The organism is Ochrobactrum sp. S1502_03 (genome assembly GCF_044435015.1).
Lineage (GTDB): Bacteria > Pseudomonadota > Alphaproteobacteria > Rhizobiales > Rhizobiaceae > Brucella > Brucella chromiisoli.
In genome coordinates, this window is sequence record NZ_JAYEXN010000019.1 from 1 (window position 1) to 56,306 (window position 56,306).

Consider the following 56,306-nt stretch of genomic DNA (forward strand, 5'->3'; position numbering starts at 1 on the left):
GCTTCTTCCGAAGCGTGGGTCTACATCGCAAACATACGCTTCCTCACGCGGCGCATCGCAAGAGCCTGATATCGTTAAATTCATTATGATTCAGGCTCTGAATGATTGTCGTTTCCTCATCCGAGAGCAGTATATATTGGTCATTCTTACTGTCAAAAATGACACCGCCGTCTCTTGTGAAGCATGGATGGTAATAATCCCTGAATGTGATGCCCATTACATTTCGCTTTTCCAGCATTTGTAATAAAGTTCGAGCGACAAAAGCAGCAGCGTTGACGGCGAAATGAATTCGCCGCCCAATTGGCATCTGCGAATATCGTCAAGCACATTCGCTTTATTGATAAAGCCACATTTGGCTGCTTCGCCATTGAGTATCAACTCAACGATGTGTTCACTTTCCGCACGGATCATACGCTGGACAATACCGCTGATATCTCCTTTTCCCTTACGCATGAAACTCGTGGCGCCGAAACGACGGTGGAAGCTTTCTCTTTGCGGCAATCTATTGAGTTCATAAGAAAAGGTTGAGCTGTCCGACCTGTTTTCCGCCCAACGGATCAGCGTTTCATTAAGGTATGGATAGACAGTCTGGTATCGGATGTCTGTTAGACGGTCTGCCGCGCCATGATGGACCGCTGCCATGAGTGATCGGCGATGCCGTATCCAATCACTCGATACGGATTGATTTTGGAAAATGCTGTTAACGCGTTTTTGCTCATTAAACGCAATTCTATACAGTTCGCTATTGAATATTGCTTTTTTATCTTGAGAGGAACCAATATTGGCCGCGCCGTAGATATGGAAATACAGCCGTGCCTGGCAGTCTGATAAGCTCTCACGAGCAAGCCGCAACCATGATTTTTGGTTCAAAACGGTAAGTTTGCGCGCCGTTTCAAAAGCTTTGGTAATATTGGGGTGTTTCTTCCAAAGATGATCAATGACGGCACTTGCCACAGGATTTGCCAGAAATATGTGGTCGCCACCGTGCCCGTTTAAAATCATGCAGTCAGTCGGCAAAGACTGAGCATAATCGATCAGGTCTCGTTGCGAAGCCGAATGAAGCAGCCATAGAGATGGGCGCTTTGGTTTGTAAGCAGGTCCGGTGAACAGATCGGTGAATATGCCGTCCGAACGGATTGGTATCAGGTGAAGATTAACGCCATGCTTGCCGCAAAGCGCCTGAGCGGCAACCACATCGGAAGAATTCGATATATTGGGGTCGTAATAGGTAACCGGATATAGTTGTTCAGCCGTTCGTGGCTGTGTCGGGGCAGCGTAGAAAACACCTGAAGAATCAAGACCTCCTGACAGTTCCAGAATGAACGGTCTGTTTGGCCCGCCAGCGCTGTTGATGTGCTCAATGAGAGTTTCAGGGATTTCATTGCTATCAAGTTGAGACGTCTCACCGCAGATGAGTTTATACGTTATTTGCCCGTTTGAATGAAGAATGGCTGTGGTTCCGGGCATAACACAGCCTATTCCGGTAAAGGGCGTTTGATCTGTGGCAAACTCAGTTGATGATAGATAGTTCGCGATGAAGCCAGGATTCGATTTGAGCTTGGCCTGCATAGCTGACATCGCGGTCATATCATCCGAGATTAGCCACTGATTTTTATTATAGAAAAAGAATATATCATGCGCGCACCAGAGTGGTCTCTCGACATTAACTTCTCCTCCGGTTGGCTTGATGTGGAATTCTCCGCGGTGCCCATAAAGAACCATTTCATTTAATATGGGGGAGAAAGAATAAAGGAATAGATTTTCTTCACAAGAGGATGAAGAATCTTTATGCTTTAAATATTTAAAAAAACCAGACGATACGAATGCATCGTCGTTTGAAATAGAGAGCACCGCATCACCAGATTTATCTTGAAAATTCGACAGACATGAATTCTCACTCATGTCTGCCTAATCATTCATTCACTGACTCAATCCATCATCCCAAAGCTGAGGTGATTCAGACCTAAATCCACCGCCGCCTTTTGTTGCTTTTTTTGCATCTATATAATCAACAGAGTCTTGATGTTGTTTTGCCGATATAAATCTAAAAAATTTAGAGAAATTCATAATTATTCTCCTAATATTTATTAGCTTCAAAGATAAGTTGCATAAGTAATTTATAATATTAATCTAAATTTGTAATGCCCAATAAATTGGTCAAAATATAGTGTGTCCATTTTTTTTGGATATGAGAGGTGGCCTGTTGGCTTGCGTATGTTTCTCTTTTGTTCACTTTTGTGCTGTCAAGTGAACCTGTCTGAGGATAGGGTTCACTTATGAAAGAAACGATTCGCATCATTGGTATTGATCCGGGGCTTCGCCGTACCGGCTGGGGCGTCGTCGAATCGCTTGGCAATTCCCTGCATTTTATCGGTTCCGGCACCGTGACGTCGAATGCCGAGCTGGATCTCGCTTCACGGCTTTGTCAGCTTCATGAAGGGCTGTCCAAAGTCCTGCATGACTTTGTCCCGCATGAAGCGGCGGTTGAGCATACATTCGTCAATAAGGATGCAACTGCCACGCTTAAGCTCGGGCAGGCACGCGGTATTGCACTTCTGGCCCCTGCGCAGGCGGGACTGCCGGTGGCAGAATATGCGCCCAATGCCGTCAAGAAGGCGGTCATTGGCGTTGGCCATGGCGAAAAGCAGCAAATCCATATGATGGTGAAAGTTCTGATGCCGCGCGCAACGTTCGATACGAGTGACGCTGCCGATGCGCTTGCCATTGCCATTTGCCATGCGCATCATCGTCAGAGCATTGTCAGCGCTCGCAGAATGCAGGCGCTTTTGAGTTAACGCGCATCTTATTGCGAAGACCGTTCTACATTTTTCGCGATGCGCTTATAGCGGGGTAGGTATCCAATGATCGGCAAGCTCAAGGGTGTGATCGATGAAATTGCAGATGATCATGCGGTTATCGACGTGCATGGCGTTGGCTATGTCGCTTTTTGTTCGGCGCGCACGCTTGGTAACCTTGGCGGGGTAGGGGAAGCTGCGGTTCTCTTGATCGAGACTTATGTACGTGAGGACATGATCCGCCTTTATGGTTTCGGGTCGCAGCTTGAGCGCGAATGGTTCCGTCTGTTGCAGAATGTGCAGGGCGTGGGTGCGAAGGTGGCGCTTGCTGTGCTTGGAACACTGACCCCTTCCGAACTTGCCAATGCGATTGCTTTGAGAGACATTGCCATGGTTTCGCGTGCGCCGGGCGTTGGCAAAAAAGTAGCCGAGCGGATTGTCACCGAGCTGAAGAACAAAGCACCGGCCTTTGCAGGGGAAGCCAGCGGAACAATCGGTCTCAAACAGGAACTTGGCTCAGGTGTTGCCTCGGCGCCGGTCAGCGATGCTGTCTCGGCGCTATCCAATCTCGGTTATTCCCGTGATCAGGCGGCCAATGCTGTGGCTGCGGCGCTAAAAGAAGCCGGTCAGGATGCCGATTCGGCCAAACTTATTCGCCTCGGTCTGAAGGAGTTGTCGCGGTGAGCTACTTGTGTGCGCTGAATGTTCATGCGAGAGGGATGGCATGAGCGACCGCAATCCCCTTATCGATGCTGATCTGCGCGGCGAAGATGCCGATACAACTTTGCGCCCGCAAACGCTGGATGATTTTGTGGGGCAGGCGCAAGCGCGCGCCAATCTCAAAGTCTTTATTGAAGCCGCCAAAGTGCGCGGCGAAGCACTCGATCACGTGCTTTTCGTCGGTCCTCCGGGACTGGGAAAAACCACGCTCGCGCAGATTATGGCCAAAGAACTGGGCGTCAATTTCCGCTCGACCTCTGGTCCGGTGATTGCCAAGGCTGGTGATCTTGCAGCGCTTCTGACCAATCTCGAAGATCGTGATGTGCTGTTTATCGACGAAATTCACCGTCTCAGCCCGGCTGTTGAAGAAATTCTCTATCCGGCAATGGAAGATTTTCAGCTTGATCTCATTATTGGTGAAGGTCCGGCAGCGCGTTCGGTGAAGATCGATCTTGCGAAATTCACGCTGGTTGCAGCGACAACGCGTCTGGGGCTTTTGACGACGCCTTTGCGCGATCGCTTTGGTATTCCTGTCAGGCTGAATTTCTATACGGTTGAAGAACTCGAATATATTGTGCGGCGCGGTGCGCGCATCATGCAGATGGGTATTTCGCCCGATGGCGCGCTGGAAGTGGCACGCCGTTCGCGCGGCACACCGCGTATTGCGGGCCGTTTGTTGCGGCGTGTTCGTGATTTCGCGTTGGTTGCCGGTGCCGATGTCATTGATCGCAAGATCGCCGATGAAGCGCTTTCGCGGCTTGAGGTCGATAATCGCGGGTTTGATCAGCTGGATCGGCGCTATCTTGATATGATCGCGCGAAATTTTGGCGGCGGACCAGTCGGGATCGAAACCATTGCGGCCGGACTATCCGAACCGCGCGATGCCATTGAAGATATTATCGAACCCTATATGATTCAGCAGGGCTTTTTGCAGCGCACGCCGCGCGGGCGTGTTCTCACGGCGCTTGCCTGGCAGCATATGGGACTTGCTGCCCCTGCGGAAGTGGCACAGCAGTCGCAGTTTGGCCTTTTCATGGAAGACGAATGACGCACACAATCGATCAGGCAGCAGCACAATCAGTTTCAGGCGCATTAAAGGATGGGGTGCATCATCTCTATGCGCGTATCTATTATGCGGATACGGATTTTTCCGGCTTTGTGTATCATGGCCGCTATCTTGAATTTTATGAGCGCGGCCGCACTGATTTTCTGCGTCTTCAGGATGTGCATCACATCGAACTTGCTGAAGGCGCCTTGGGTGAAGAAATGGTCTGGGTCGTTCGTCGCATGGAGATCGATTACAAATCGCCTGCAAAGATGGATGATCTCATTCTGATTGAAACCCGTGTGCATGAAATCCGCGGCGCGCGTGTGATCATGGCGCAGAAGATTACCTGTGGCGACCGTCTGCTTTCGGAAGCAAAAGTTGAAGCAGTGATGATTACCAAGCAGGGTCATCCGCGTCGCATACCGGATGAATGGCGTGAGGCTTTCACAAAAGCGGGCTGATATTTTCAGCCGATCTGCAATAATTAACGGGCCTATATCGCCTCTTATTAAATGCTAACTGATCTTTAACCATAATGGCCGATTAATCATGATGACGGAATCGGTTGAGAGGTTGGATCGTGTGTAACGCCTTCCTTTCACCAAAATTAACCATGACAAGCGCTGTGAGGATTTTAATTTGAAGTCCGTTTATGGTGGTTGGGGCGTTCGGTAGCGGGCGTTTTAAGAAGAATTTGTGATGCCGCCCGGTTCTGACGCCGGGCGTTTGGATTCGAGGACGGTAGATCGATGGAAAATATTGCGCTTGCGGCCCCAGCCGCCGATATTACCCTCTGGGGCCTGTTTATGCATGCGGGCTGGGTGGTCAAGCTGGTTATGCTTGGTCTCATTCTCGCTTCGGTCTGGACGTGGGCGATCATCGTGGACAAGATCGTGTCCTATGGCCGCGCACGTCGCGCCATCGATCGCTTTGAACAGGCTTTCTGGTCGGGGCAATCGCTTGAGGAGCTTTATCGCACTCTTAATGAGCGCCGCACCACGGGAATGGCGTCGATCTTTATTGCTGCCATGCGCGAATGGAAGAAATCGTTCGAAAAAGGCGCGCGCTCGCCGATAGCGCTTCAAATGCGTATCGACAAGGCAATGGATGTGGCGCTTGCCCGCGAAGGTGAAAAACTTGAATCGCGTCTCGGCTTTCTGGCTACGACCGGTTCAGCCGCGCCGTTTGTGGGGCTGTTCGGTACTGTTGTCGGTATTATGACGTCGTTTCAGGCGATTGCGGCCTCGAAAAATACCAGCCTCGCGGTTGTTGCTCCCGGTATTGCGGAAGCGCTGCTTGCAACGGCCATTGGTTTGCTCGCAGCTATCCCTGCGGTTATTGCCTATAACAAGCTCTCGGGTGATGCAGGCAAAATCAACGGACGCCTTGAAGGTTTTGCAGACGAGTTCTCCGCCATACTGTCGCGCCAAATTGATGAGAAGCTGACGCCACGCAACTAAGCGTGTTCCAGCATCAAAGCTAAATCGAGCCTTCGGGAATATTGAAATGGGCATGTCAGTTGGAAATCAGGGAATGCAATCGGGTGGTCGCCGCAGGCGTGGCCGCAAGAAGGCATTAATGAGCGAGATCAACGTTACGCCATTCGTGGACGTGATGCTGGTGCTGCTTATCATTTTCATGGTTTCCGCACCGCTTCTGACGGTTGGTGTGCCGATTGATCTGCCCGATACGCAGGCCAAGGCCATGAATGCCGATACGCAGCCAATCACTGTTTCGGTCAACAACGAAGGTCGGATCTTTATTCAGGAAACTGAAATTCCGATTGATGAAGTGGTTCCCAAGCTTCAGGCGATTGCCAAAACCGGGTATGAAGAGCGCATTTTTGTGCGCGGTGACAAGGCTGCCGATTATGGCACTGTCATGAAGGTTATGGCTCGTATCTCCGCCGCCGGTTTCAAGAATATCGGCCTTGTGACACTCCAGGAGCAGGATAGCTGACGGCATCATGAAGGCTGGCCTGATATCTTCTGTTGCACTCCATGCCGTTGCGCTTGCGCTGGTTGTGGTTTCGTTTTCCTCGCCGAAGCCTTTCGACGTGCAGGATTCGGAATCATTTCCGGTCGACATCGTGCCGATCGAATCGATCACGCAAATCCAGCAGGGCGATAAAACTGCGCCCATGAAGGAAAAGTCGGCGCCCGTTCCGACCAAAAAGCCGAACACCGTACCGGATGCCCAGAATGTCGGTGACAATGAAGTCGATCTTCAGACGCCGCCGAAACCAGACAACAAGGCCAAGCCAATTGAAGCGGCTGAGGAACCAAAGGCACAGCCGGAGCCGGTGAAAAAGCCGGAGCCGAAGCCTGATCCCAAGCCCGAACCAACGCCGCAGGAAAAGCCGACACCGGTTCCTGCGACGGAAGTGCAAACCAAGCCTGAAGCAAAACAGGACGTGAAGCCTGATCCGGTCGCAGAAGCGATCGAAAAACAGGCGGAAGCTCCTGACCAGACGGCACCGAAATTGCCGGATAATGTGCCGGCGCCACAGGCAAAGCCAAAACCGCCGCAGGCGCAGACGGCAAAAACGCCGGATCGCAAGCCTGTGGAAGAAAAGAAGCCGACGCAGTCGGCCTCGCAGACGTCGCAATCGAAAAATGATGCGATTGCTGATGAAGTGGCAGCGCTTCTCAACAAGCAGAAGACATCAGGCGGCGGTGCAAAGCGTTCGACCGATCAGGCATCGCTTGGCGGCAAGAAGAATACGGGTGGCTCAAAATTGAGCCAGAATGAAATGGATGCGCTTCGTGGTGCCATTTCCAAGTGCTGGAATGTGCCTGCCGGTGTGGCAGACGCGCCAGGACTGATTGTCACGGTGAAGATGCATCTCAATCAGGATGGTTCTATTCAGGGTGTTCCTGAAGTGACATCTGGTGGTGGCACTGACGGTGTTGGTCGTGCAGCAGCGGAAAGTGCGAAACGCGCTGTGGCCCGTTGTGCACCTTATAACCTGCCAGCAGACAAATATGATTCATGGTCGGAAGTGATCGTCAACTTCGACCCGAGTGAAATGTTCTGATCAGCCTTGCTGGTCACTCCTATCGATTGCCTTAACGAGGCCAAAGGACAAAAGAGGTCCCTAAAGACATGAAAATCGGCATCATGAACAAAAAGATCCGGATCGTTTTTTCGGCTTTCGCCTGTATGATTGCTGCGAGCCTGGTGGCCACCATGCCTGCGCGTGCGGTGGTGGAAATCAACATCAACAAGGGTGTGGTTGAGCCATTGCCAATTGCGGTCACCGATTTTCTTTCGGGTGATCAGCTGGGTGCGAATATCACGTCGGTCATTGCAGCCGATCTTGAACGTTCGGGCCTTTTTGCGCCGATCAACAAGGGGGCTTTCATTGAAAAGATATCCAACCCTGATGCATCGCCGCGTTTTGAAGACTGGAAAGTGATCAATGCGCAGGCACTGGTGACAGGTCGTATTACCAAGCAGCCCGATGGACGGCTCAAGGCTGAATTCCGCCTTTGGGATACGTTTGGCGGCCAGCAGCTGATCGGTCAGCAGTTCTTCACAACGCCCGATAACTGGCGTCGTGTTGCGCATATTATTGCAGATGCGATTTATGAGCGCCTGACGGGTGAAAAGGGTTATTTTGATACACGCATTGTTTTTGTGGATGAATCGGGCCCTGCGCAGAAGCGTGTGAAGCGTCTGGCGATTATGGATCAGGACGGCGCGAATGTGCGCTATCTCTCTGACGGTCGTGACATGGCGCTGACGCCACGCTTCTCGCCGAACCGTCAGGAAGTGACATATATGTCGTTTGCCGGTGGTCAGCCGCGCGTTTATCTGTTGCAGCTGGAAACCGGTCAGCGCGAACTGGTTGGCAACTTCCCCGGCATGTCGATTGCACCACGCTTTTCGCCGGACGGACAGAAGGTTGTCATGAGCCTTTTGCAGGACGATGGCAGCGCCAATATTTATACGATGGATCTGCGTAACCGCACGACGACACGTCTGACCAGCAGTCAGGCAATTGATACGAGTGCTTCTTATTCGCCCGATGGTTCGCAGATCGTGTTTTCGTCGGACCGTGGCGGTCGTCCGCAGCTCTATGTCATGGGTGCTGACGGTTCCAATCCACGCCGCATTTCGGCAGGGGATGGCAGCTATTCGACGCCTGTCTGGTCTCCGCGCGGTGATCTGATCGCTTTCACGAAGCAGTCGCAGGGTCAGTTCTCCATTGGTGTCATGAAAACCGACGGTACGGGTGAGCGCCTTCTGACTTCCGGCTTCCATAATGAGGGCCCGACCTGGGCTCCCAATGGCCGCGTGCTGATGTTCTTCCGCAAGGCCGCTGGTGCTGGTGGTCCCAAGCTTTTCACGATTGATCTGACAGGCCGTAATGAGCGTCAGATCCAGACTCCGAACTTCGGTTCAGATCCAGCCTGGTCGCCATTGCTTGAGTAATTACCTTCATGGTGAGCCTAAGGGTGTGAAACGTTGAGCATTTCCAGTTTTGATTGAAACATTGGAAATGCTCTATCTGTTTGTTTCATGCTTTTTTCGGTAAAATGCCATAATTCAGGCCGTTGGGTCGTGTTTCTGCCGCATTTAGCCATCATGGCCTAAAAGGAGAATTGCAACTGAAAAGCCGTTCTGCATTTGGCCATAAGGAATTGTTAACCATACTTCTTGAGCCTGCCTTAACCTAAATATGATTATTGGTTGGTCACGCAGGAACATCAAATCTTAAGGAGCTCCGGCCCATGCGCCGTTTCCAGTCGATCGCACGTAGCCCTATCGCTATTGCCCTTTTCATGTCGCTCGCCGTTGTCGGTTGTGCGTCCAAGAAGAACCTTCCGAACAATGCCGGAGATCTTGGTCTTGCTGGTGGTGCAGCAGCGCCTGGCTCTTCTCAGGATTTCACTGTGAACGTCGGTGACCGCATTCTTTTTGACCTCGACTCGTCGCTGATCCGTGCAGACGCACAGCAGACTCTGTCGAAGCAGGCTCAGTGGTTGCAGCGTTATCCGCAGTATTCGGTCACGATTGAAGGCCATGCGGACGAGCGCGGCACACGCGAATACAATCTTGCACTCGGCCAGCGCCGTGCTGCTGCAACCCGTGATTTCCTTGCGGCTCGTGGCGTTCCAACCAGCCGTATGCGTACCGTTTCCTACGGCAACGAACGTCCAGTGGCTGTTTGCGACAACAACTCTTGCTGGTCGCAGAACCGCCGTGCGGTTACCGTTCTCAACGGTGCCGGTAGCTAAGTTTCAGAAAATCGCCTGAACCTAATCCAGAAAAAGCGGCCTTTGGGCTGCTTTTTTTGTTTCAGGGACCGACTTATTGGCATCTTCGACAAATTTTGGCCGAACTCACCTGTGTGATAGGGAAAGCATCTTTGCTTTTTATGGATTTTCTCTAAAAGCGAAAGAGGGCCGCGCGAAGTTGGGTGTTCAGTTGATATTCAGGCATCAAATATCACGATGAGCATGAACATGATGACCGCGGTCGAAAGGTTTTAGGGTACATGAGCAATAGGGGCGAAAGGGAATGAGGAAACCAATGAGAAAAGTGACACTGGCATTTGCCATGCTGCCGCTTTTGGCGGGTGCTCCGGTTCTGGCTGCATCTGTTTCTTCTGAGCAGGGAACCATCCAGATTGCGCAGGCGGGCGATCTCGGGGGTGGCCAGTTTTCGCAGCAGATATGCAATCTTGCGCATCAGAATGCGCAGTCATACGCCCGCATCCTGCAACTTCGCGATAAGATGCTTCAGGTTCAGCGTGATAATGAAACCCGTTTCCGGGCACTTGAAAAAGGCAAGGGCGGCGCACAGAATCATGTTGTCATTGGTTCGACAGCCATTCTCGATGACGCCATGCGTGATAGCGGTGGCACAGGCGGGCAGGGTGGCTACCAGAGCCCCGGCTTGCAGCAGGAACTCATTCGCAACCTGACCGGCAAGGTTGAGGATGTGGATGCGCAGATTCGTTTTACCGACGAATTGCTGCAAAAAACGCAGGACGACAATCTCTTCCGATTTGAAGAGTTGGAAAAGAAAAACGGTGGCACAGCTTCCACCCAGTCAAGTGCTGGTCAGAGTGCACCATTGGCAGCACCACCTCCGGGTGGGGATCTTTGTTCGCAGGGCATGGGTAATCCGGTTGATATTGCGGATAAGCTTGGTAACCGCGCGGAAGCCATGAATTTTCAGGTTCTGGAATTTCAGGACCAGATGCAGAAAATGCAGGAAGAAAATGAACGCCGGTTCCAGAAGCTCGAAGGTGGGCGCGCTGATGCAGGCAAGGAGGCAGGTGAAACGTCACTTGCCGACGCAACAGCCACCGGAACCCCTGATAACGGGGGTTCGGGAACCACAATGCAGGACGGGAATCTCGGTTCTTCTTCACAGACGGCGGCCAATAATGCATCGGGCGCCGATTCCATGGCTATTGGTTCAGGCGCTGCCTCACAAGGCGGGCCGCAACGTGGGGAGCCGCCAAAAACGCTTGGCTCCATCGAGTTTGATAACAATGGCAATGTAATCGGCGAAACGATCAATGTTCAGCCGCGTCCGGCGGAACAGGGTGCAGCCGTGCCGGGAGGCGATGCGGTGGCGTCTCTGCCGACGGATGATAATCCGAATTCGCTTTATCAGGCTGCCTATCAATATCTTATGTCGGGCGATTACAAAGCGGCTGAAGCAGGTTTTCGCGAACATATTAAACGCTATCCAGCCGATCCGGCCACTGCCGAAGCGCGTTACTGGTTGGGTGAATCGCTTTACGGTCAATCACGTTATCCTGAAGCTGCGACTGTTTTCATCGATACGCAACGCGATTATCCAGAGTCCAAACGTGCCCCGGAAAACATGTTCAAGCTTGGTATGACGCTTGAAAAGATGGACAATAACGATGTCGCCTGCGCGACATTCAAGCAAATTCCCGAGCGTTATCCGAGCGCCGCACCTGCCATTTTGAAGCGGGTTACGGATGAACGTAAACGGATTAAATGCTGATTTTGGAGATCATTCGTGGGGCTTTCCCCGGTCGATATTTTAAAACCTTTCGAATTAGAGCATGCAAAAGGAATTGTCGCTGCTGTTTCAGGTGGCAGTGATTCACTGGCATTGCTGTTTTTGCTGAAAGACTATCTCGCGACGCTCAAGTCCCCGCCGTCGATCACCGTTGTCACCATTGATCATGGTTTGCGGGCCGAATCGGCCAAAGAAGCGGCTGATGTCGGGAAGCTTTGCAAAGCGCATGGGCTTTCTCATCGCACTCTGACATGGGACGACGCCAAGCCGAAGACAGGCATTGCCGCAGCCGCACGTTCTGCCCGATATCGCCTGCTGGTTCAGGCAGCACATGAGGCTGGTGCAGATGTTATTGCCACTGGCCACACAAGCGACGATCAGATTGAAACATTTCTGATGCGCAAAGAGCGCAGCTCGCATTCAGAAGCGCGTGGACTTGCGGCCATGGCATCGCGTTCGAGGCTCGAAAATTCGGTTGAGCTTATCCGGCCATTGCTTCATCTGTCGCGTGCTGTCTTACGCGATATGCTTTGTCAGCGGGGTGTTGTGTGGATTGATGATCCAAGCAATGTCAATACGCGTTATGAACGTCCGCGGGTGCGCGCAACCACAGCAGCATTGGCTGACCCGGCCATGGTTCTCGAAAAAATCGCTGTGGCGCGCGCTGCGCGTCAGCGTGACAACGCAATTCTGATTGCTGCTCTGGCGAATGCGCATTGTCTTCAAATGGACCCGTTTGGCACGATTGGGGTCGATGCGGATGTCTATGCTGCATTGCCAGAAAATATCCGGCGGCTTTTATCGGGGCTGCTTGCTTCGCTTGCCGGAGGGCGCCGCTTTTTGCCCGGTGATGCCGAGCGCTCGCGCATTGAAAAGCTTCTGTCAGGTCATGAGAAAGTGGACCGCTTGACAATTTTTGGCGCGCTTATCGAACTTGGCAAAAACGGCCAGCCGCACTGCTTTCGACGTGAGCGGCGCAATCTTCCCGTTATGCGTCTTGATCCGGGGCAGCAGATCATCTGGGATGGTCGGTTCCGTTTCCACAATGATGGAACAGCTTCCTTGAAGGTGGCGGCACCGGATCGGCAGGAGCTTGGCGATTTCGTCAAAGGTGCGGGATTGGAAGTTGATTCTGCGCTGCGCGAAGCCTTGCTTGTTTTGCCTGCGATTTATGAAGACGGCAAACTTTCGCAGCTTCCAATACTCGACGGGCAGAAATTGCCCGCGGGAATCAGCATCGAAAAGCACTTCGCGCTCTTTGATCACGTTCTTCCTGGCTATGATTTTGCGCTGGCAAAAGCCTTTGAGCAGCGTTTTGGACGACAATGTCCTAATTTTTATAAACCAGTTTGATAAGAATCGAAGACTGTGCGGCTCTCGCGCCTTGGCAAGGCCTTCCTTCGATCCTATGTTAGAACGAAACATCATCCCGTTCTCGCGGGGTGGCCGTGGTATCGATTGGACCCGTTATGAATCCGAACTATCGCAACTTCGCCCTTTGGGCGATCATTGCTCTGCTCTTGATCGCGCTGTTCAACCTGTTCCAGAGTCCTGGCCAGCGCACGAATTCCCGTGAAGTTTCCTATTCCCAGTTTATCGATGACGTTTCCAATGGGCGCGTGAAGTCGGTTACGATCACTGGTGAGCGGATTAGCGGTACGTTTGCTGATAATGGCTCGACCTTTCAGACCTATTCACCCGGCGATACTGGGCTGGTTTCGCGCCTTGAAGATAAAGGCGTGACGATTACTGCTCGCCCTGAAAGCGATGGTTCCAGCTCGCTTTTAGGCATTCTGCTTTCCTGGTTGCCGATGATTCTTATTCTTGGCGTGTGGATTTTCTTCATGCGTCAGATGCAGGGTGGTTCGCGCGGTGCGATGGGCTTTGGCAAGTCCAAGGCCAAGCTTTTGACCGAAGCGCATGGTCGCGTGACGTTTCAGGACGTTGCGGGCGTTGAAGAAGCCAAGCAGGATCTGGAAGAAATTGTTGAGTTCCTGCGCGATCCGCAGAAATTTCAGCGTCTGGGTGGTAAGATTCCACGTGGTGTTCTGCTCGTTGGTCCTCCCGGAACCGGTAAGACTTTGCTCGCGCGCTCTGTTGCAGGCGAAGCCAATGTGCCGTTCTTCACGATTTCCGGTTCTGACTTCGTTGAAATGTTCGTCGGTGTTGGTGCAAGCCGCGTCCGTGACATGTTCGAACAGGCCAAGAAGAATGCGCCTTGCATTATCTTCATCGACGAAATCGATGCTGTCGGTCGTCATCGTGGCGCCGGTCTTGGTGGCGGTAACGACGAACGCGAACAGACACTTAACCAGCTTCTGGTTGAGATGGATGGTTTTGAAGCCAATGAATCGATCATTCTGATTGCTGCAACCAACCGTCCTGACGTTCTTGATCCTGCATTGTTGCGTCCGGGCCGTTTTGACCGTCAGGTCGTCGTTCCGAACCCTGATATTGTGGGCCGCGAGCAGATTCTCAAAGTGCATGTGCGCAATGTTCCGCTTGCACCCAATGTTGATCTCAAGGTTATCGCACGCGGTACGCCGGGCTTTTCCGGTGCTGATCTTGCCAATCTCGTCAACGAATCTGCCCTGATGGCCGCACGCCGTAACAAGCGCCTTGTGACCATGCAGGAATTCGAAGACGCCAAGGACAAGATCATGATGGGTGCGGAACGCCGCTCCGCCATGACGCAGGAAGAAAAGGCCAATACGGCCTATCATGAAGCAGGGCATGCGATCGTTGCGCTCAATGTTCCGAGTTCGGATCCTGTTCACAAGGCAACCATTATTCCGCGCGGGCGTGCGCTGGGTATGGTGATGCAGCTTCCTGAAGGTGATCGTTATTCAGCGACCTATACATGGATGATCTCGCGTCTGGCGATCATGATGGGTGGCCGTGTGGCGGAAGAGCTGAAATTCGGCAAGGAAAACATTACGTCCGGTGCTTCTTCCGATATTCAGCAGGCGACGAAACTTGCTCGTTCGATGGTCACGCAGTGGGGTTATTCCGACAAGCTTGGCCGTGTGGCTTATGGTGACAATCAGGAAGAGGTTTTCCTCGGCCATTCGGTTTCGCGCACGCAGAATATTTCGGAAGAAACCGCGCAGATCATCGACGCCGAAGTGCGCCGCCTGATTGATGAGGCCTATGCCGATGCCACCCGCATCTTGACGGAAAAGCGTGAGGACTGGATTGCACTGGCGGAAGGTCTTCTGGAATATGAAACGCTCAGCGGCGATGAAATCAGGGAACTGATCGCAGGCAACAAGCCATCGCGTGATCAGGGCAATGATACGCCGTCGCGCGGTTCAGGTGTTCCGAAAGCGGGAAGCAAGCGTAAGCGCAAGGGTGATGAACCGGGCAGTGAGCCTGGCATGGAACCGAACCCGCAGCCGCAATAAGCATCTGTAATGATTATGAATAGCCGGGCAGTCTGCCCGGCTTTTCTGCTTTCACAGCGAGTTTTGTCGGAAAGGCTCTGTTAAGCATTTCGGCGCATCATAGGACAGATTTGGAAATTGATGCTTTAAAGTGGTCTGTTTCCCCGAAAGGTGAAATTGCAATGACGGGTGGTTTTGCGCTAATAACGCAGACAATCGATTGCCGGGCTCAGGAAAGTTCGGATGCCATTGCTGCCTTAGGGATTAACAGCGACTGATATTTGTTTGCTTCGAGACAGCTCTATGGCGCAACGCAAGGCTAAGAATATGACACGCAAGTATTTTGGAACCGACGGCATTCGCGGCAAGGCCAACAGCTTTCCGATGACGCCTGATATTGCCATGAAAGTTGGTATGGCTGTCGGTCATATCTTCCGTCGCAAGGGACAAGCCTCACGCGTTGTGATCGGTAAAGATACGCGTCGTTCCGGCTATATGCTGGAAAACGCACTGGTTGCTGGTTTCACCGCTGCCGGCATGGATGTTTTCCTGCTTGGTCCAATTCCAACGCCGGCCGTTGCTATGCTTTGCCGTTCTTTGCGTGCTGATATTGGTGTGATGATTTCGGCTTCGCATAATCCTTTCTATGATAATGGCATCAAGCTTTTCGGTCCTGATGGTTTCAAGCTGTCCGATGAAATCGAGCTGAAGATCGAAAGCCTGATCGACAGTGATTTGTCTGCGCATCTTGCGACCCATGGAGATGTGGGCAAGGCCAAGCGCGTTGATGGTGATATCTATCGCTATATCGAATTTGCGAAACGCACGCTGCCACGCAATATTTCGCTCAATGGTCTGCGGGTTGTGGTCGATTGTGCCAATGGCGCGGGCTATAAGGTTGCACCTGCAGCGCTATGGGAGCTTGGCGCGGAGGTCATTACCATCAATGACGAGCCAAACGGCATCAACATCAATGAGGATTGTGGCTCGACCCATCCGATTGGGTTGATGAAGAAAGTGCATGAAGTGCGCGCCGATGTTGGTATTGCACTGGATGGCGACGCTGATCGTGTTCTGCTTGTCGATGAAAACGGCACGGTGATTGATGGCGATCAGCTTTTGGCTGTGATTGCCGAATCATGGGCTCGGTCTGACCGTTTGCAAGGCGGCGGTATCGTTGCGACAATTATGTCGAATCTCGGCCTCGAACGCTTTTTGCATGATCATAACATGACGCTCGCCCGCACCAAGGTCGGTGATCGTTACGTGGTTGAGCATATGCGTGAGCATGGCTTTAATGTGGGTGGCGAACAGTCAGGGCATATTGTTCTGTCAGATTTTGCGACCACGGGTGATGGCTTGGTTTCTGCATTGCAGATCCTTGCCGTTGCACAGGAAGAGAATAAGCCGCTGAGCGAATTGTGCCGCAAGTTTGAGCCGGTTCCACAGCTTCTCAAGAATGTGCGTACCGCTGGCGGAAAGCCACTTGAGAACAAGAAGGTCAAGAGCGCGATTAATGAGGCGCAGGACCGTCTTGGTACGCAAGGCCGTCTGGTTATTCGCCCTTCCGGAACCGAGCCGCTTATCCGTGTTATGGCGGAAGGCGATGATCGTGTTCTTGTTGAGAAGGTCGTCAACGATATTATCAGCGTCATTTCTTCGGAAAGTGCCGCTGCCTGATCAGCATGCGAGATAAGGTATCAGAAAGCGCGGACATTCCGCGCTTTTTTATTGGCGGAAGCGGGCTGGTGATGCTCGATGTAGAGTTTAGCAAACCGGTTTCCGCTTTTGCCGGAGTTGCTCTAAGATATCGCTTCGCTGCCTATTTGAACTGAATTGGCACTGTGATTGGCATCCGCGGCTTTGCAATTGCGGCGGGTGGCGCAGGCACGGGCGATGAGTTGCGCGTGGCCTGAACAGCCAGTTCATCAACAGTTGGATTGCCCGATGAGCGCGCCAGTTTCACAGAGAGAATATTACCAGACGGATCAACGACAAACGCAACCTGTGCCGTCCCTTTCACACCTCTGCCAGCTTGACGCTGCAATGAACGCGTGCGGCGCAACAAGTGCGAATAAAGTTTCGACTGCCACTTATTGGAACTGACACCAGCTGATGCGTTGTTGTCGCCACGGCGATTGGCAACGGGTTTGGCACCCGAATCCACGTCCATGCGCGGCGCACTTGCCTGGCGCGTTTCCTTGGCCTTCTCCGCCTGCTTTGGCTTCGGCTTTTCGATTTTCTTGACCGGCTTTGGCTTTTCGGCCTTTGGCTTCTCTTCCTTCGGCTTTTCAATCTTTGGCTTCGGCTTTTCGACCGGAGCCGGTACAGCCACTTCCGGCTTAGGGGCCTCAACAATATCCGGAATTACCTCTTCCGGTTCATTGATCACTTCAGGCTCCGGCTCTGGTTCCGGCTCCTTGATCTCCTCAACGACGGGCTCCGGTTGAACCTCTTCGACAGGCTCTACAGCCGTTTCCTGTTGAGGTGCTTCGGACACCACTTCTTCCATCGGAGCTTCCGGCTCAGGTGCAAACTCAACCACCATGGCAGCAACCTGCGCGCCATCCGGCTGATCCTCATCCTGATTCATGCTGATCGCATAGGCGCCGGCAGCATGTACACTTAAGACGATAATCCCCGCACCAATCCAACGCCCTGCATCATGCCAAAAGGAATAATGATGGCTATCCGTCGATGCCACATTTTTAAGGGGGGGATGTTCGGGCGGCAATCTGTCCATTTACTGTGCTCCCTGACCAACCGGCGCAGAGGCTGGTGCTGAACCATCAGAGGCAGCCCCCACAGTTTCAAGGCCGACCAGCGCAATCTTGAGATAGCCAGCTTCTCGCAGCAGGTTCATCACACGCATCAATTCACCGTAACCAACCATTTTGTCAGCCCGCAAAAAGACCCGCGCATCCTTGTTTCGCTCAGACACACCGTCAAGCTTTTGCCCCAGTCCTTCGCGAGCAACCGTGTCGTTGCCAACGCTGATGGATAAATCTTCCTTGAGCGTCACATAGATCGGCTTGTCAGGGCGAGGTGCAGGTGTTGCAGTCGACGCAGGCAGATCCACGTTGATGTCCACAGTCGCAAGAGGGGCCGCAACCATGAAGATGATCAGGAGAACCAGCATAACATCGATGAACGGTGTCACGTTGATTTCGTGGTTCAGTTCCAGATCGTCGCCATCGCCTTCTCGAACTTTGCCAGCCATGATACTACTCCGCTGCGTGCAGCGCGCCTTCACGCACGCCAGCTGTTCTGAAGTCAAGATCCCGGCTTACCAGACGCTCAACGCCCGCTGAAGCATCGGCAAGCAGCGCGCGGTAACCAGTGATTGAACGGGCGAAAACGTTATAGATAACAACGGCAGGAATGGCCGCAACAAGGCCGATGGCCGTGGCGAGCAACGCTTCTGCAATGCCCGGAGCAACAACAGCAAGATTGGTCGTCTGTGCCTGACTGATGCCGATAAACGAATTCATGATGCCCCACACAGTTCCAAAAAGACCGACAAAGGGCGCGACCGAACCGATGGTTGCCAGAATGCCCGTACCCTTGGAAAGACGGCGTCCGGCTTTTGCTTCGATGCGCGACAGGCGCGAGGTAACGCGCTCCTTAAGGCCTTCCCCTCCGGCACGCGCCAATGCCGGGCCAGAAAGACGAACTTCATCTTCGGCAGCGCGGACCAGAATGGAAGCCGGTCCCTTCGCGCCTTCAAGTGTACGAACAGCTTCGGAAAGTGTCGCCGAATGACCAATGATCTTCAATGCGTGTTTGGCGCGGCTGCGAGCACCGGCCAGTTCAAGCGATTTCGCGATCAAGATCGTCCAGGTTAAAAGTGATGCAACCGCAAGACCGATCATCACCCCTTTCACAACCCAGTCGGCGGCCATGAACATACCCCATGGCGAAAGGTCATGCGGCAGGACAAAAGCAGGGGGCGCCTCGGTTGCGGTCAGTGGCTCTGCTGCATTGGGTTCACTTGCTGGGGTTGCGGATGGTATAATGGCGGGCTGGGCTGCCGGTGCTTGAACGGGGGCTGGGCTGGTCGCAGCGGGGCTATCGTTGGCAGGCTGCTGTGCCTCCTGTGCAAGTGCAGAACCCGCAAATGCCAGCAGCCCCATGCCCATCGCCGCAGCCATGAAGCTTTTTCGCCAGAAACCAGTCATTTTCATCGCCTTTTGATTGTTCAGGTCCGAGCGTACATGACAGATCAATCATGCAGACTGCCCCGCCGCCTGTCATGCCACTTGAGGCCTTTTCTTAACTCCCATTAATATGATGATGCAAGTCATGTTTTGAAAATGCTGCTATTTTTAGGATTGAACACATAAATTTCTCAAACCTGCTGCCCCCAAGAACGCTGATCCCCTTATCGGGATAGCACTTGCATAAAAGCTTCAAATCAGGCGTGATATGCTGCAATGGACAGTTTGGGGATAGTTTGGGCATTTCCAATCATTGCCTGGGACTGAACGGAATTCGGGAGGAGAGGCTCATGATGCTTAAAGACATTCAGGCACTTGAAAACGCTGCTCGTATGGCGATGGCAGGCAACGATGATCCATTGCCTGTTCGCGCGCGATCATTAAAGCCATCCTATTACGGCGGTCTGGCTTTCATCACTGTCGCTTGCGCAGCCTATCTGTTTTTTGCGTAAGACAGGACGCGTCAGCGCAAACGATTCCAGCGATATTTACCATGACTTGCAGATCGTCATGGTTTGAGTTGCTGACTTATGCCTGAACATGCAACCATTGCGCCGTAACAACGTTATTGTGGTGAATTGATACGGTTGCTTGTCGTCTTCTTGATGCCTAAATTGGCTCGACGTCTGTTACCGTGGGATGCAATTTTAGAAATTAGACCACTCGTCGAACAACATATGTTGCAAACAGTGATTAAACAGGAGGCCTGACATGGCGCGCGGAACAACCAACACGCGTAAGATTGAGGAAAATCTCGAAGAGGCACTGACCGATTCGACAACTGAAGACCTTCAGTCTCAGGTCGAGCAGCTGAAGGAAGATATTGCTGCCATCGCCGCAACCCTGGCGAATCTTGGTTCCCAGACTGTGCGCGATGCGAAACGCACCGCCAAGCAAACGTATAAAAGCGCATATGTGCAGGGTGAAGACGTTGTCGATGACCTGAAAAGCAAAGCGCAGGATGTCGAAGCGCAGTTGACCGAAACAGTGCGGGCCAAACCGATTGCATCGCTGGCGACGGCTGTTGGTATCGGTTATCTGCTCGCCCTTCTCTTGCGCCGCTGATCCGCGCCATGCTGAAGCTTCTGGCACCAGTCGTGGCAACGCTTGCCGGTGATGAGCTAAAGCTTCTCACCGGACGTGCTAAACGTGCTGCAATTTTTGGAGCGGCAATTGCTGTCTTCGGACTGATCGCGGTTGTGTTTCTTTGCGTCGCCGCTTTTCTTGCACTGGCTCAAAATTACGGCGGGCCGATTGCTGCACTCATTCTCGCAGGGCTATCGATTATCATTGCTCTGCTTATCATTGCAGTGCTCAAAGTTCAGGCTGCGGCAGAAGAAAAGAAACGCAAAGAGCGTATCGCCGCAGACAAATCAGCACTCGTGGCAACGGCTGCAATTGCAACCGTGCCGTCAATTCTGAAACGTCCAATTCTCGCTGTCGCACTGCCATTGGCAGGCATAGCGCTGGTGAGCTTGCTTTCAAATAAGACGAAGCGCTGATTTTACGATAAGCAAAACAGATGAGACCGGCTCCCCGCGATGTTTCGTTGGGGGCCGTTTTTATGACGAAGCTTCGTGCTCCTGATCTGGCCGCGCGTGAACAAGGGAGGACAACCGGACGATCACGCGTGTTCCCGTACCATCTTCGGACGTCGAATAAACCGGCTTTTCGCCAAACTGCATGCAAAGTTGCTCGACCACCAGCGTGCCAAGGCCATTCTGTTCGCGCGCATTATCCGTATCGCCACCCTGCCAGCCGATACCGTCATCTTCGACCATCAAAGCAGGCTTTCCACTCTCAACGTCATTTTTGAAGCTAACTGAAATTCGACCGCCTTGCCGCCCCTTGAAAGCATGCTTGATCGCATTGGTGATAAGCTCGCCCAGAATGATACCGATTGTCGTAACATCCCGCGCTTTGAGATCAAGTGGCGCAAAATCCGTTGTGAAAGTGATTTGGCGATCATCCGCAATTCCCTCGCGGATATCTTCGATAACTGTTTCCAGAAACTCATCAATTCGCGTCGATTCCATATCCTCGCCCAGCCGGAGCCTGCGATGCGCGGTCGAAACCGTCTGCACCCGATCGCGCGCCGCAACGAGGGCCGCGCGGGCTTCTTCACTGCGCGTTTGTCGCAATTGCAGGCCAAGCAACGAAGAAACAGTGGCCAGTGAATTGCCGATGCGGTGGTTTGAATCCTGCAAAAGGATTTCAACCCGTTTGCGCTCATGCTCAGCAACAGCACGCTCCCGTTCGAGCTCCGCTGTTCGCTCTTTCACGCGTTCCTCAAGAAGCTCTTTCTCAGACAGCAAAGCCGACTGCCCTTCAAAGAGCAGACGTGCCGCGCGCTGAACACGTGACAAAAGCAAAAAACCCAGCACGGCTGCTGAGGTAAGCGCGACGATCGAAGTCGCCGTCAGCAAGGAGCGCATCCTGTCTATATAGGCATTGCGCTGTGCAAGTTCCTGTCCCTCCGTGGCGACAAATTGCGACACTGTTTGCGCAAGCTGATCGCGCAGATTTTTGCCCTCGTTACTGCGAAGTTGTTGAGTGGCCTCGCCAATCTTGCCTTGCCTGGCAAGAATGATCGTCTCACGAACATCTTTTTGACCCTGCTTAACCAGCGACTTGATCTCTATAACCCGCGCATGCTGCGGCGGATTATTTTCTGTCATGACGGCAAGATCATCCAGCGTCTGGTCAATATTGGCAATCGAACGCTCGTAGCGATCAAGATAATCTTCATCCAGCGTCAGAAGATATCCGCGACGGCTCATCTCAATATTATAGGCAATGCGTGTCACCCTGTTGACCTGCTCGCGCAGTTCAAAGTTCCTTGAAATATCGACAACCTGTTTGTTCACACCATAGGAAAGAAACAGGGTTATCAACGCCGATAACAAAACCAGACTAAGCGACACGATAAAGGCAATCGGGCGCATCGAAGGTTTGAACAGGCGGTTTGAAAAGGCTGATGACAACGGCAAATCCACAAGAATTCAAAGTTACAAACCAGTGCGGAGGACCGCACGGATCTTCCATAATGGTTTGACAAGCAAATATTAGTAAAGCGAACTCTTCAAGTGCCTAGGCCGTGTGGACAATTATTTTTCAGTCGTGGCATGAGAAGGTTTTGTTTCTGAACAGCAGAAAAGGCCGCCGTGGCGTGTATCTCCATACCACGAACCAGAATATAATTGTCCACACGGCCTGGTATGCCGAAACCGAAATTCGTAGCCTATTGCGTGAAAACAAACCGGCAGAGCATTTCCAATAATTCAATCAAAACAGGAAATGCTTTCCCGGTCTGTTTCCGGCATTTGCATGCATCAGCACAGGCGTCAGGCGAAGCTTCTCAGCGTGGCGCGGGATGAATTGGCATCCGGCCCGTAGTCTGCATCGCCTTCAATTTGCAGTATCTCCTGAAGGCGCGTGCGCGCACGGCTGACACGGCTTTTGATCGTGCCAACAGCACAGCCACAGATTTCAGCAGCCTCTTCATAGGCAAAGCCAGACGCTCCAATCAGAATGATGGCCTCACGCTGGTCATCAGGCAGCTGATCGAGCGCTACCTTGAAATCCTGCAAATCAAGCGTGCCATATTGCGATGGATGCACAGCCAGTTGTTCGCTGAAAACACCGTCCGTATCCTGCACCTCACGACCACGCTTACGCATCTGGCTGTAAAACTCGTTGCGCAGGATCGTAAACAGCCATGCCTTGATGTTGGTTCCCAACTCAAAGGATTCTTGCTTGGCCCAGGCTTTCATAATTGTGTCCTGAACCAGATCGTCAGCACGATCATGCTGGCCGATCAATGATACCGCAAACGCACGCAAACTTGGCAGCGAGGCCAGGAGTTCGCGCTTGAATTGCGCCAACTCTTCAGCCGACGGAACCAGTGCTTTGCCCACGCGTACTCTCCTGTTCAGCCTGATCGAGTTTTTCCAAAAGGTCGAGGAAACGATCCGGAATTGTCTCTTCCTGTATTGAGGTATAAAGCGCTTTGAGTTTGAGACCGACTTCGCAGTTAGGTCCTAAAATGTCCTTCCGGACGCGCCCGTTGAGCCGGATCCCGGCCCCGTTCGCTTGAAGGTTTTTCTTTTCTGTCATCACTTATTCATTCCAGGCATCTCGCCCTGTTCCACGATCACAAATGCATTACTCTGGAGGCTAAATGCGCCCACTCTGAAAAAGTTCCCTCACTTTTTTAAAATCTCGAGGAACTTTTCTCAAACTGCAACGTTTGTGTAGCATTATGCCGTGCTCTATAACATTGCCGAAGAGCTTTCGCGTCCTGTCGGTGAGTGTAAAAAGCAAGAAGTGCGGCAATGAGGAGTCCAAAAACCATGACGTTATCGACGCGTATTGCGCCGCATCTTGCCTATCTCCGCCGTTTTTCGCGTGCTCTGACAGGCTCGCAGGCATCAGGCGACGCCTATGTTGCTGCGACATTGGAAGCATTGATCGCAGACATCAGCATCTTCCCGCCTGCATCAGCAGACCGGATCGCGCTTTATCGGTTGTTCTGCAATCTGTATAAAACGGCCTCTGTCGAAATTCCGGAGCCTGCCTCTGAATTTGCATGGGAAAAGCAGGCAGCGCGAAATCTTTCTTATATTTCCCCTTTGCCGAGACAGGCCTTTTTGCTCGTCGCTGTTGAAGGGTTCAATGATCGGGAAGCCGCTGAAATTCTTGAAATCGATGAGCGTGAATTCGGCCGTATTTTGACATCTGCTTCGACAGAAATTTCGAAACAGGTGGCAACGCGAATTATGATTATCGAAGATGAACCGCTTATTGCGATGGACATCGAACAGATGGTCGAGAGTCTTGGCCATGAAGTCGTCGGCATTGCACGCACCAAGGATGAAGCGCTTGCGCTCTATAGCCGCGAAAAGCCGAGAATGGTGCTTGCGGATATTCAATTGGCTGATGGCAGTTCCGGCATTGATGCTGTGAATGAGATTTTGCAGGATGGCACAATCCCCGTGATCTTCATCACCGCGTTCCCTGAGCGGCTCTTGACCGGCGAGCGCCCTGAACCGACCTTCCTTGTGACCAAGCCGTTTAATCCAGACATGGTCAAGGCGCTTATCAGCCAGGCTTTGTTCTTTGAAGAAGCCGCTCAGGTTGCAGCCTGAACTGGAAATGTGACGCAAAGTGACACCCCTGCAAAGAATGACTTCTTGCGGGGGTGTCAGCGTTAAACTGACAACTATGTGCTAAAAAGCGCGATTTATTTGCAGTCTGGACCTTCAAATTGTCTATTTCGAGGAACCAAAAGCAACGATCAGACGTTTCCCTTTCAATCAATGAAAAGGAGACCCACAATGCTTTATTATGCTCTTGTCTTTCTCGTCGTCGCGCTGGTCGCAGGCGCTTTGGGCTTTGGCGGTATTGCCGGCGCATCAGCGGGTATAGCGCAGATTCTTTTCTTCGTATTCCTCGCCCTGCTGGTCATATCTTTGATCGCCTCGGCTATCCGCAAGGCTTAATCCTGTCGGCTCTTGCAAGGCGGCTCACCGCCTTGCAAGGCAGCCAGCAAAAATTGCGCCGTTGCACGACCTTCGTCAACGGCGCGGTTATTCATCACAGTGTTGATCCAAAATTATTGAAATTATTGCCTGTTGCTTCTTGTTTTTATCAACCAAGCTTTTGTTATTCACCCATTCCTTTTCACTCTACAACGCATGGTAATTGAGGCATTCATGGCCGCGTTAACCCCATCCCCCCTCAACGAAACAAAGTCTGATGCGTCACGATTGCGCGCATTGCTGGGCGCTGTGCGAAACAGCAATATCTGCGTGCTCTACCAGACGCCCGATATGCTTTATGCCTGGGGGGAGAACATTCCCAGCTATTGGCAGGAGAAATGGAAAGCGGGTGGACGGGATTGTGATTTTATTTTCTCGACGTCAATGTCGAGGCTCGAACAAGCAAAGCGCACAGCAATCGAAACCGGAACGGCACAAAATATTGAGCTGGCCATTAATGATGGCGACAAGCTTCGCTGGATCGACTTTCACATTGATTGTGATCTTGATGCAAATGGCAACGTTGTTGGCCTTGTTACAACGGCGCTGGAAATCAGTGAACTAAAACGCCGCGAACAAGTTTTAAAAACCCTGTTGCGCGAAGTGAGCCATCGCTCGAAAAATCTGCTCGCCATTGTGCAGAGCATTGCCAGCCAAACGGCGCGCTTCACTGATTCTGTCGATGACTTTCTTCTCAAGTTTCGCGGACGCATTCAGTCTCTGTCCTATTCGCAGGATCTGGTGACCGATTCCAACTGGCACGGTGCCTTATTTGTCGATCTTGTGCAGTCCCAAATCGAAAAATATATCGATATCAATGATGAACGGCTGAGCATTGAAGGCGACAACCCTTATTTGTTTCCGGGTGCAGCGCTGCATATCGGCCTTGCTCTGCACGAGCTGATCGTCAATGCAACATCCTTTGGCGGATTATCGATTCCTTATGGCCGCGTCATCATTTCTGCAAAAATTCTCCAGACCGATGCAGGCGAAGACGAACTGCTCTTTTATTGGAAAGAAACCAATCCGGCCATGCCGGACGTGTTTCAGCACGACCCGCGCTTTGGCAGTGCGGTCCTGCAGCGCATTGTGCCGCAAGCGGTGAACGGACATGCAGAATACCGCGTTGATGGCTCAGGTGCAGTCTATTCCCTGCACGTTCCGGCAGAGCAATTCGACGCCTGAAAGACCTTCCCACATTTCCCCACTCATAAAAGAAAAGCCGTCATGGTTTGAACCACAACGGCTTTCCTTAAAGATGCGGAACGTCGGCGACATAACGGGGGGCGTCTGCGCGACATTCTCACAGCCAACTTCAAACGGGGACATTGTTGTTGGCCAATGAGGACCGCTTGCGGGGCTTATCGTGGTCCTCGAAAACATGAACGGATATCCAAAAGTTTGGTTCCGTCAGGATTCGATTTTTTTACAATAAAGTTCGAGCCGGTGATGCACAATTTCATATCCGAGCGCCCGGGCGATTTCTTCCTGCAATTTTTCTATTTTTTCAGAGCTGAACTCAACCACTTCCCCCGAATCCATATCGATGATGTGGTCATGATGTGCCCCATTCGCCTGCTCAAACCGCGATGGACCGCCAGCGAAGGCATGGCGATGGATAGCCCCAAGTTCCTCCAGCAGCTTCATAGTTCTGTAAACGGTTGATAATGAAATACTATTATCAACCTCAACAGCGCGCCTGAAAATTTCCAGCGCATCCGGATGATCTTCCGTTTCAGTCAATATGTTGAGGATGATGCGGCGTGGCCGCGTAATGCGGATACCAGCCTGCCTCAGCTCCTGCTCATAATCGGGTTTTTTGTGCGATTCACTCATGGCCTGATTATGCACCCGCAAGGCGCCAGTTGCAAATTTTTGCAACTGGAAGAGAGAATATCTCCCCAAGCCATTTTGTAATCCGCATGTTTGATCAATCGACAAACTGTGTTCCCTGCCCATTTTTACAACGTTCCAGACGTTATGGTGCAGATGTGAACCCTGTTTGCCGACGCAGCATTTCACGCGGATCGGAAAGCGCCACGCAGATTGATCTTATCGCGTCTTGAGTATTTTAATCGCGATTATCCAGCCAACGATGGGCGTGATGATGGCACTGATAACCACTGCCCAGATCATAGGATAGGCCGGATTCTGTGAAAGCTCCGGCACTGTCAGGATTACGATAAAGCCGATGCCGATCAAAACGATAAACGCAATCGAACTTATGATCGATGCCAATTGAAGCCGTGTCCCCATAATCCCCTCCAGTATAGTTTCAACAAATAGATACGCACTATCGACTTTTGTCCATCCTCGTAAAAACGTCTCAAGAAAATTGCCTGTCGATGCTGCTATAATCGATTATCTGCTGAAGAAATGCATTGATTAGGGTCAATTCGAACCGGCTGGATCCAAGCAAATAAACTGGCGTGTTATTGTCTCGCCCAATCGGGATTAATACCGTTTTTACCCATAATTCCGTACTCCCCTCCGGTGTTGATGAACCAGATGGTGAACAGTGCGCACAGAACCAGAAACACGCTCCAGGAGATGATAAGCCGCGTCTTTCGCGCCTTGCGTTTCAACAAAAGATACACACCGGCACTCACCGCAGCAGATCCGATATAGGCTGCAATCATACCAAACTCCGTTATGGGGATTATACAAATAGGCAGGCACATCCACGCCTACCTTGTTTTCACGCATGTCGTTCTCGGATCGTAGCGGGAATAGAAATCAGCCCGGCGGACTGATTTTCCCGCAAAGGCGGTTCTCATTTTTCCGCGACATGCTCTAGGAAAGACAGATGTGGCAAGCAGTCTCTGTCAACTACTTCTTCTGCTTTTCAGCTTCCTTGATCTGGGTTGCGAAGCGCCCGATTGCGGGGCCAGATGCCTTTTCAGCAGAAGCTGATTTGTCTTTCTTCGGTTTGCGCACTTCACGATTGCTGCGTACTTGGCCTTTTGCCATGATGGAAACTTTCTTGCTTAAGAGCGGAATGTTCCAGACCTGCACAGTTATCCGTTCAGGTCATTGTGCTCTTTTTTAAGCATACCACCAATGAAGCTGGGCGTGTAACAATTCGACGGATCAGGTCAACGCTCTGCATGGCAGCTTGCAACCTAAAGCAAAATTTTCAGGACTGGCAAGCGATTGGAGCGCGTCGCGCATAACCGCACGCAATACGCTCGCTCTATCTTCTTGTTTAGATGCACGGCGTTCTCAAATCCTAGCGGGAATAGAAATCAGTCCGGTGGACTGATTTTCACGCGAAGGTGGTTCCCACTTTTCCGCAACATGCTTTAGCCTCGCAAGACGACGCCCAGAATGCCGAAACTTATTCCTGTTTCGACCGCATAAGCCTGCGCAAAGCTTCCTGCGGTACGTTCGTTTCGCTTTGTGGCGGCGCCGGTCTCGCAACAGGGCGTTCACCCGGTTTATCATCTGGACGCTGCGGCGGTCTGTTATAATTGTCGCCGCGACGATAATGGCGCCCTTTATAGTACCGGTCATCCCGATAATATCTTGAATTGTATCTCGGTCCAGACCGATAAACCACTGTAGACCCACCATAATAACCGCCATAAGACGGCTCGTAATTCCGGTAGCCATCATTGTACGGGCTGCCCATGCAACCCGCCAGCAATGCCGCCATGAAGACAAACGAAACTGCTGAGATAATCCTTTTCGGTCCGTTCATGGCTCTGCTCCAGCTATCCTCATTTTTCGATGATAAAGTTTGATCTCACATCGAACCAAGAGCAAATCACTTTGCATCTGCGCTTGGACATATAATCCCGCTATCCCAACCCCAATATTTTGTTCATGAAAAATTGCCGTTGAAATAATATATTTATAATAAGAAAATGGATGCACAATAATAATAAATGGGAGGAAATTATAATGCGTAAATTTGTTATACTTTCAGCATTAATTGGGTGCATCTGTATTACATCAGCCGAATATGCGGAAGCTGAATCATTATCTCAATTAAAACCTGAAAATAGTGCGCTATGCATAGCGAATGGCCGCGATGCCTTGAATTGTGCCGTATATTGCACTGCAGTTTTCGCCATATGGAATATATGCTTTTAATAAGTTTACTTAGTTTAATATTTATTAAAATAAATAAATTCCATAATATAGTTTATATAAAAATTAATTTATAAATGGGTCTGTCATGGGAAATTATGCTTCATTCTTACTGGCCTTCTCCATTCTAATAATTGCAGGTAACATCAGCTTGGCAGAGACCGGAGTTGACTTACCATCTGATGAACAATGTAAATATTATTATTGGGATGGGCAGCAGATTAAATGCTGCCCAGACCCCACGGGTGGCTGGCATTGCAGCGACCGTTAAAGGGCAGCGAGATTGTATTAGCCCGGTTATCTGGCATTTTCTGCTTTTGGCATATCGTATGCCCGTTGTTGAACGCCTGCGTGCTTATATTCCAAACAGCTTTGGTGTCTGCCAATTACTTGGGATGACTGGTACGCCCAAGGGGAATCGAACCCCTGTTTGCGCCGTGAGAGGGCGCCGTCCTAACCGCTAGACGATGGGCGCGGAGTTTGGATCGTCGTTGCTGATATAGCCTCGACCGCGAAAAAGCGCAATGCCAGTATCTAGACCAGCATCTAGAAATGATATGGGCGGCAAAACCGCCGCCCGGAAATCCCGTTCACTCTACATTACCAAGCTTAACGCGCCCCACAATTCGTGATTCGCGATAGTCATAAATAATGAGTTCAGTACCGCCATCCGGCAGAAGCGTTTCCAGGGAAAGCATCTCGCCGGAAAGGCTTTGCGACAGCAAGCGTGTGCCCGGCGCAAGCTCAATCTGCGATTCAATCAGCTTTGGAGGCTCCGGCTTAAGAGGTTCCGCAACCTGTCCAGGGATGTCAGAACGCGCCTCGGCCGCAGGCGGAGTTTCCGGTGCGCGATTGATCTTGTAGACAACTGCGACAAGCACAGCCATAAGACCAATCAACATAACACCTATGGAAACCGCAAGCAGACGGATCATCTTGCGACGGACCTTCTCCATCGCCGGATCAAGCGGGGGTTCCGGTTGCTGTTGGTCCGGATAATAGCCCTGCTGATAGTCCTGATATCCTGAATCCTGCTGATTCTGATATCTGGGATAGTGTGGATCCTGCATTAAATGACTCCGGTTCATGCACCCGCGTGGCGCGTGATAACGAAGGGAAGAGACAATTGAAAGAACTAATTGCCGACACGGATGCTACGGGCAAGAGATTAGACCAGTGGTTGGCCGCAGCATTGGGGCCGGAACTCTCCCGCAGTCGCGTCCAGTCCCTGATTGCTGAGGGCCATGTGACCCTCGATGGTGTTCCTGCCAGCAGCGCAAAGCAGAAGCTGCGCGAAGGTATGAAGATTACCGTCGTGCTGCCCGAGCCTGAACCGGCCGATCCGCAAGGCGAGAACATCCCACTTGATATTCTCTTTGAGGACGATGATCTTATTGTCATCAATAAGCCCGCGGGGCTTGTCGTGCACCCAGGCAATGGCAACTGGACGGGAACAATGGTCAATGCCTTGATATACCATTGTGGCGATAGCTTGTCCGGCATCGGCGGTGTTCGCCGCCCGGGCATTGTGCATCGTCTGGATAAGGACACCAGCGGCGTGATGGTCGTTGCCAAGAACGATCACGCCCACCGGCATTTAAGTGAGCAATTTGCCGACCATGGCCGCAATGGCGATCTGGAACGCGCGTATCTCGCGCTTGTCTGGGGCATGACCGAGCGCCCCCAGGGCTATATCGACGCCTATCTTGGACGCTCGCATCGCGATCGCACCAAGCAGGCTGTCGTCAATGAAGAGCGTGAAGATGCCCGTCATGCCGTCACCCATTATGCGACAATTGAAAAATTTGCGCCGCAAGAGGATGCAACCTCACTTGCCTCGCTGGTGGAATGCCGTCTTGAAACAGGCCGAACACACCAGATCCGCGTGCACATGGCCCATATTGGTCATCCACTGGTTGGCGATATGGATTATGGCGGCGCCTACAAAACCAAGGCCAACAAGCTGCCAGAGCCGCTTAAAAATGCCGTAAATGGCTTCCAACGCCAGGCATTGCACGCAAGGCTTCTTGCCTTCACCCACCCCACAACAGAAGAACTGATGCGTTTTGAAGCGGACATGCCCGAAGATATGCAGCAGCTTCTGGAAAATTTCCGCCAGCACTCTATATAGGGCCCTGTCAATCATTCCGGCTCGGAAACAGCCGGCCGTCATGCGAATTTCGGCTGGCGTTCACATTCTAGTGACACATTGTTTCATGGGTTTAAAGATCGTGTTTTCGCCAAAATCATACCTATATATGTAAGTTCACGCAGGAAGTGCAGGAGGCAGCCAGCGTGACAGGTTCGCCAGACGGGAACCTGAAATTATAAAGGAGGGTGCTTTATGGCCCAGGTTAGTCTTCCAAGTATTACATCCGGTGACGGCGGGCTTACCCGTTATCTGGAAGAAATTCGCCGCTTTCCCATGCTTCAGCCACAGGAAGAATACATGCTGGCGAAGCGTTATCATGAACATGCTGACCCCAAGGCTGCGCATAAGCTTGTGACAAGCCATCTGCGTCTTGTGGCAAAAATCGCCATGGGCTATCGCGGCTATGGCCTGCCAATCGGCGAAGTTATTTCCGAAGGCAATGTCGGCCTGATGCAGGCAGTCAAGCGTTTTGAACCCGAACGGGGTTTCCGTCTTGCCACGTATGCAATGTGGTGGATCAAGGCTTCGATCCAGGAATATATCCTGCGCTCGTGGAGTCTTGTGAAGATGGGCACGACGGCCAATCAGAAGCGCCTGTTTTTCAATCTGCGCAAGATGAAGAGTAAGATTCAGGCGCTCGATGATGGTGATCTCAACCCGGATCAGGTCAAACAGATCGCAACCAAACTGCAGGTCAGTGAAGACGAAGTGGTCTCGATGAACCGCCGTCTGTCGGGCGATGCTTCGCTCAACGCTCCTTTGCGCGCAGCCGAAGGTGAATCGGGTGAATGGCAGGACTGGCTTGTCGATGATAGCAGCAGCCAGGAGCAGGTTCTGATCGAACAGGACGAGCTGGACAGCCGCCGCTCGCTGCTTGAACAGGCAATGGATACACTGAACGAACGCGAACGGCTTATTTTTAAGGCACGCCGCCTTTCGGAAGATCCAATGACGCTGGAAGATCTTTCCGGCCAGTTCGGAATCAGCCGCGAACGCGTGCGTCAGATCGAAGTGCGCGCTTTTGAAAAAGTCCAGGCTGCAGTCAAGGCTGCAGCTTTCAAACAGCAAAAGGCACTCAATCATGTTGAGGATGCACACGCCTGAACCTGACAAATTCGGATTGTTACTGCCGCAAATGGATCTTTCCATTTTGCGGCAGTTTCGTTTCTGTCATCCAATCAATAAGAATCTGTCAAATAACTGTAATGGAATGTCTTTAGGCAACGGTACATATTTCACCGAAGCCTGAAGGTCTCCCAATGAAAAAGCTCCTGCTTGCTGCAACGTTTGCTCTGAGCGCTGCCACCGCTGTATCTGCTTCTGAATATGTCTCTTATCTTGATTATCCTCAGAAAGAGCAGGACGGAAAAGAATTCTACACTGCCATTGAAATCCCTCAGGGTAGCTTCACCAAATACGAGATCGATGACAAGACCGGCCACATCGTGGTTGATCGCTATCAGTCGATGCCAGTCGTCTACCCAGCCAATTACGGTTCGATCACCAGCACGCTGGCAGGCGACGGCGATCCACTCGACGCCCTTATCTATACCCGTGAGCCGATCGTTCCGGGCGCCATCATCAAGGTTCGCCCAATTGGCGTTCTCAAGATGATTGATGGCGGCGAAAAGGACGACAAGATTGTGGCCGTCCCGACCTCAAAAATCGACCCGACCTATGACACCATCAAAGAAATTTCAGACCTTCCTAAGATTGAGCAGCAGCGCCTTGAAGCCTTCTTCCGCGTTTATAAGCAGCTGCCAGAAGGCCGAAAGCTCGTTGAGTTGAACGGTTTTGACAATGCTGAAACCGCTGCAAACGAAGTCGCTCAGGCGATTAAGGCTTTTTCTGAAAAGAAGTAACCGGACGAAATATCGGGTAAAAGAAAAGGCCGCTTCAAGCGGCCTTTTCTGATTCCGGTTTAAGTCTTAGCCGGCACCCAGAACGTCATTGAAGACCTTCTCGCCCGGAACGCCTTTTTCCAGGCTGATCAAGGCGCGGCGACCATTGCGATAAGAAATCGGAATGTCGATCCATTGCAGACGGCGCATCAGCGAAAGGTTGGTATCCTGCGCGGTCTTTGCATCGTTGAGCCAGATAATGAAGAAGTTATCGGCAATCTTCGACGGTACGGCGATCAGGGGATTGCCGGCGGCCTGCTCGGTATCCTTAAAAGTAATGCGTTGAACATTATCAATCGCTCCGCCAACAAAATTCTCGGGCACTGTGAACACCATCTCAATCAGATGACTGGCTGGAATGGATTGATCGGTGTTCTTGCGAATCGTCATTTTCAGCTCGACGTTGCTTTCAGGCATCGTCACCGTTGCGCGAATGGCAGGCGCTGCCGGTTCGCCTTCGCTTGGGCTTTCTTCAATCTCAGACCAGACCACATTTCCGCGTTCGACCGAGCCGGTTTCTGTTCCGCCGCGCTCTTCGTAAAGAAGCGCCTGCTGGCCAACAGCGACGGCTTGCTGAGACTGCGGCTGATTCTGCGTGTTTGTCTGCTCATTACCAGGCGTTGAAGCGGCGGTGGACTTGCCCTCACCAATGCCAGCATCACCACCCGAAGGGCCATTATCCACTTCACTGCCATCGGGCATCAGACGCTGCGTCATCTTCTGGTTTTCAGACGATGGTTGTTGTGCATTCTGCTGCGGCTCGGTGGCTGCCGGAGATGTGTTCGCATCTGACGGCGCTGTCGTCGTATCGCTGCTTGCAGGCGCATCGCTGCGGCCAAGGCTGGAGGCCATTTCCTGCAACGTGTCCTTGTTGCTCCAGAGCGCATAACCGCCTGCACCAACCACCACAAGGGCGACAAGCCCAATCATTAAACCAGTGTAGGAACGCTTTGTCCCGGAACCATCAGAATCGGCATATTCTCTGCGGCGCGAAGAGGCTGGCTCATCCTCACCATCCCGATCACGTTCCACAATCCATTCATCCGGACGGCGCGCATATACGGGCGCTGCATCACCGTCATCATCGCCATTACTATCGGAGGCACGGCGATCTGCCGAAAACGGAACCTCATCATCATAGGAAGAGGTTGCGGCTGAAAGGGTTGATTCGTGCAGAAACTCTTCGAGTGCATCACTCTGCGGCTCTTCGGGCGCAGGCACCGAAGCAGGCGGCGCGTAGAAAGCTTCGACTTCTTCAATCGCATCTTCAAGAATTTTGCGTTGGCGAACAGCCACGGACTGCGAGGCATTAGCCGTCACAAGCTTCTGTTCAATCGTTGCACGTGCCTTTGCATAGACGCGCTGGCGCAGCTCCGGCGATTTGTCCGCCTGCGCATCGATTGTCTTTTTCAGAACCGCTACAAAATCAGCCATGCCGTCTTACCCAGTTTCCGCGAGTACGAAATGCAATAAATATCTCAATAATCACAATAATCGATAGAAAGCAAAGGTCTACGGCACGATTAAGCAAGGCCTTGCAAAATGATCGCAAAAAAACCTTAAAAAATTCCCCGGTCAGCCATGATGACAAACCGGGGATTTTTTCAGAATAATGTTGCTACGAAAATAAGTTAGTCCTGAAACGGGTCCGTGACAAGAATAGTATCTTCGCGTTCTGGGCTTGTCGAAAGCATTGCAACCGGAGCACCGATCAGTTCTTCAATGTGACGAACATATTTGACTGCCTGCGCCGGAAGATCGTTCCACGAACGTGCGCCTGCCGTCGTTTCCGACCAGCCCGGCAGCGTTTCATAGATCGGCTTGACGCGCGCCTGCGCACCCATCGAGGATGGCAGATAGTCGATGCGCTTGCCATCAAGCTCGTAAGCCACGCAAATCTTGATTTCTTCAAGACCGTCGAGAACGTCGAGCTTGGTCAGTGCAATGCCGGTAATGCCCGAAGTGCGAACCGTCTGACGAACGATCACCGCATCGAACCAGCCGCAACGACGCTTACGACCCGTCACCACGCCGAATTCATGGCCCTTGGTGCCAAGGAATTCGCCGATTTCATCGTTGAGTTCGGTCGGAAACGGGCCTTCACCAACGCGGGTCGTGTAAGCTTTGGTGATGCCAAGTACATAACCGATTGCTGTTGGACCAAGGCCCGAACCAGCAGCGGCCTGACCGGCAACGGTGTTCGAAGAGGTCACGAACGGATAGGTGCCGTGGTCGTTATCAAGCAGCGCGCCCTGCGCACCTTCAAAAAGGATGCGGTCGCCAGCCTTGCGGCGTTCGTCGAGAACACGCCAGACCTGATCAATATAGGGAAGGATCTTGTCCGCAACCGAGGTCAGCTCTTCAAGAATGGTCGCAACAGGAATTTCTTCAAGGCCCATGCCGCGGCGCAGCAGATTGTGATGCGCAAGCAGGCGCTCAACCTTTGGCTCTAACGTGTCCGGCTCGGTCAGATCGATTACGCGGATCGCGCGACGGCCAACCTTGTCTTCATATGCAGGGCCGATGCCACGCTTGGTGGTGCCGATCTTAAGGCCTTCGGTTGCCCCTTCGCGCATCGCGTCGAGTTCGCGGTGAACCGACAGAATCAGCGGTGCATTTTCTGCAATACGCAGAACGTCAGGGGTGATTTCGATCCCCTGCGCACGCAGCTTTTCAACTTCCATGACGAAATGATGCGGGTCAACCACAACACCATTACCGATCACGCTCAGTTTGCCACGCACAAGGCCGGATGGAAGAAGCGAAAGCTTGTAGCTGACGCCATCGATAACAAGTGTATGACCCGCGTTATGACCGCCCTGATAGCGCACGATGACATCGGCGCGTTCGGACAACCAGTCCACGATCTTTCCCTTGCCCTCGTCGCCCCATTGCGACCCGACGACAACTACATTCGCCATTGAGAAAACTCCTCGGTCCGGCATACAGCCGTTTAAAAAAACCCAAGGATCGCAAGCAGCCTCACATATGCAACGCGAGGTGCTGATCCCTCGTCTCTATACAGACTGAATACCGCTTGCGCGACTCTTTCATGCAAGAAACTAAGGAAAAATTGAAAATATTGGTGCGAAAGGCGTCCTCAACCCAGCCGAGCGGGTATATTTGTGATCTCTAACCTGCACGGACCATATACAGCGCTTCATCCGAATAGCCTTTCAGCTTTTCTTCGAGTGCTGGCACGTCGCGGGTAACAAAGCCTTTTTTCTCCCAGAACCCCTGCGAACCATTCACTGCAACTAAGGCCATGGTGACAAAACCATCGCGCTCTGCCTGAGCGGCCATCAGGTCGACCACACGCGATGCCTGCCCACCAGAGCGAACCTCCGGCAAAAGGGCGATGTCGTGAATATAATAGGTGCTGGTTTCCTTGGGCAGTTCGCCCAGAACAGAATTCAGCGCAGGCACCGAATCGAGTTGCCATGGATGGCTGATGCCATAACCGAGGATTTCAGCGCCACGCACCAGCACAAAGCAACCCGCCGGATAGATTTTGAAGCGGTCCCGGAAGACCGCCTCGTCCTCGAAAAAATCGGGATGAACAATGTTGGCGACAGACGTAACACCCGCAATATCCAGCGCCTGCATCCGTCGCCATTCTGCCTGTTCAATCCCGTCTGCCATATCGCTCAAGCTTCCTCGATGTTGAATTCCAAAGGTCTTGCCGCCTTGATTGCCTCTTGAGCGATCAGTTCGTCAAGTGCTGCCTGTGGAATCTTGTCATCGACATAGAGCATCGCAATGGCATCGCCGCCTGGATGATCACGTCCGAGCGCGAAGTTTGCGATGTTGATTTTATGCTTGCCGCAGATCGTTCCAAGCAGACCGATCATGCCTGGAATGTCGACATTGGTGACATAAAGCATGTGCGGACCGACTTCCGCATCAAGGTTGATTCCCTTGATCTGGATGAAACGGGCCTTGCCATCCGAAAAGCAGGTGCCGGCAATCGAGCGTTCACGTTCCGTGGTTTTCACGGTCAGCTTGATATAGCCGTCAAAAATACCGGACTTGTCGCGCTTGATCTCGGAAACGATGATTCCGCGTTCCTTCACCATGATCGGTGCCGAAACCATATTCACATCGGCCACTTGCGGACGGATCAGACCAGCAAGAGCAGCACTGACCAGAGCACGGGTGTTCATGGCGGCTGTCGCGCCATCAAAAAGCACTTCCACTTCCTGAATAGGCTCGTCCGTCACCTGACCGACAAAAGCCCCCAGAACTTCTGCAAGCTTGATGAATGGTCTAAGACGCGGCGCTTCTTCTGCGGTGATCGAAGGCATGTTGATCGCGTTGGAAACTGCCCCTTTAACCAGATAGTCCGACATCTGCTCGGCCACCTGGATCGCCACATTTTCCTGCGCTTCGGACGTGGAAGCACCAAGATGCGGTGTGCAGACCACATTGGGCAGATTGAACAATTCGTTCTCTGTGGCGGGTTCGGTTTCGAAGACATCAATCCCGGCACCGGCAACATGACCGGATTTCAGCGCTGCGACTAAGTCTTTTTCAACGATCAGACCGCCGCGTGCACAATTGACAATGCGCACGCCCGGCTTTGTCTTCGCAAGTGCCTCAGCATTGATGATGCCGCGCGTTTTATCGGTCAGTGGTGTGTGCAGCGTGATGAAATCAGCGCGTGCCAAAAGTTCATCCAGCTCAAGCTTTTCGACGCCAAGCTCCTGCGCCCGTGCTTCCGACAGAAACGGATCGAACGCAACGACATGCATCTTGAGACCAATAGCGCGCGCAGCAACAACCGCGCCAATATTGCCGCAACCCACAACACCAAGCGTTTTGCCGGTAATTTCCACGCCCATGAAGCGGTTCTTTTCCCACTTGCCAGCGCGGGTGGAAACGTCTGCCTCTGGCAACTGCCGCGCAACTGCAAACATCAATGCAATGGCATGTTCGGCGGTGGTGATGGAATTGCCAAAAGGCGTGTTCATCACAATAATACCGCGGCGCGAGGCCGCTGGAATATCAACATTGTCCACGCCAATACCGGCGCGACCAATGACCTTGAGCTTGCTTGCTGCTGCAATCAGCTTTTCGGTTGCCTTGGTGGCAGAGCGAATGGCAAGGCCGTCATACTGACCAATAACTTCAAGCAGCTTTTCTTTGTCTTTGCCAAGCTCTGGCAGGTAATCAACTTCAACGCCGCGATCCTTGAAAATCTGAACGGCAGTCGGCGACAATTTATCGGATACGAGTACGCGAGGTGCCATAAGGGCCTCCTTCGGATTTCGGATGTGCACGATAATAAGATGCGGGCTATGGCCGTCCCAACTCCGGCCACAGCTCTCTGCATCGCTTGCGATTATGCAGCGGCTTTCAATGCAGCTTTCTGCGTGGCAAAAGCCCAATCAAGCCAGGCCGTCAGCGCTTCCAGATCAGAAGCCTCGACCGTCGCACCCGTCCAGATGCGAAGGCCAGAAGGCGCATCGCGATAAGAACCGATATCGAAAGCAACGCCTTCCTTTTCGAGAGACGAGACGATGCCCTTGGCAAAAGCTGCCTGTGCATCCGCCGAAAGTGCGCTTACTTCCGGATCAACAATTGTCAGACATATCGATGTGTTGGAGCGCGTTTCTGGCTTTTTGGCCAGATTGGCAATCCACGGCGTTCTCTCAACGAAGGCATTGAGCACGGCAAAATTTGCATCCGCACGTTCGACAACACCATCAAGGCCACCGATGGACCGCGCCCAGCTCAGTGCATCAAGATAATCTTCAACGCAGAGCATCGAAGGGGTGTTGATGGTTTCGCCAACGAAAATGCCTTCGATCAGCTTACCGCCGGACGTCATGCGGAAGATCTTTGGCAACGGCCATGCTGGCTTATAGCTCTCCAGACGCTCAACAGCGCGTGGGGAAAGAATGAGCATACCATGCGCGCCTTCACCGCCCAGCACTTTCTGCCAGGAGAATGTCACCACATCAAGCTTTGCAAAATCAAGGCGCTGCGCAAAAGCAGCCGAGGTCGCATCGCAAATGCTCAGACCCTTGCGGTTGGCCGGAATGAAATCGGCATTCGGCACACGCACACCCGAAGTGGTGCCATTCCATGTGAAAACCACGTCGCGGTCGAAATCAACTTCAGCAAAATCGACAATCTCACCATAGGGTGCAACAAAGGTGCGGGTGTCTTCAAGCTTGAGCTGCTTGATCACGTCTGTAACCCAGCCGGCGCCGAAGCTTTCCCATGCGACCATATCAACGCCTCGCTCACCAAGCATCGACCACAGCACCATTTCCATCGCACCTGTATCCGATGCAGGAACAATGCCTATGCGGTAATCAGCTGGAACGCCAAGAATTTCACGGGTAAGGTCGATGGCTTCTTTGAGCTTGTTCTTGCCGATTTTCGCGCGGTGCGAGCGGCCAAGCGGCGCATCGGCAAGCGCTTGAAGCGACCAGCCGGGACGTTTTGCACAGGGACCTGAAGAAAAATTAGGGTTAGCCGGGCGAACTGCCGGCTTCGCAATCGTCGTCATTTTGTTTCCTATCCTCTCAGATAGCACGCGCCTCGTTGGGGAGGCGTGGCCCGCTGATGAAAATACCGGAAAGCAAGATTTTCACAATATGCTGTGGCAGATATTTTTACAAAACCCGCCACGGCAGCCGCGGCGGGTTCAACTGTTCAAAAGTTATTTGCTGGATGGCTTATCTTGCATGCGCCTATAAATACTTGCAACGAGCGCACCGGAAACATTGTGCCACACACTGAAAACAGCACTCGGAACGGTCGCCAAAGGCGAGAAATGCGCATTCGCAAGCGCCGCACCCAGACCGCTGTTCTGCATACCAACCTCAATACTGATGGCCTTGCGTTTGGCAAGCGAAAGACCGGCTGCGCGGGCCGCGAAATATCCCAGCAGCAAACCGAAACCATTATGCAGCACGACAACTGCGAAAATCATTGCACCTGACTGGGCGATCGCGGCTTTGTTGACGGCAACCACAGCTGCAACAATCAAAACGATACCGATAACCGACACCAGTGGCAGCATCGGCACCGCAGCCTTCACAAGACCAGGCATCAGCTTTTGCAGAATGAAGCCCAGCGCGAGCGGTACGAGAATAACCTTGAGGATGCTGATAAACATACTCATCGCATCGACCGGAAGATACTGACTGGCAAAGAACCACACGAGAAACGGTGTAACGAGGGGAGCAAGCAAAGTCGTAACACTGGTGCAGGCAACACTGAGCGCAACATCTCCTTTGCTGAGATAGGTCATAACATTGCTGGCTGTGCCACCCGGACAGCAGCCGACAAGAATGACACCGGCAGCAACCTCAGGTCCCATCGGAATAATCCGGGTCAACAAAACCGCAAGGAGCGGCATAATCAGGAATTGAGCCCCAACACCAATGAGCACTTCAAACGGCCGCTTTGCAACTTCCGCAAAATCCTTGGTCGAAATTGTAAGACCCATGCCAAACATGATGATGCCAAGCAACACAACGATCCATGGCGCAAACACGCTGAACGTCGATGGCAGCAGGAAGCCAAGCACGGCAAAGACGAGTATCCAGACAGCAAAGGAGCGTCCGACGAAATCTGACAAAGCGACGAGGGCTTTCATTTCTCTCCCTTCAGACTGCGCACAGTCTAATTTTTATTTTTGAGACAACATGAATTTCATGCGGCCTTTTATGCGCAATTTGAAATTTTAAAAACGAAAAATAGCTAAGTTGCTAACTTATGTATGGTTTGGATGGGAATTTAGGACATAAAAAGAAAAAGACCCGGCTTGCCGAGTCTTTGGTTCAATCAATGCGCTCTGTATGATCAGCCGCCAAACATATAGCGAAGGCCAACGCGTATATCGTGCACATTCATGCCCTTGTCGTAGCCGTTGCCGATAGTCGGGTTGCCCTCAAACATCTTTCCGCCGTTGATATGACGATATCGATATCCGGCATCAAGCTTGAGATTGTGTGTGAGATCAACCGAAGCGCCGGCCATCAGCGCATAGGTGAAACGCCAGTTCGCATCACCAGAATAGACATCATTGTTCTGCGTATCGACCACATCCGCCCATTTCACGCGCGTGCCGCCGATGCCAGCGCCCAGATAAGGGGTCACGCCTGCAAAATTTCCCAGATCAACATAGGCATTTGCCAGAAGCGACAAGCCGGACATGTGGCTTTCGTCACGCTCGCCAGCAAACTTAGAGCGTGCCATATAGTCGAGGGTTAGATCCGTGCGGAAATAATCCGTCACCTGATAGCCAACACCGCCACCAATAAGGAACGAGCCTTTGAGGTCGCCCGAAATGGTGTTGTTCTCAAATACGGAACTGCCACAATTGCTGGTGCAAGGGGACGTGGCGTAATCGGCGTGCTTAAAGCGGTTCCACGAATACCCGATATCGCCGCGCAGATACCAGCCACCAACCGCAGGCGGGGTAACGATTACTTCTGGAACCTCTTCAGTAAAATCTGCCGCAACAGCTGCCGGAGCGAAGGCCATTATGGACAACGACACAGCAAGGCTTGCGCAGAAAATTTTAATAAAGCCGTTCATCTATGCGTCCCATCAAGCTGTTACGCCGCAAACGCGTCGCAACTGAATTTCAAGAGCGAGACTAAAGATGAAAAGTTAAATACAACTTAACCTTATTTCTTAACCATTTTTCTTGCGTATTATCCCGCGCAAAAAGCTCACGCACTTTTGCTGGAAATGTTTTATTCAGATGAAAGCGCAACGGCAGGCAACAATCGTGAAGCTTTGCGGGCGGGCAGAAAGCCAAACACGAGGCCGGTGGCAAAGGCACAGGCAAAAGCCAGCAGAACCGGACCTGCGCTATAGCCGATCGTCAGCCCGGCCAGACCTGCAAGCGTTGCGGCGCCCAGGCCCACAAGGACGCCGATAGCGCCTCCGATAGCCGAGACGGTCAGAGCTTCGGTGATGAATTGCAAAAGAATATCGCGGCGGCGCGCGCCCGTTGCCATGCGCACACCAATTTCGCGCGTTCGTTCGGTCACGCTGACCAGCATGATGTTCATCACGCCAATGCCGCCAACCAGCAGTGAGATTGCTGCAACAGATCCGAGAAATATGGTCAGCGTCGACCCCATCGCCGCTGCATCATCACGAATAGAGGACATATTGGTGATCATGGTATCGCGCTGTTTGTGGCGCTGGTCCAGCAATTCCTGAATCTGGTCCTGTGTGGTGTTGATGAGGTCAGAATCTTTCACCTGAACCGTGATGGTGCGCACATATTTCTGGCCGAAAAGCCGTAGATTGCCCGTTGTCAGCGGTACGACCACGACGTCGTCCTGATCTGATCCCCCAAAGCCTGCGCCTTTTGATTCCAGCGTGCCAATGACCTGAAACGGTATTTTCTGGATCAGAATATACTGGCCAATCGGGTTTGAACCATCTGGGAACAGCGTTTTCTCGACAGTCTTTCCAATCACAGCAACCGGCGCATAACTCTCCATGTCATGTTCAGTGATGAAGTCGCCGCTTTCGATTTTCCATGACTTTGCGGTCGAGAAAGCCGGAACAGTGCCGTTGGCCTGTGACTGATAATCAATATTTCCACGTCTCAATGTCACACTGCCGGTCACTTCCGGTACGGCCGTTTTCACATTGGGCAATTGCAGGATGGCGTCAGCGTCTTCGGGAACAAGCGTTGCGACCGAGCCGGAGCCGCGAAACCCCGGCATGGATGGCCGGATAAGCACCAGATCGGTCCCCATCGCATTGATGCGATCCAGGATAGAATTTTGTGCGCCTGTGCCGATTGCAAGCATTGTGACAACCGAACTCACCCCAATGATGATGCCAAGCAATGTGAGCACCGTGCGGAAGATGTTGGCGCGCAAGGCCCGCATCGCCATTTTGACCGCTTCTGAAATATCGGCCATGCCTGCGGCACTGTTTGCCGCTATTTGCTGCAGGTTCTGCGGTGCATCACTGTCAGGCATTTCACGCATGAGCGTATCGGACAGGATTTGTCCATCACGAATCTCGATCAGCCGGTCTGCGCGCTCCGCCACTTCGCGGGCATGGGTGATCACGATGATCGTATGACCCTGTTCATGCATTGCGCGCAGCAGCGCCATCACATCTTCGCCGCTCTGGCTGTCGAGCGCACCTGTCGGTTCATCGGCAAGAATGATGCGTCCGCCATTCATCAGTGCGCGCGCAATCGAAACACGCTGCTGCTGACCGCCAGAGAGCTGATTGGGGCGATGGTCCAGTCGGTCGCCAAGCTTGAGCGAATTCAAAAGTTCGGCTGCACGCGCATGACGCTCTGCTGCCGGCATACCGGCATAAATGGCCGGAACCTCGACATTTTCCTGAGCCGTTGATGTGGCAATGAGATTATAGCTTTGGAACACGAAGCCGAATGTGCGGCGGCGCAGCGCGGCCAACTCATCCGCATCAAGCGTCGAGACATCCTCACCTTCAAGCCAATATTCACCACCGCTCGGGCTGTCGAGACAGCCCAGAATGTTCATCAGCGTCGACTTGCCTGAACCGGAAGCGCCCTTGATGGCCACGAATTCACCGGCACGAATATCAAGCGTGATGCCATGCAGCACTTCAACGGCAAGGTCGCCATTGTGATAAGTTTTGCGAATATCCTGCAATCTGATGAGGGGCATGTCATTCATCGCTGATTCCATTAGAGCCGCTCCTGTTTTAACGGTCTCGTAGGATCCGCTCTATCTCTTTGTTTTTAAGCATTGTCTCACGCAAAACCGCTTCGCACTTTTGCTGGAAATGCTCTAGAAGAACATACCGCCGGACCTGCGGCCACGTGCATTGGAGCCTGCGGTTGCAGATGCTGAGGTGACGATGACCTTGTCGCCTTCTTCAAGACCGTTCTTAATTTCAGCCTGCACGCGGTTGCGAACGCCGACTTCAACGGTGCGTTCGGCCACCGAACCATTTTGATCGACGACCTGAACACTCGTCTGCGGTTTGCCTGCACCATCAGGCTTGGCGTGAAGCGCTGCGGTGGGAACAATGAGCACGTTGTCTGCGTGATTGAGCACGAAATAGACCTGTGCACTCATATTGATCATGAGTTCGCCGGTTGGATTGGGAACGTCAAACAGCGCATAATAAAGAACGACATTATTGTCAGTCTGAGGCGTTGGTTTGATCTGGCGTAACGTGCCGGTAAAACGCTTGTCCGGCTGGCCGAGAAGTGTGAAATAGACTGGCATTCCGGGCTTCAGCCTGCTGATGTCAGCTTCGGAAACCTGGGCTTCCACGGTCATGACTTTGAGGTCTGCGACCGTTACCACGGTCGGTGCACTCTGCACGGCATTCAGCGTTTCGCCCTCTTTGGTGGTCTGATCAACGACGGTGCCGGTCATAGGGCTGTAAATTTTTGTATAGCCAAGATCGACCTTGTCGCTTGCAAGCTGTGCCTCCTGCTGGCGGATTTGCGCACTCAGGGCTTTGACATCGGCTTCGGCCATGGACAGGTCGGCATCAGCCTGATCAATCGTCGACTGTGATGCGTTGCGGGTGGCGAGCAGCGAGCGCTGGCGGGCAGCATTGGCTTTCTTGAGCGTAAGCTGTGCCTGTTTGCTTAACAGCTGCGCTTTCAGATTATCGAGCTGGGCGCTGGAAATCTCTACTTTTTTCTCAAAAGGGGAGGGGTCGATTTCGGCAATCAAGTCACCTTGTTTGACTTCATCGCCAACTTCAACCTTCACGCTTTTTAACTGCCCCGAAACCTGCGCGCCGACATTGATGCTGCGCAAAGCGTTGAGTTTGCCAACTGCTGTTATCGAATCTTCGATATTTCCACGTTGCACGGTTTCAGCCAGATAAGCGCTTTGCTGGCTGCCGGATTCCCGCCCACTCAGCACATACCAGCCACCACCCAGTACGATCAAAGCAATCGGCAGCAGAAGCCAGAAGCGGCTTCGATTGCGCTTTACGCGCTTTTGCTTTGAACCTGTGGAAAGTGAATCGTTGGATTTGAGCACCCGGTAACCTCTGAAAATCAATATCAAACCAGTCTTTGCTGGTTATCTATGTCTACATATTCAGGAATTCATCTTAATTATTTGTCATGCGCCTAATAGCCCCAAAAATGGGTGGCTTGAATCATCATTTAACCCAAGGGTGAACAATAAAAGAAAAGCCGGGGATCCCCGGCTTATTCTCACTTTATATGCCCGATTTATCAGGCTGTGCCGGTTGAACCGAAACCGCCAGCACCGCGAGCTGTTTCGCTGACCTGTGAGCGCTCTTCAATTTTTGGCTGAACGACCGGCGCGAACACAGCCTGTGCAATGCGCATACCGCGTTCGATGCGGAAGTCTTCGTCACCGAGATTAACAAGAAGCACCTTCACTTCGCCGCGATAGTCGGAATCAATGGTCCCCGGCGTGTTGAGGCAGGTGATGCCATGCTTGAAGGCGAGGCCAGAGCGAGGGCGGATCTGCACTTCATAGCCTTCCGGGATTTCAAAGATGAGGCCGGTTGGTACCAGGGTGCGGCGTCCCGGCAGAAGCACGATCTGGCGATCTTCTGCTACAGCGGCGCGGAGATCCATGCCAGCCGAGCCGGAGGTCTCATAAGCGGGGAGATCAAGGCTTTCCGCATGTTCAAGGCGAATGATGCCGAGCGTTGGTGCTGTCATGAGGGGGCCTTTCCTACGTGAAGTTAAATTGGCGACGCTCATACGTGAAAACACATCAAAGGTGTACCGCCTATTTTTAGTTTTGCAATGATAGTGCGGCACAGGATCATGCTTTTACACCATGAGCTGCCTTTCACGGGAGAATTAATCCCGTTCAAGCGGCACAGCCGTGGTTTCCTTGATCTCTTCCATGACGAAAGAAGCCGACACATCCGACAAAGGAACGCTTGCGATCAGCCGCTGATAGAGCCGGTCATAAGCCTTGACGTCTGAAACGCGCGCTTTGAGCACATAGTCGAGATCGCCGGTCATGCGATAGACGCCAACGATTTCCGGAAAACGGGCCGTGGCGCTGCGAAATTTCCCCAGCCACTCGGGGTCGTGGCTTGATGTGCGAACCAGAATGAAGACGGAAAGGCCGCAACCTGCCATTTCGGCATCGACCAAAGCGACACGCGCCTTGATGACGCCTTCATCTTCCATGCGTTTGACCCGCCGCCAGCAGGCATTGCGGGAAAGATGCACGCGCTCTGAGAGAGAATCAACGGATAGGGTTCCGTCAATTTGCAACTCATTCAAGATTTTTCGATCAATTTCATCCAGTGTGAGCTTCATATTGGGATGATTGTCTCATAAAATGTAAATTATCAAGGATAAATTGAGATTTCATCTCGTTTGCTTTTGCTAAAATGATTTTCCGGAAAGGCGCTTCTGCGCCGCATAAATGGGAACAAATTGCTCGTTGACGGGAGTATTTTCAATGACAACACGTATTACACGGCTTTTTACGGAGCATCCTGAATCCGTAGATGAAACCTATTTTGAGCATATGGCCTTTGCTGGTCGTTTTTCGTTCAAGCTTTTTTGTGCAGCTTTTGCTGCCCTCATTCATGCAATTTTGCCATTTTTGTTCGAGAAGACTGCGAGCACAATTGTTCGCCAGTTGTATGAGCGAACTCATAACCGGGGCCGGTAATCGCCGGATCGAAAATGTGTCGTTGGGCCGCTTATCTTGGACCTGAAACCTATCTGGAAGACATTATATCGTCTCCCTGTCATTCGCTCGTGGCGCAGAGCCACGACGCGCATGAAGCAAAAACACGAACCAATGGCGACGGTTTTGGTGTTGCCTGGTATGGCGAGCGCAGTGAGCCGGGGCTTTATCGGGATATTCTGCCCGCTTGGTCCGATCAGAACTTACACAGTCTTGCGCGGCAGATCCGGTCGCGCCTTTTTCTTGCCCATGTCCGCGCATCAACCGGTGGATTGACAAGCCGCTCCAACTGTCACCCCTTCGTTTCAGATCGCTGGAGCTTTATGCATAATGGACAGATCGGCAATTTCGACCGTTTGCGGCGCAGGCTGGAAGGCCATCTGAGCGACGAGGTCTATGCGCAAAAACACGGCGCGACTGATTCGGAGCTGATCTTTCTTCTGATGCTGGAGTTTGGCCTTGATCGAGATCCTGTTCTGGCCATGAAGCGCATGGTTTCAACAATTGTTGAAGACGCCGTGCGCGCGGGTGTGCCGCCATTCCTGCGGCTGACGGCGGCTTTCTCCGATGGCAATCAGCTTTATGCAATCCGTTATGCCACCGATGCCTTTGCGCCGACGCTTTATACGGCCACGCTGGGCAGCGCGTCTGGTATATGCGTTGTATCGGAGCCACTTGATGGGGATGCTGCAAACTGGATGGCCGTGCCGGCAAACAGTTTTGTTACTGTTTCCCGGCAGGGGCGTATTGCGATTGATGCGTTTTTGGAACCCGCTTCGCGTTCTTGTGAGAAGGCCGAGGTCTAGGCACTGCCAATCAATATGCCGGCAGCCAGCACAAGCGCGCCACCGAACACCACCTGAAGGGCTGCGCGGAAGAATGGCGTTTCCATATAGCGGTTCTGGATGAAAGCGATGGCCCAGAGTTCGAAGAACACAAGAATTGCTGCGATGCTTGTCGCGGTCCAGAAGTCTTTGATGAGATAGGGCAGGGTGTGGCCAAGGCCGCCGAGTGTCGTCATCACGCCGCAGGAAATGCCGCGCTTGATCGGTGACCCACGGCCTGACAGCTTGCCATCATCATGCACGGCTTCCGTAAAGCCCATCGAAATACCCGCACCCACCGAGGCCGAAAGGCCGACGAGAAATGTCTGCCATGTATCCTGCGTGGCGAAAGCTGCCGCAAAAATCGGCGCGAGAGTGGAGACCGAGCCATCCATCAACCCAGCCAGACCCGGCTGCACATAGGTCAGGATGAACTGTTTCCGCTCAAGTGCGCGTTCTTCGTCCTGCACGGTGTGCGGTGTGAGTTCATTCTCAAGCGATTCAGCTTTTGCTTCGTGCTTTTTTTCCTGCAGTGCAAGGTCGCCCAGCAGTTGGCGTGTCTGCGCGTCGGTGACACGTTTGGCAGCTTCAATATAAAAGCGGTAGGCTTGCTCTTCCATTTGCGCTGCGGCGTCACGCACCTTGTCGATCCCCAGGGGGCGGACAAGCCAGTCGGGTTTGCGCTCATAATATCCGCTGACATGTTCACGGCGAATGAGCGGAATATTGTCCCCAAAACGGGCGCGGTGTCGCGCAATGAGCGCATCACGATGCTGATGCTCTTCATCAGCCATTTGTTCAAAGATTTTCGCCGACTGCGGAAATTCATCACGCAGGCCGTCAGCGTAGGCCAGATAGATGCGTGCGTCATCTTCCTCCGATGAAATGGCGAGGGCGAGGATCTCCTGTTCGGAGAGTGATTCAAAAGGGCGGCGGCCATTGCTGAAAAATCGACTAATCATTTCTCAAATCCATAGTTTAGAATAGTTCTAAGTAAGGGATTTTTGGGCTGAAAGTCAAGCCTTGCAGCGAAGGCACAATTGGCGCATTAAACCCCGGCCCAATAAAGAGGGCTTCACATCAGCAAACCCGTCAGAAGAGAACGAATTGATGGCATCGACAAACTCCCATACAAGCCCCAATCCCCGCCCGCTAAACCGGCAGGATTTCCGCACCCTTGGCCTTTCTGCATTGGGCGGTGCGCTGGAGTTTTATGATTTTATCATCTTCGTGTTTTTTGCGAGCGTCATTGGTCATTTGTTTTTCCCGCCCGATATGCCTGACTGGCTGGTGCTGATCCAGACTTTTGGCATCTTCGCTGCTGGTTATCTGGTGCGTCCGATTGGTGGCATCGTGCTGGCGCATTTCGGTGATAAATTTGGCCGCAAGCGCGTGTTTGCATTCTCGGTATTTCTGATGTCGATCTCGACCTTGGCGATGGCCTGCCTGCCAACCTATGCAACGCTTGGCGTTGGCGCGCCCATTCTGCTGATCATCTTCCGCATGTTGCAGGGCGCTGCCATCGGTGGCGAAGTGCCCGGCGCATGGACCTTTGTGGCGGAGCATGTCCCCGCCAATCGTGTTGGCATGGCGTGCGGCTTCCTCTGCTCGGGCCTGACACTCGGTATCATGATCGGCTCGCTGATCGCCACCGCCATCAACTGGATTTTCACGCCGGAAGAACTTGCTGCTTACGCCTGGCGCATACCATTCTTCATCGGTGGTATTTTTGGCCTATTCGCCGTTTATCTGCGCCGCTGGTTGGCTGAAACCCCGATTTTCACCGAGATGAAGAACAGTCATCTCCTCAAGGACAAGCTGCCGCTTGGCACCGTTCTGCGCAACCACATGCATGGGGTTATCATTTCTGTGCTGCTGACCTGGATTCTGTCGGCTGGCATTGTCGTCACCACGCTGATGACGGCAACTTTCTTGCAAAAACTTTATGGCTACACGCCTTTGCAGTCGCTTGCCGCCACGAGCTTCGGCACGTTGTTTCTGATGTTTGGAACAGTGAGTGCCGGCGCGATCGTTGATCGCATTGGCAGCGGCCGATTCTTTGCGGTCGCTGGTATTTTCTTCGGTATTGCGACTTTCGTGTTCTACACCTATGCGGCAGTTTCTCTGCCTGTTCTGTTTGCGCTTTATGCAGTGATGGGCCTTTCGGTGGGCATGGTTGGCGCGGCCCCTTATGTGATGGTGCGGGCATTTCCGGCGCCGGTGCGCTTCTCGGGCCTGTCGTTTTCCTACAATGTTTCCTATGCGGTTTTCGGTGGTCTGACGCCGGTGATCGTAACCTCGCTTCTGGCGGTCAATCCGATGGCGCATGCCTGGTATCTGGTGTTCATCGCCGCTCTGACCTCTGTGCTTGGCCTCTACCTGATTGCCCGCAGCGATCAGGTTGAAGGGGCTATCGGGCTTGATGATCTGCCTGCCGTTCCACAGGTGAACTGATAAAAAGGGCCGCGAAAGCGGCCCTTTTCTTTGTTTAGTGTACCGCCAGTTTCGCGGTGCCAATTTCCTTATCGTGGACGGCGAAGCGGTCGATCATGTCACTACTTGCTTCATTAAAGCCGATCACCGAAACATCCGTACCGCTGGCACGGTATTTCAAAACAACTTTATCAAGAGCGTCGACTGATGTGATATCCCACAGATGGGCATGACTGACATCAATCGTCACTTTCTTTGCAGGCGTGGAAAAATCGAAAGCCGCAATGAAGCTTTGCGCGGAGGCAAAGAAGATTTGGCCCTGAACGGTGTAGGTGCGCTCGTTTTCATCCTCATTGATGGTTTCGCTTACACGGAACATCTTTGCGACCTTGCCTGCGAAAAATACACCGGAAAGCAGCACGCCAACCAGAACGCCCTTGGCAAGATCATGGGTGGAAACCACCGTTATGACGGTTGCAAGCATGACAATGGAGGAGGATGGCGGGTTGCGGCGTAGATCAAGGATCGAACGCCATGAGAAGGTGCCAATTGACACCATGATCATCACCGCCACGAGGGCTGCCATCGGAATGATCCGCACCAGATCGTCGAGAACGAGAATAAGAAACAGCAGGAAAGAACCAGCAACAAAGGTTGAAAGCCTGCCGCGACCGCCGGATGTGACATTGATCACCGACTGTCCGATCATGGCGCAACCACCCATGCCACCAATCATCGCGGATGCGATATTGCTGGTGCCCTGACCAATGCATTCCTGGCTTTTGTTGCTGGTTGTATCCGTCATGTCATCGACAATCTGGGCGGTCAACAGCGATTCGAGCAGGCCAACGGCTGCAAGCGTGATCGAATAAGGCAGGATGATTTGCAGTGTTTCGAGGGTCAGCGGCACTTGTGGAAGCGCGAAGATCGGCAAAGCCGATGGCAATTCGCCAAGATCACCCACGGTGCGCAGATCCATGCCGGTTGTCCACGCAAGCGTGGTCAAAACCGCGATTGCCACCAGTGGCGATGGGATCACTCTGGTTATGCGCGGAAACAGATAGATGATGGCGAGGCCACCTGCGATCATCCAATATGTCTCGACGGGGACATGGATGAGTTCGGGCAATTGTGCCATGAAAATGAGGATTGCCAAGGCATTGACGAAGCCGGTGATGACGGATCGCGAAACGAAACGCATCAGCCGCCCGACTTTGAGAAAGCCTGCGATGATTTGAAAAAAGCCCATCAGGATCGTGGCTGCAAAAAGATATTGCAACCCATGTTCTTTGACGAGTGAGACCATCACCACAGCCGTTGCAGCGGTCGCAGCAGAGATCATGCCGGGGCGTCCGCCGGTGAATGCGGAAACACAGGCAATGGCGAAAGAAGCGAAAAGGCCGACTTTGGGATCGACGCCGGCGATAACAGAAAAGCCGATAGCTTCCGGGATAAGAGCGAGTGCTACGACGATACCGGAAAGAATATCGCCGCGAATATTGGAGAACCACTCGCGGCGGTAGGCAGCAAGACGTGTCATTGAATTTTCCGCAAATAGAAAACGGACAGGGATGCCCGAATCAACATGGCCGATTGTAAAAATGGGGATGTTGTTGCGTTGTCTGGCGGATAGGCGGCCAGAAGAGCCACCCGGGCTTTCACCGGGTCCTTGCGAATACGCTTGTATAAACAAAAAAAGCGCAGCAGGGCAATGGCCCGCTGCGCTTTCTGTTGAGCGGTGCTGATTAGAGTATCTTTTGCATGAAGGTCAGGTCTAGCCAGCGTCCGAATTTCTGGCCCACCTGTTTCAGCGTACCACTATCTTCAAAGCCTTGCGATTTGTGCAGCGCGATTGATGCTGCATTGCCAGATTCGATGCCTGCTACAAGGACATGGACTTTGCGTTCGCGTGCTTCTTCTACAAGCTCTGCCAGAAGTGTGCGTCCAATACCGCCACCGCGTGCATCGCTTGCCACATAAACAGAGAGTTCGGATGAGTGGCGGAAACCTTCAAACGGACGGAATGGGCCATAACTTGCATAGCCAACGACCTGTCCCTCCCGTTCAGCCACCAGAACCGGAAAGCCGTCCCGGTTGCGATTTTCAAGCCATTCGCGGCGGTTTTCCAGATCGACGAGCGTTTCGTTCCAGATGGCAAGCGTGTTCTCGACCGCATCATTATAGATTGCAAGCAGAGCAGGGAGGTCAGCTTCGTTGGCAAAGCGGATGGTGAGGGTCATTTCAGAGGCCTTAATGAATAAGAAAACGGCGGGATTTTTCCCGCCATTTTCGATCACTTTCAAGTGGATAAAAATCAGCCTTGCGCTTTTAACTCCAAACGGCGGCGATGCAGGACTGGCTCGGTGTAGCCATTCGGCTGTTCGCGGCCCTTGAAAACGAGATCACAAGCTGCCTGGAAAGCAATCGACTTATCGAAGTCTACGGCCATCGGACGATAAAGCGGATCGCCTTCATTCTGCTTGTCCACGACAGCTGCCATGCGTTTTAGGGTTTCCATGACTTGCGCTTCTGAAACCACGCCATGATAGAGCCAGTTGGCGATATGCTGTGCCGAAATACGCAGCGTGGCACGGTCTTCCATCAGGCCAACATTGTTAATGTCCGGCACTTTCGAGCAGCCTACGCCCTGATCAACCCAGCGCACGACATAACCGAGAATGCCTTGCGCATTGTTGTCGATCTCGTGCTGGATGTCTTCCGGTGTCCAGTTTGGACGGCTTGCGACCGGCACGGACAGAATGTCGTCGAGCTTGGCACGTGGGCGACTTTTCAGTTTCTCCTGAACTGCTGCCACATCAACCTGATGATAATGGGTTGCGTGCAGGGTTGCTGCGGTCGGCGATGGCACCCATGCGGTGTTCGCTCCAGCCTTCGGATGGGCGATTTTCTGTTCGAGCATGGCGGCCATCAAGTCCGGCATGGCCCACATGCCCTTGCCGATCTGCGCATGGCCGGAAAGGCCGCATTCAAGACCGATATCGACATTCCACTGTTCATAAGCGCCGATCCAGGCGGCCTGCTTCATGTCGCCTTTGCGGATCATCGGGCCAGCTTCCATCGAGGTGTGGATTTCGTCGCCGGTGCGATCAAGGAAGCCGGTATTGATGAAGACGACGCGTTCTTTCGCGGCGCGGATTGCTTCCTTGAGGTTAACCGTGGTGCGGCGCTCTTCATCCATGATGCCGATTTTCAGTGTGTTCGGCTTCATGCCAAGCAGCTCTTCGGTGCGGGTGAAGATTTCATTGGCAAATGCCACTTCCTCCGGTCCGTGCATCTTTGGCTTGACGATATAGACCGAGCCTTCGCGCGAATTCAGGTGGCGACCGTTCGGGCCAATATCATGCAGTGCAATCAGGCTCGTGAAAGCGGCATCCATAATGCCTTCCGGCACTTCATGGCCGTCGGCATCAATGATCGCCGGATTGGTCATCAGGTGGCCGACATTGCGCACCAGCATCAGCGAACGGCCCTTGAGGGTAAGGTCGGAACCATCAGGCGTTTTATAGCTGCGGTCTCCATTGAGGCGGCGCGTCATCTGCTTGCCGTTCTTCTCGAACGTGTCTTCAAGCTTGCCATTCATCAGGCCGAGCCAGTTGCGATAAACCGCAACCTTGTCTTCCGCATCGACGGCCGCAATCGAATCTTCGCAATCCTGAATCGTGCTGATAGCCGACTCCAGAACCATGTCTGCGATATGCGCCGGGTCGGTCTTGCCGATCGGGCTGTCCGCATTGATGACGATATCGACATGCATGTTGTTCTTGGCCAAGAGCACATTGGTGGGTGCGCTTTCATCGCCATTATAGCCTTTGAACTGACTGCCGTCCTTCAAGGCGGTGGCTGAGCCATCGGCAAGCGTTACAGCGAGTTTGCCGTCCTTGACGGAAAGGCCGGTGACGTCGGCCCATTTGCCCGCATTGAGCGGTGCGCTTTCATCGAGAAAATTCTTGGCCCATGCAATGACTTTTTCGCCGCGCTTCGGGTTGTAGCCTTTGCCTTTTTCCGCGCCGTCCTCTTCGGAGATCGCATCGGTGCCGTAAAGCGCGTCATAGAGCGAACCCCAGCGTGCATTGGCGGCGTTGAGCGCATAGCGTGCATTCATGACCGGAACGACAAGCTGCGGCCCTGCAATATGCATGATTTCCGGGTCGACATTGGCAGTCGAAACCTTGAATTCTCCGCCTTCCGGCAGGAGGTAGCCGATATCTTTCAGGAATTGCTGATAATCCGCCTGCGAATAGCCTTTGTCGCGATTGTCCTTGTACCAGGCATCAATCTTGGCCTGCATGTCGTCGCGCTTTTTGAGGAGGGCGCGATTCTTCGGTGCGAGATCGCGGATGATGGCGGCGAAGCCCTTCCAGAAGGCGTCTGGTTCAACGCCCGCGCCGGGTGCGGCTTCGCTTTCCAGAAACTCCACCAGTTCAGGGGCAACGCGCAAGCCTTCTATCTCAACGTAATGACCGGCTTTCTGAGAAACCATGGCTCTGCCTCCTTCAAATAAAAAAACACTGCCAGTATCTTTCAACACCAGCCATTAAGATGTCTTTGAACCGCTTTAGCGCGCTTTCGTCAATCAGCGTGCGGGCACATCATCTGTGACGCTGCGGCGAAAATGAATTACAAGTTCAGGGTGCGTTTAATCTGATCAGGAGTCCAGCCCTGTTCGCGCAGGCTGCTGAGTGCCGTATCCTTGCGGCTTTTGGATAGTTTCAGACCATCATCGCCCAGCACAAGATCGTGATGATGATAAAGCGGTTCCGGCAAGCCCAGAAGCTTCTGCAGAAGCCTGTGCACAGATGTTGCATGAAACAGGTCGCGCCCGCGGACAATATGCGTGATGCCTTGCAACGCATCATCCACCACGACGGAAAGATGATAGCTCGTAGGTGTGTCTTTACGGGCAATCACCACGTCGCCCCATTGTGCAGGATCGGCGATAAGGTGGCCGGTCTCACCGTCCGGGCCTTGGCCGCTTTCATTCCAGAACAGCGCTTCGCCAGCCATGTCGAGCGCTTTCTCCATATTGAGCCGCCACGCATAGGGCGCACCGGAAACGATACGCTGCATCTGTTCCTTGTCGCTCATCTCCCGTTCGCCTTGCGGATAAAGCGGTGTGCCGTCCGGATCGGACGGCCAGTCCTGGCCCTTGGCATGCGCTTCGCCGATAATCGCGCGCACCTCGGTGCGACTCAGAAAGGCGGGGTAGACGAGGCCCTTATCTGCAAGCTTGGTCAGCGCATTGCGATATTCGCTAAAATGCTCCGACTGGCGGCGTACCGGCTGTTCCCATTCAAGTCCAAGCCAGTGGAGATCATCATAGATGCCCTGTTCGAGCACTGGCGTGCAGCGGGCGGTGTCGATGTCTTCCATGCGAAGCAGAAAGCGTCCTTCGCTTGTCCGTGCCATTTGTGCATTGAGAAGTGCAGAATAGGCGTGGCCAAGGTGCAACTGACCATTGGGGCTGGGAGCGAAGCGAAAAACAGGTTTTGTCATGTTGATGTCAGTTGATTGTCATTTGACGGTATTGGTACTTTGCGCGCGTGTGAAAAGAAAGGCCTGACAATGCGGCGGATCGATACATTGGACGATATTGAAGCCGGGCTTGAAGCGCTGGTGTTAGCCGACGCACGGCTAATCGATATCCGAGGCCGTTCTCATGCCGTGCCGCTGCGCAGGTCTCAGCCGGGCTTTGAAAGCCTCGCCTCGATCATCGTTGCACAACAGGTTTCAACAGCCAGTGCGAGTGCCATATGGGCGCGATTCAAGCAGGTGATCGATCCGATGACACCGGAAGCTTATATCGCAGGCGGGGAAGAGGCATGGCGTTTTGCTGGGCTCTCTAGACCAAAACAGAGAACGCTTTTTGCCTTGAGTGAAGCCTTGGCAGAAGGGGCAATCGACCTGTATGGGCTGTGTGATCTGCCTGCCGAAGAAGCGATCAAGGCGTTGACCGCTATTAAGGGCATCGGCCCCTGGACGGCTGAAGTCTATCTGCTGTTTGCTGCTGGTCATCCTGATGTGTTTCCGGCGGGCGATGTGGCGCTGCAAACGGCTGTCGGTCACGCTTTCGCGCATGAAACGAGGCCTGATGCGGCGGCTCTTCGTGTATTGGCTGAAGACTGGGCGCCATGGCGCGGCGTGGCAGCGCGTTTGTTCTGGGCATATTACGCCGCAATCAAGGGACGCGAAGCTGCCCCTCTTCTGTAAATCTTGCGTGTTTCCGGGGTGATAAACGCGTTTCCGCTTCACAATCCTGTCACGTCGGGATTACATTATTCGCATCAGGTGAATGACGGTATTTCGATTCGCAGAAACTTGATCTCCTGCCTATCGCGCTGCCGCTTTCACAAAGCTGGAGCGTTGTAGGTTGCGCCCATAACGGGTGCGGGGCGCTTCGGTGAAGAGCGCAGTTCCGCATGGAAAGCCATTCGCACTTTTCCTTTCGGAGTTGCTCTGAAGGAGGTGTGCCCTTGAATGTAGCCGTCTCTCCCCGAACCGTTTCGAGCAGTGGTTTGCCTGCTCT

The 56,306-nt window shown here is 52.7% G+C and carries 58 protein-coding genes, 1 tRNA gene and 1 other annotated feature (1 of these 60 running past the window's edge); of the genes, 28 read left to right on the forward strand and 31 right to left on the reverse strand.

Going from position 1 to position 56,306, the window contains the following annotated elements:
• The coding region (locus tag VBH83_RS12900; RefSeq protein WP_396998097.1) for a hypothetical protein at positions 1–244 on the forward strand (244 nt) is incomplete at its 5' end.
• Here the strand turns inward: VBH83_RS12900 and VBH83_RS12905 are convergent.
• Positions 217–1,902, reverse strand: coding sequence for an asparagine synthase-related protein (locus VBH83_RS12905; RefSeq protein WP_396998099.1), 1,686 nt, complete (start codon positions 1,900–1,902; stop codon positions 217–219). The genes VBH83_RS12900 and VBH83_RS12905 overlap by 28 nt on opposite strands.
• An 18-nt stretch (positions 1,903–1,920) precedes the next feature.
• Positions 1,921–2,067 carry a hypothetical protein gene (locus VBH83_RS12910; RefSeq protein WP_265984805.1) on the reverse strand — a complete coding sequence of 49 codons (147 nt, stop codon included), beginning with the start codon at positions 2,065–2,067 and terminating at the stop codon, positions 1,921–1,923.
• Positions 2,068–2,276: 209 nt separating this feature from the next.
• On the opposite strand from VBH83_RS12910, the gene ruvC reads away from it, so the two are divergent.
• The 13 genes from ruvC (at position 2,277) to glmM (ending at position 16,637) form a co-directional block, all read left to right on the forward strand.
• Positions 2,277–2,795 (forward strand): crossover junction endodeoxyribonuclease RuvC, encoded by a 519-nt coding sequence (gene ruvC, locus VBH83_RS12915; RefSeq protein ID WP_265984804.1) that lies wholly within the window; start codon positions 2,277–2,279, stop codon positions 2,793–2,795.
• Between the two features lie 66 nt (positions 2,796–2,861).
• Positions 2,862–3,479, forward strand: coding sequence for a Holliday junction branch migration protein RuvA (ruvA, locus tag VBH83_RS12920; RefSeq protein ID WP_265984803.1), 618 nt, complete (start codon positions 2,862–2,864; stop codon positions 3,477–3,479).
• Between the two features lie 40 nt (positions 3,480–3,519).
• On the forward strand, positions 3,520–4,563 hold the full coding sequence (gene ruvB, locus VBH83_RS12925; protein ID WP_265984802.1) for a Holliday junction branch migration DNA helicase RuvB: 1,044 nt from the start codon (positions 3,520–3,522) through the stop codon (positions 4,561–4,563).
• Positions 4,560–5,024, forward strand: a complete 465-nt coding sequence (gene ybgC, locus VBH83_RS12930) for a tol-pal system-associated acyl-CoA thioesterase (RefSeq protein ID WP_265984801.1) — start codon at positions 4,560–4,562, stop codon at positions 5,022–5,024. The genes ruvB and ybgC overlap by 4 nt, the downstream gene beginning before the upstream one ends.
• Positions 5,025–5,312: 288 nt before the next feature.
• The gene (gene tolQ, locus VBH83_RS12935) at positions 5,313–6,023 is read left to right on the forward strand and encodes a protein TolQ (RefSeq protein ID WP_265984800.1); all 711 of its coding nucleotides are present in this window, start codon (positions 5,313–5,315) and stop codon (positions 6,021–6,023) included.
• Positions 6,024–6,069: 46 nt separating this feature from the next.
• Positions 6,070–6,522, forward strand: coding sequence for a protein TolR (gene tolR / locus VBH83_RS12940; RefSeq protein ID WP_187544039.1), 453 nt, complete (start codon positions 6,070–6,072; stop codon positions 6,520–6,522).
• A 7-nt stretch (positions 6,523–6,529) separates the two neighbouring features.
• Positions 6,530–7,600, forward strand: coding sequence for a cell envelope integrity protein TolA (locus VBH83_RS12945; protein WP_265984799.1), 1,071 nt, complete (start codon positions 6,530–6,532; stop codon positions 7,598–7,600).
• Positions 7,601–7,668: 68 nt separating this feature from the next.
• Positions 7,669–9,000, forward strand: coding sequence for a Tol-Pal system beta propeller repeat protein TolB (gene tolB / locus VBH83_RS12950; RefSeq protein ID WP_265984798.1), 1,332 nt, complete (start codon positions 7,669–7,671; stop codon positions 8,998–9,000).
• A 299-nt stretch (positions 9,001–9,299) separates the two neighbouring features.
• Positions 9,300–9,806 (forward strand): peptidoglycan-associated lipoprotein Pal, encoded by a 507-nt coding sequence (gene pal, locus VBH83_RS12955; protein ID WP_265984797.1) that lies wholly within the window; start codon positions 9,300–9,302, stop codon positions 9,804–9,806.
• A 283-nt stretch (positions 9,807–10,089) separates the two neighbouring features.
• A complete protein-coding gene (ybgF, locus tag VBH83_RS12960) occupies positions 10,090–11,556 on the forward strand; it encodes a tol-pal system protein YbgF (RefSeq protein WP_265984796.1) in 1,467 nt (488 codons plus the stop codon).
• A 15-nt stretch (positions 11,557–11,571) separates the two neighbouring features.
• The gene (tilS, locus tag VBH83_RS12965; RefSeq protein WP_396998104.1) at positions 11,572–12,927 is read left to right on the forward strand and encodes a tRNA lysidine(34) synthetase TilS; all 1,356 of its coding nucleotides are present in this window, start codon (positions 11,572–11,574) and stop codon (positions 12,925–12,927) included.
• Between the two features lie 116 nt (positions 12,928–13,043).
• Positions 13,044–14,978, forward strand: coding sequence for an ATP-dependent zinc metalloprotease FtsH (gene ftsH, locus VBH83_RS12970; protein WP_396998106.1), 1,935 nt, complete (start codon positions 13,044–13,046; stop codon positions 14,976–14,978).
• A 306-nt stretch (positions 14,979–15,284) separates the two neighbouring features.
• Positions 15,285–16,637, forward strand: coding sequence for a phosphoglucosamine mutase (gene glmM / locus VBH83_RS12975; RefSeq protein WP_396998108.1), 1,353 nt, complete (start codon positions 15,285–15,287; stop codon positions 16,635–16,637).
• Positions 16,638–16,779: 142 nt separating this feature from the next.
• Here the strand turns inward: glmM and VBH83_RS12980 are convergent, their stop codons facing one another.
• From VBH83_RS12980 to exbB, 3 genes are read right to left on the reverse strand one after another with little or no spacing between them, the layout of a single operon-like run.
• Complete coding sequence (locus VBH83_RS12980; RefSeq protein WP_265984792.1) at positions 16,780–17,700, reverse strand: energy transducer TonB; 921 nt, start codon at positions 17,698–17,700, stop codon at positions 16,780–16,782.
• Complete coding sequence (exbD, locus tag VBH83_RS12985) at positions 17,701–18,177, reverse strand: TonB system transport protein ExbD (protein ID WP_265984791.1); 477 nt, start codon at positions 18,175–18,177, stop codon at positions 17,701–17,703.
• Between the two features lie 4 nt (positions 18,178–18,181).
• Positions 18,182–19,135, reverse strand: coding sequence for a tonB-system energizer ExbB (exbB, locus tag VBH83_RS12990; protein ID WP_265984790.1), 954 nt, complete (start codon positions 19,133–19,135; stop codon positions 18,182–18,184).
• A 329-nt stretch (positions 19,136–19,464) separates the two neighbouring features.
• On the opposite strand from exbB, the gene VBH83_RS12995 reads away from it, so the two are divergent.
• The 3 genes from VBH83_RS12995 (at position 19,465) to VBH83_RS13005 (ending at position 20,676) form a co-directional block, all read left to right on the forward strand.
• A complete protein-coding gene (locus tag VBH83_RS12995; RefSeq protein ID WP_265984789.1) occupies positions 19,465–19,626 on the forward strand; it encodes a hypothetical protein in 162 nt (53 codons plus the stop codon).
• A 259-nt stretch (positions 19,627–19,885) separates the two neighbouring features.
• A complete protein-coding gene (locus VBH83_RS13000) occupies positions 19,886–20,239 on the forward strand; it encodes a YqjD family protein (RefSeq protein WP_396998111.1) in 354 nt (117 codons plus the stop codon).
• 8 nt (positions 20,240–20,247) lie between these two features.
• Positions 20,248–20,676: a phage holin family protein gene (locus VBH83_RS13005; RefSeq protein WP_265984787.1), complete on the forward strand. Its 429-nt coding sequence runs from the start codon at positions 20,248–20,250 to the stop codon at positions 20,674–20,676.
• 60 nt (positions 20,677–20,736) lie between these two features.
• On the opposite strand, the gene VBH83_RS13010 is transcribed toward VBH83_RS13005, so the two are convergent.
• The 3 genes from VBH83_RS13010 to VBH83_RS13020 form a co-directional block, all read right to left on the reverse strand.
• Positions 20,737–22,158, reverse strand: a complete 1,422-nt coding sequence (locus VBH83_RS13010) for a sensor histidine kinase (RefSeq protein ID WP_265984786.1) — start codon at positions 22,156–22,158, stop codon at positions 20,737–20,739.
• Positions 22,159–22,518: 360 nt separating this feature from the next.
• Positions 22,519–23,091, reverse strand: a complete 573-nt coding sequence (locus tag VBH83_RS13015; RefSeq protein WP_265984785.1) for an RNA polymerase sigma factor — start codon at positions 23,089–23,091, stop codon at positions 22,519–22,521.
• Complete coding sequence (locus VBH83_RS13020) at positions 23,063–23,290, reverse strand: NepR family anti-sigma factor (protein WP_265984784.1); 228 nt, start codon at positions 23,288–23,290, stop codon at positions 23,063–23,065. Before VBH83_RS13020 ends, VBH83_RS13015 begins: the two co-directional genes overlap by 29 nt.
• A 236-nt stretch (positions 23,291–23,526) precedes the next feature.
• Here VBH83_RS13020 and VBH83_RS13025 point away from each other — a divergent pair, with 236 nt between their 5' ends.
• The 3 genes from VBH83_RS13025 (at position 23,527) to VBH83_RS13035 (ending at position 25,899) form a co-directional block, all read left to right on the forward strand.
• The gene (locus VBH83_RS13025; RefSeq protein ID WP_396998114.1) at positions 23,527–24,321 is read left to right on the forward strand and encodes a response regulator; all 795 of its coding nucleotides are present in this window, start codon (positions 23,527–23,529) and stop codon (positions 24,319–24,321) included.
• A 189-nt stretch (positions 24,322–24,510) separates the two neighbouring features.
• A complete protein-coding gene (locus tag VBH83_RS13030; protein ID WP_006473348.1) occupies positions 24,511–24,675 on the forward strand; it encodes a DUF1328 domain-containing protein in 165 nt (54 codons plus the stop codon).
• Between the two features lie 213 nt (positions 24,676–24,888).
• Complete coding sequence (locus VBH83_RS13035; RefSeq protein ID WP_265984782.1) at positions 24,889–25,899, forward strand: sensor histidine kinase; 1,011 nt, start codon at positions 24,889–24,891, stop codon at positions 25,897–25,899.
• A gap of 225 nt (positions 25,900–26,124) precedes the next feature.
• On the opposite strand, the gene VBH83_RS13040 is transcribed toward VBH83_RS13035, so the two are convergent.
• The 7 genes from VBH83_RS13040 to VBH83_RS13070 form a co-directional block, all read right to left on the reverse strand.
• The gene (locus VBH83_RS13040; RefSeq protein ID WP_265984953.1) at positions 26,125–26,550 is read right to left on the reverse strand and encodes a Fur family transcriptional regulator; all 426 of its coding nucleotides are present in this window, start codon (positions 26,548–26,550) and stop codon (positions 26,125–26,127) included.
• Positions 26,551–26,766: 216 nt separating this feature from the next.
• Positions 26,767–26,970, reverse strand: a complete 204-nt coding sequence (locus tag VBH83_RS13045) for a hypothetical protein (protein WP_265984781.1) — start codon at positions 26,968–26,970, stop codon at positions 26,767–26,769.
• A 176-nt stretch (positions 26,971–27,146) separates the two neighbouring features.
• The gene (locus VBH83_RS13050; RefSeq protein ID WP_265984780.1) at positions 27,147–27,353 is read right to left on the reverse strand and encodes a hypothetical protein; all 207 of its coding nucleotides are present in this window, start codon (positions 27,351–27,353) and stop codon (positions 27,147–27,149) included.
• Between the two features lie 190 nt (positions 27,354–27,543).
• Positions 27,544–27,684 (reverse strand): hypothetical protein, encoded by a 141-nt coding sequence (locus VBH83_RS13055; RefSeq protein ID WP_265984779.1) that lies wholly within the window; start codon positions 27,682–27,684, stop codon positions 27,544–27,546.
• Positions 27,685–28,051: 367 nt separating this feature from the next.
• Positions 28,052–28,414: a hypothetical protein gene (locus VBH83_RS13060; RefSeq protein ID WP_396998118.1), complete on the reverse strand. Its 363-nt coding sequence runs from the start codon at positions 28,412–28,414 to the stop codon at positions 28,052–28,054.
• Positions 28,415–29,206: 792 nt separating this feature from the next.
• A tRNA-Glu gene (locus VBH83_RS13065) sits at positions 29,207–29,281 on the reverse strand.
• A gap of 115 nt (positions 29,282–29,396) precedes the next feature.
• A complete protein-coding gene (locus VBH83_RS13070) occupies positions 29,397–29,876 on the reverse strand; it encodes a hypothetical protein (protein WP_265984777.1) in 480 nt (159 codons plus the stop codon).
• 26 nt (positions 29,877–29,902) lie between these two features.
• Between VBH83_RS13070 and VBH83_RS13075 the strand changes: the two genes are divergently transcribed.
• The 3 genes from VBH83_RS13075 to VBH83_RS13085 all read left to right on the forward strand — a co-directional run bounded on the left by VBH83_RS13075 (position 29,903) and on the right by VBH83_RS13085 (position 32,820).
• Positions 29,903–30,937 carry an RluA family pseudouridine synthase gene (locus VBH83_RS13075; RefSeq protein ID WP_396998120.1) on the forward strand — a complete coding sequence of 345 codons (1,035 nt, stop codon included), beginning with the start codon at positions 29,903–29,905 and terminating at the stop codon, positions 30,935–30,937.
• 213 nt (positions 30,938–31,150) lie between these two features.
• Complete coding sequence (rpoH, locus tag VBH83_RS13080; RefSeq protein WP_265984775.1) at positions 31,151–32,062, forward strand: RNA polymerase sigma factor RpoH; 912 nt, start codon at positions 31,151–31,153, stop codon at positions 32,060–32,062.
• Positions 32,063–32,217: 155 nt separating this feature from the next.
• Entirely contained in the window at positions 32,218–32,820 is a 603-nt protein-coding gene (locus tag VBH83_RS13085) for an inorganic diphosphatase (RefSeq protein WP_265984774.1), read from the forward strand.
• Between the two features lie 66 nt (positions 32,821–32,886).
• Here the strand turns inward: VBH83_RS13085 and VBH83_RS13090 are convergent, their stop codons facing one another.
• The 11 genes from VBH83_RS13090 to VBH83_RS13140 all read right to left on the reverse strand — a co-directional run bounded on the left by VBH83_RS13090 (position 32,887) and on the right by VBH83_RS13140 (position 46,126).
• Positions 32,887–34,293: a transcriptional regulator gene (locus VBH83_RS13090; protein ID WP_265984773.1), complete on the reverse strand. Its 1,407-nt coding sequence runs from the start codon at positions 34,291–34,293 to the stop codon at positions 32,887–32,889.
• 197 nt (positions 34,294–34,490) lie between these two features.
• The gene (locus VBH83_RS13095; RefSeq protein ID WP_265984772.1) at positions 34,491–35,780 is read right to left on the reverse strand and encodes an adenylosuccinate synthase; all 1,290 of its coding nucleotides are present in this window, start codon (positions 35,778–35,780) and stop codon (positions 34,491–34,493) included.
• Between the two features lie 211 nt (positions 35,781–35,991).
• Positions 35,992–36,501 carry a GNAT family N-acetyltransferase gene (locus VBH83_RS13100; RefSeq protein ID WP_265984771.1) on the reverse strand — a complete coding sequence of 170 codons (510 nt, stop codon included), beginning with the start codon at positions 36,499–36,501 and terminating at the stop codon, positions 35,992–35,994.
• 5 nt (positions 36,502–36,506) lie between these two features.
• Entirely contained in the window at positions 36,507–38,108 is a 1,602-nt protein-coding gene (gene serA / locus VBH83_RS13105) for a phosphoglycerate dehydrogenase (RefSeq protein WP_265984770.1), read from the reverse strand.
• A 92-nt stretch (positions 38,109–38,200) separates the two neighbouring features.
• The gene (locus tag VBH83_RS13110; RefSeq protein WP_265984769.1) at positions 38,201–39,376 is read right to left on the reverse strand and encodes a phosphoserine transaminase; all 1,176 of its coding nucleotides are present in this window, start codon (positions 39,374–39,376) and stop codon (positions 38,201–38,203) included.
• 153 nt (positions 39,377–39,529) lie between these two features.
• Positions 39,530–40,471 carry a bile acid:sodium symporter family protein gene (locus tag VBH83_RS13115; RefSeq protein ID WP_396998124.1) on the reverse strand — a complete coding sequence of 314 codons (942 nt, stop codon included), beginning with the start codon at positions 40,469–40,471 and terminating at the stop codon, positions 39,530–39,532.
• A 206-nt stretch (positions 40,472–40,677) separates the two neighbouring features.
• Positions 40,678–41,415: an outer membrane protein gene (locus tag VBH83_RS13120; protein ID WP_265984767.1), complete on the reverse strand. Its 738-nt coding sequence runs from the start codon at positions 41,413–41,415 to the stop codon at positions 40,678–40,680.
• Between the two features lie 161 nt (positions 41,416–41,576).
• The gene (locus tag VBH83_RS13125) at positions 41,577–43,520 is read right to left on the reverse strand and encodes a MacB family efflux pump subunit (protein WP_323054545.1); all 1,944 of its coding nucleotides are present in this window, start codon (positions 43,518–43,520) and stop codon (positions 41,577–41,579) included.
• Positions 43,521–43,634: 114 nt separating this feature from the next.
• The gene (locus VBH83_RS13130; protein ID WP_265984765.1) at positions 43,635–44,852 is read right to left on the reverse strand and encodes an efflux RND transporter periplasmic adaptor subunit; all 1,218 of its coding nucleotides are present in this window, start codon (positions 44,850–44,852) and stop codon (positions 43,635–43,637) included.
• A 200-nt stretch (positions 44,853–45,052) separates the two neighbouring features.
• Complete coding sequence (gene dut, locus VBH83_RS13135; protein ID WP_265984764.1) at positions 45,053–45,511, reverse strand: dUTP diphosphatase; 459 nt, start codon at positions 45,509–45,511, stop codon at positions 45,053–45,055.
• Between the two features lie 144 nt (positions 45,512–45,655).
• Complete coding sequence (locus VBH83_RS13140) at positions 45,656–46,126, reverse strand: Lrp/AsnC family transcriptional regulator (protein WP_265984763.1); 471 nt, start codon at positions 46,124–46,126, stop codon at positions 45,656–45,658.
• A gap of 145 nt (positions 46,127–46,271) precedes the next feature.
• On the opposite strand from VBH83_RS13140, the gene VBH83_RS13145 reads away from it, so the two are divergent.
• Both VBH83_RS13145 and VBH83_RS13150 read left to right on the forward strand, forming a co-directional pair.
• Positions 46,272–46,487, forward strand: a complete 216-nt coding sequence (locus VBH83_RS13145; RefSeq protein ID WP_140021890.1) for a DUF6356 family protein — start codon at positions 46,272–46,274, stop codon at positions 46,485–46,487.
• A gap of 14 nt (positions 46,488–46,501) precedes the next feature.
• Positions 46,502–47,311 (forward strand): class II glutamine amidotransferase, encoded by an 810-nt coding sequence (locus tag VBH83_RS13150; protein WP_265984762.1) that lies wholly within the window; start codon positions 46,502–46,504, stop codon positions 47,309–47,311.
• On the opposite strand, the gene mbfA is transcribed toward VBH83_RS13150, so the two are convergent.
• Positions 47,308–48,291: an iron exporter MbfA gene (gene mbfA, locus VBH83_RS13155; protein WP_396998128.1), complete on the reverse strand. Its 984-nt coding sequence runs from the start codon at positions 48,289–48,291 to the stop codon at positions 47,308–47,310. The two genes, VBH83_RS13150 and mbfA, sit on opposite strands and share 4 nt — an antisense overlap.
• A 148-nt stretch (positions 48,292–48,439) precedes the next feature.
• On the opposite strand from mbfA, the gene VBH83_RS13160 reads away from it, so the two are divergent.
• Positions 48,440–49,783 carry an MFS transporter gene (locus VBH83_RS13160; RefSeq protein WP_265984760.1) on the forward strand — a complete coding sequence of 448 codons (1,344 nt, stop codon included), beginning with the start codon at positions 48,440–48,442 and terminating at the stop codon, positions 49,781–49,783.
• 34 nt (positions 49,784–49,817) lie between these two features.
• Here VBH83_RS13160 and VBH83_RS13165 read toward each other — a convergent pair whose 3' ends face one another.
• The 4 genes from VBH83_RS13165 to gluQRS all read right to left on the reverse strand — a co-directional run bounded on the left by VBH83_RS13165 (position 49,818) and on the right by gluQRS (position 55,276).
• Entirely contained in the window at positions 49,818–51,302 is a 1,485-nt protein-coding gene (locus tag VBH83_RS13165) for a SulP family inorganic anion transporter (protein WP_265984759.1), read from the reverse strand.
• Positions 51,303–51,378: 76 nt separating this feature from the next.
• Positions 51,379–51,434, reverse strand: a sequence feature (sul1 is cis-regulatory element that is thought to sense ions involved in sulfur or methionine metabolism; They are found in Alphaproteobacteria).
• A gap of 73 nt (positions 51,435–51,507) precedes the next feature.
• On the reverse strand, positions 51,508–52,002 hold the full coding sequence (locus VBH83_RS13170) for a GNAT family N-acetyltransferase (RefSeq protein WP_265984758.1): 495 nt from the start codon (positions 52,000–52,002) through the stop codon (positions 51,508–51,510).
• A 74-nt stretch (positions 52,003–52,076) separates the two neighbouring features.
• Positions 52,077–54,263, reverse strand: coding sequence for a malate synthase G (locus tag VBH83_RS13175; protein ID WP_396998131.1), 2,187 nt, complete (start codon positions 54,261–54,263; stop codon positions 52,077–52,079).
• Positions 54,264–54,400: 137 nt separating this feature from the next.
• Positions 54,401–55,276 (reverse strand): tRNA glutamyl-Q(34) synthetase GluQRS, encoded by an 876-nt coding sequence (gene gluQRS / locus VBH83_RS13180; RefSeq protein WP_265984756.1) that lies wholly within the window; start codon positions 55,274–55,276, stop codon positions 54,401–54,403.
• Positions 55,277–55,345: 69 nt separating this feature from the next.
• On the opposite strand from gluQRS, the gene VBH83_RS13185 reads away from it, so the two are divergent.
• Both VBH83_RS13185 and VBH83_RS13190 read left to right on the forward strand, forming a co-directional pair.
• Positions 55,346–55,990 (forward strand): DNA-3-methyladenine glycosylase, encoded by a 645-nt coding sequence (locus tag VBH83_RS13185; RefSeq protein WP_265984952.1) that lies wholly within the window; start codon positions 55,346–55,348, stop codon positions 55,988–55,990.
• Positions 55,991–56,253: 263 nt separating this feature from the next.
• A protein-coding gene (locus VBH83_RS13190; protein ID WP_026070265.1) for an HNH endonuclease crosses the window boundary here: on the forward strand, positions 56,254–56,306 show its 5' portion. It continues 520 nt past the right edge of the window; only the first 53 of its 573 coding nucleotides appear in the window; the start codon lies at positions 56,254–56,256; its stop codon lies off the right edge, out of view.

Coding starts and splice junctions, on each gene's coding strand:
- VBH83_RS12980 (WP_265984792.1), bottom strand. CDS start 17,700: ATGGACAGATTGCCGCCCGAACATCCCCCCCTTAAAAATGTGGCATCG.
- VBH83_RS13090 (WP_265984773.1), bottom strand. CDS start 34,293: ATGGCTGATTTTGTAGCGGTTCTGAAAAAGACAATCGATGCGCAGGCG.
- serA (WP_265984770.1), bottom strand. CDS start 38,108: ATGGCACCTCGCGTACTCGTATCCGATAAATTGTCGCCGACTGCCGTT.
- VBH83_RS13170 (WP_265984758.1), bottom strand. CDS start 52,002: ATGACCCTCACCATCCGCTTTGCCAACGAAGCTGACCTCCCTGCTCTG.
- VBH83_RS13140 (WP_265984763.1), bottom strand. CDS start 46,126: ATGAAGCTCACACTGGATGAAATTGATCGAAAAATCTTGAATGAGTTG.
- VBH83_RS13100 (WP_265984771.1), bottom strand. CDS start 36,501: ATGGCAGACGGGATTGAACAGGCAGAATGGCGACGGATGCAGGCGCTG.
- VBH83_RS13120 (WP_265984767.1), bottom strand. CDS start 41,415: ATGAACGGCTTTATTAAAATTTTCTGCGCAAGCCTTGCTGTGTCGTTG.
- glmM (WP_396998108.1), top strand. CDS start 15,285: ATGACACGCAAGTATTTTGGAACCGACGGCATTCGCGGCAAGGCCAAC.
- VBH83_RS13035 (WP_265984782.1), top strand. CDS start 24,889: ATGGCCGCGTTAACCCCATCCCCCCTCAACGAAACAAAGTCTGATGCG.
- VBH83_RS13025 (WP_396998114.1), top strand. CDS start 23,527: ATGACGTTATCGACGCGTATTGCGCCGCATCTTGCCTATCTCCGCCGT.
- ybgF (WP_265984796.1), top strand. CDS start 10,090: ATGAGGAAACCAATGAGAAAAGTGACACTGGCATTTGCCATGCTGCCG.
- VBH83_RS13000 (WP_396998111.1), top strand. CDS start 19,886: ATGGCGCGCGGAACAACCAACACGCGTAAGATTGAGGAAAATCTCGAA.
- exbD (WP_265984791.1), bottom strand. CDS start 18,177: ATGGCTGGCAAAGTTCGAGAAGGCGATGGCGACGATCTGGAACTGAAC.
- VBH83_RS13160 (WP_265984760.1), top strand. CDS start 48,440: ATGGCATCGACAAACTCCCATACAAGCCCCAATCCCCGCCCGCTAAAC.
- VBH83_RS13030 (WP_006473348.1), top strand. CDS start 24,511: ATGCTTTATTATGCTCTTGTCTTTCTCGTCGTCGCGCTGGTCGCAGGC.
- VBH83_RS13185 (WP_265984952.1), top strand. CDS start 55,346: ATGCGGCGGATCGATACATTGGACGATATTGAAGCCGGGCTTGAAGCG.
- VBH83_RS13070 (WP_265984777.1), bottom strand. CDS start 29,876: ATGCAGGATCCACACTATCCCAGATATCAGAATCAGCAGGATTCAGGA.
- ruvC (WP_265984804.1), top strand. CDS start 2,277: ATGAAAGAAACGATTCGCATCATTGGTATTGATCCGGGGCTTCGCCGT.
- VBH83_RS12910 (WP_265984805.1), bottom strand. CDS start 2,067: ATGAATTTCTCTAAATTTTTTAGATTTATATCGGCAAAACAACATCAA.
- ybgC (WP_265984801.1), top strand. CDS start 4,560: ATGACGCACACAATCGATCAGGCAGCAGCACAATCAGTTTCAGGCGCA.
- dut (WP_265984764.1), bottom strand. CDS start 45,511: ATGACAGCACCAACGCTCGGCATCATTCGCCTTGAACATGCGGAAAGC.
- tolQ (WP_265984800.1), top strand. CDS start 5,313: ATGGAAAATATTGCGCTTGCGGCCCCAGCCGCCGATATTACCCTCTGG.
- VBH83_RS13020 (WP_265984784.1), bottom strand. CDS start 23,290: ATGACAGAAAAGAAAAACCTTCAAGCGAACGGGGCCGGGATCCGGCTC.
- VBH83_RS13085 (WP_265984774.1), top strand. CDS start 32,218: ATGAAAAAGCTCCTGCTTGCTGCAACGTTTGCTCTGAGCGCTGCCACC.
- VBH83_RS13145 (WP_140021890.1), top strand. CDS start 46,272: ATGACAACACGTATTACACGGCTTTTTACGGAGCATCCTGAATCCGTA.
- mbfA (WP_396998128.1), bottom strand. CDS start 48,291: ATGATTAGTCGATTTTTCAGCAATGGCCGCCGCCCTTTTGAATCACTC.
- tolR (WP_187544039.1), top strand. CDS start 6,070: ATGGGCATGTCAGTTGGAAATCAGGGAATGCAATCGGGTGGTCGCCGC.
- VBH83_RS13165 (WP_265984759.1), bottom strand. CDS start 51,302: ATGACACGTCTTGCTGCCTACCGCCGCGAGTGGTTCTCCAATATTCGC.
- VBH83_RS12995 (WP_265984789.1), top strand. CDS start 19,465: ATGATGCTTAAAGACATTCAGGCACTTGAAAACGCTGCTCGTATGGCG.
- exbB (WP_265984790.1), bottom strand. CDS start 19,135: ATGACTGGTTTCTGGCGAAAAAGCTTCATGGCTGCGGCGATGGGCATG.
- ruvB (WP_265984802.1), top strand. CDS start 3,520: ATGAGCGACCGCAATCCCCTTATCGATGCTGATCTGCGCGGCGAAGAT.
- rpoH (WP_265984775.1), top strand. CDS start 31,151: ATGGCCCAGGTTAGTCTTCCAAGTATTACATCCGGTGACGGCGGGCTT.
- VBH83_RS12945 (WP_265984799.1), top strand. CDS start 6,530: ATGAAGGCTGGCCTGATATCTTCTGTTGCACTCCATGCCGTTGCGCTT.
- gluQRS (WP_265984756.1), bottom strand. CDS start 55,276: ATGACAAAACCTGTTTTTCGCTTCGCTCCCAGCCCCAATGGTCAGTTG.
- ftsH (WP_396998106.1), top strand. CDS start 13,044: ATGAATCCGAACTATCGCAACTTCGCCCTTTGGGCGATCATTGCTCTG.
- VBH83_RS12905 (WP_396998099.1), bottom strand. CDS start 1,902: ATGAGTGAGAATTCATGTCTGTCGAATTTTCAAGATAAATCTGGTGAT.
- VBH83_RS13125 (WP_323054545.1), bottom strand. CDS start 43,520: ATGAATGACATGCCCCTCATCAGATTGCAGGATATTCGCAAAACTTAT.
- VBH83_RS13060 (WP_396998118.1), bottom strand. CDS start 28,414: ATGAACGGACCGAAAAGGATTATCTCAGCAGTTTCGTTTGTCTTCATG.
- VBH83_RS13150 (WP_265984762.1), top strand. CDS start 46,502: ATGTGTCGTTGGGCCGCTTATCTTGGACCTGAAACCTATCTGGAAGAC.
- pal (WP_265984797.1), top strand. CDS start 9,300: ATGCGCCGTTTCCAGTCGATCGCACGTAGCCCTATCGCTATTGCCCTT.
- tolB (WP_265984798.1), top strand. CDS start 7,669: ATGAAAATCGGCATCATGAACAAAAAGATCCGGATCGTTTTTTCGGCT.
- VBH83_RS13055 (WP_265984779.1), bottom strand. CDS start 27,684: ATGGCAAAAGGCCAAGTACGCAGCAATCGTGAAGTGCGCAAACCGAAG.
- ruvA (WP_265984803.1), top strand. CDS start 2,862: ATGATCGGCAAGCTCAAGGGTGTGATCGATGAAATTGCAGATGATCAT.
- VBH83_RS13045 (WP_265984781.1), bottom strand. CDS start 26,970: ATGGGGACACGGCTTCAATTGGCATCGATCATAAGTTCGATTGCGTTT.
- VBH83_RS13110 (WP_265984769.1), bottom strand. CDS start 39,376: ATGACGACGATTGCGAAGCCGGCAGTTCGCCCGGCTAACCCTAATTTT.
- VBH83_RS13175 (WP_396998131.1), bottom strand. CDS start 54,263: ATGGTTTCTCAGAAAGCCGGTCATTACGTTGAGATAGAAGGCTTGCGC.
- VBH83_RS13095 (WP_265984772.1), bottom strand. CDS start 35,780: ATGGCGAATGTAGTTGTCGTCGGGTCGCAATGGGGCGACGAGGGCAAG.
- VBH83_RS13115 (WP_396998124.1), bottom strand. CDS start 40,471: ATGAAAGCCCTCGTCGCTTTGTCAGATTTCGTCGGACGCTCCTTTGCT.
- VBH83_RS13040 (WP_265984953.1), bottom strand. CDS start 26,550: ATGAGTGAATCGCACAAAAAACCCGATTATGAGCAGGAGCTGAGGCAG.
- VBH83_RS13005 (WP_265984787.1), top strand. CDS start 20,248: ATGCTGAAGCTTCTGGCACCAGTCGTGGCAACGCTTGCCGGTGATGAG.
- VBH83_RS13050 (WP_265984780.1), bottom strand. CDS start 27,353: ATGATTGCAGCCTATATCGGATCTGCTGCGGTGAGTGCCGGTGTGTAT.